The sequence below is a fragment of the Mesorhizobium sp. SEMIA396 genome (assembly GCF_024518615.1).
Lineage (GTDB): Bacteria > Pseudomonadota > Alphaproteobacteria > Rhizobiales > Rhizobiaceae > Mesorhizobium.
Genome location: NZ_JANIFC010000001.1, coordinates 566,766 through 624,436, shown reverse-complemented (window position 1 = coordinate 624,436; position 57,671 = coordinate 566,766). Strand labels below are relative to the sequence as shown.

At 64.0% G+C, this 57,671-nt stretch carries 50 protein-coding genes (2 of these 50 cut by a window edge); 24 read left to right on the top strand and 26 right to left on the bottom strand.

Annotated features, from left to right (window positions below):
• Positions 1–1,228: the 5' portion of a chaperonin GroEL gene (gene groL / locus NP503_RS03085; protein WP_127301758.1), read on the bottom strand. It extends 404 nt beyond the left edge of the window; the window shows 1,228 of its 1,632 coding nt (coding positions 1–1,228); the start codon lies at positions 1,226–1,228; its stop codon lies off the left edge, out of view.
• A 56-nt stretch (positions 1,229–1,284) separates the two neighbouring features.
• Complete coding sequence (gene groES / locus NP503_RS03080) at positions 1,285–1,599, bottom strand: co-chaperone GroES (RefSeq protein ID WP_127255658.1); 315 nt, start codon at positions 1,597–1,599, stop codon at positions 1,285–1,287.
• Positions 1,600–1,931: 332 nt separating this feature from the next.
• Between groES and NP503_RS03075 the strand changes: the two genes are divergently transcribed.
• Together NP503_RS03075 and NP503_RS03070 are read left to right on the top strand one after the other, a co-directional pair.
• Positions 1,932–2,210 carry an usg protein gene (locus NP503_RS03075; protein ID WP_127271604.1) on the top strand — a complete coding sequence of 93 codons (279 nt, stop codon included), beginning with the start codon at positions 1,932–1,934 and terminating at the stop codon, positions 2,208–2,210.
• A gap of 173 nt (positions 2,211–2,383) precedes the next feature.
• Positions 2,384–3,166 (top strand): SDR family oxidoreductase, encoded by a 783-nt coding sequence (locus NP503_RS03070; RefSeq protein WP_127271630.1) that lies wholly within the window; start codon positions 2,384–2,386, stop codon positions 3,164–3,166.
• Positions 3,167–3,293: 127 nt separating this feature from the next.
• Here the strand turns inward: NP503_RS03070 and NP503_RS03065 are convergent, their stop codons facing one another.
• Positions 3,294–4,796 carry an ATP-binding protein gene (locus NP503_RS03065; protein WP_127272635.1) on the bottom strand — a complete coding sequence of 501 codons (1,503 nt, stop codon included), beginning with the start codon at positions 4,794–4,796 and terminating at the stop codon, positions 3,294–3,296.
• 208 nt (positions 4,797–5,004) lie between these two features.
• Here NP503_RS03065 and NP503_RS03060 point away from each other — a divergent pair, with 208 nt between their 5' ends.
• Complete coding sequence (locus tag NP503_RS03060) at positions 5,005–5,310, top strand: hypothetical protein (protein WP_013530714.1); 306 nt, start codon at positions 5,005–5,007, stop codon at positions 5,308–5,310.
• Between the two features lie 72 nt (positions 5,311–5,382).
• Here NP503_RS03060 and NP503_RS03055 read toward each other — a convergent pair whose 3' ends face one another.
• The 3 genes from NP503_RS03055 to NP503_RS03045 form a co-directional block, all read right to left on the bottom strand.
• On the bottom strand, positions 5,383–6,231 hold the full coding sequence (locus NP503_RS03055; RefSeq protein WP_127272634.1) for an aldo/keto reductase: 849 nt from the start codon (positions 6,229–6,231) through the stop codon (positions 5,383–5,385).
• Positions 6,232–6,376: 145 nt separating this feature from the next.
• Positions 6,377–7,009 carry a PQQ-binding-like beta-propeller repeat protein gene (locus tag NP503_RS03050; protein ID WP_127267443.1) on the bottom strand — a complete coding sequence of 211 codons (633 nt, stop codon included), beginning with the start codon at positions 7,007–7,009 and terminating at the stop codon, positions 6,377–6,379.
• A gap of 36 nt (positions 7,010–7,045) precedes the next feature.
• Positions 7,046–8,266: a helix-turn-helix domain-containing protein gene (locus tag NP503_RS03045; RefSeq protein ID WP_127267444.1), complete on the bottom strand. Its 1,221-nt coding sequence runs from the start codon at positions 8,264–8,266 to the stop codon at positions 7,046–7,048.
• Between the two features lie 306 nt (positions 8,267–8,572).
• Here NP503_RS03045 and NP503_RS03040 point away from each other — a divergent pair, with 306 nt between their 5' ends.
• The 3 genes from NP503_RS03040 (at position 8,573) to NP503_RS03030 (ending at position 10,714) form a co-directional block, all read left to right on the top strand.
• A complete protein-coding gene (locus NP503_RS03040) occupies positions 8,573–9,325 on the top strand; it encodes a thioredoxin family protein (protein WP_127267445.1) in 753 nt (250 codons plus the stop codon).
• 83 nt (positions 9,326–9,408) lie between these two features.
• Positions 9,409–9,669: a hypothetical protein gene (locus NP503_RS03035; RefSeq protein ID WP_127267446.1), complete on the top strand. Its 261-nt coding sequence runs from the start codon at positions 9,409–9,411 to the stop codon at positions 9,667–9,669.
• A 40-nt stretch (positions 9,670–9,709) separates the two neighbouring features.
• Positions 9,710–10,714 (top strand): NAD(P)-dependent alcohol dehydrogenase, encoded by a 1,005-nt coding sequence (locus NP503_RS03030; protein ID WP_127267447.1) that lies wholly within the window; start codon positions 9,710–9,712, stop codon positions 10,712–10,714.
• 63 nt (positions 10,715–10,777) lie between these two features.
• On the opposite strand, the gene NP503_RS03025 is transcribed toward NP503_RS03030, so the two are convergent.
• Together NP503_RS03025 and NP503_RS03020 are read right to left on the bottom strand one after the other, a co-directional pair.
• Positions 10,778–11,776, bottom strand: coding sequence for a bestrophin family protein (locus NP503_RS03025; RefSeq protein ID WP_127267448.1), 999 nt, complete (start codon positions 11,774–11,776; stop codon positions 10,778–10,780).
• Positions 11,777–11,832: 56 nt separating this feature from the next.
• Positions 11,833–12,453, bottom strand: coding sequence for a TetR/AcrR family transcriptional regulator (locus NP503_RS03020; RefSeq protein WP_127267449.1), 621 nt, complete (start codon positions 12,451–12,453; stop codon positions 11,833–11,835).
• Between the two features lie 290 nt (positions 12,454–12,743).
• Here NP503_RS03020 and NP503_RS03015 point away from each other — a divergent pair, with 290 nt between their 5' ends.
• From NP503_RS03015 to NP503_RS02990, 6 genes are all read left to right on the top strand, one after another.
• Positions 12,744–13,241: a (2Fe-2S)-binding protein gene (locus NP503_RS03015; RefSeq protein ID WP_127267450.1), complete on the top strand. Its 498-nt coding sequence runs from the start codon at positions 12,744–12,746 to the stop codon at positions 13,239–13,241.
• Complete coding sequence (locus NP503_RS03010; protein ID WP_127267451.1) at positions 13,238–14,296, top strand: xanthine dehydrogenase family protein subunit M; 1,059 nt, start codon at positions 13,238–13,240, stop codon at positions 14,294–14,296. Before NP503_RS03015 ends, NP503_RS03010 begins: the two co-directional genes overlap by 4 nt.
• Positions 14,286–16,544, top strand: a complete 2,259-nt coding sequence (locus NP503_RS03005) for a xanthine dehydrogenase family protein molybdopterin-binding subunit (protein WP_127267452.1) — start codon at positions 14,286–14,288, stop codon at positions 16,542–16,544. The genes NP503_RS03010 and NP503_RS03005 overlap by 11 nt, the downstream gene beginning before the upstream one ends.
• 231 nt (positions 16,545–16,775) lie before the next feature.
• Positions 16,776–17,255 carry a (2Fe-2S)-binding protein gene (locus tag NP503_RS03000; protein WP_127267453.1) on the top strand — a complete coding sequence of 160 codons (480 nt, stop codon included), beginning with the start codon at positions 16,776–16,778 and terminating at the stop codon, positions 17,253–17,255.
• Positions 17,252–18,235: a xanthine dehydrogenase family protein subunit M gene (locus tag NP503_RS02995; RefSeq protein ID WP_127272232.1), complete on the top strand. Its 984-nt coding sequence runs from the start codon at positions 17,252–17,254 to the stop codon at positions 18,233–18,235. The genes NP503_RS03000 and NP503_RS02995 overlap by 4 nt, the downstream gene beginning before the upstream one ends.
• Positions 18,232–20,529: a xanthine dehydrogenase family protein molybdopterin-binding subunit gene (locus tag NP503_RS02990; RefSeq protein WP_127268794.1), complete on the top strand. Its 2,298-nt coding sequence runs from the start codon at positions 18,232–18,234 to the stop codon at positions 20,527–20,529. Before NP503_RS02995 ends, NP503_RS02990 begins: the two co-directional genes overlap by 4 nt.
• 528 nt (positions 20,530–21,057) lie before the next feature.
• Here the strand turns inward: NP503_RS02990 and NP503_RS02985 are convergent.
• Together NP503_RS02985 and NP503_RS02980 are read right to left on the bottom strand one after the other, a co-directional pair.
• Positions 21,058–22,119, bottom strand: a complete 1,062-nt coding sequence (locus NP503_RS02985) for an isopenicillin N synthase family oxygenase (protein ID WP_164748936.1) — start codon at positions 22,117–22,119, stop codon at positions 21,058–21,060.
• Positions 22,116–23,075 carry a LysR family transcriptional regulator gene (locus NP503_RS02980; protein WP_127268795.1) on the bottom strand — a complete coding sequence of 320 codons (960 nt, stop codon included), beginning with the start codon at positions 23,073–23,075 and terminating at the stop codon, positions 22,116–22,118. The genes NP503_RS02985 and NP503_RS02980 overlap by 4 nt, the downstream gene beginning before the upstream one ends.
• A gap of 220 nt (positions 23,076–23,295) precedes the next feature.
• Between NP503_RS02980 and NP503_RS02975 the strand changes: the two genes are divergently transcribed.
• From NP503_RS02975 to NP503_RS02960, 4 genes are read left to right on the top strand one after another with little or no spacing between them, the layout of a single operon-like run.
• Positions 23,296–24,411 carry a BMP family ABC transporter substrate-binding protein gene (locus NP503_RS02975; protein WP_164748937.1) on the top strand — a complete coding sequence of 372 codons (1,116 nt, stop codon included), beginning with the start codon at positions 23,296–23,298 and terminating at the stop codon, positions 24,409–24,411.
• Positions 24,411–25,961: an ABC transporter ATP-binding protein gene (locus NP503_RS02970; protein ID WP_127273104.1), complete on the top strand. Its 1,551-nt coding sequence runs from the start codon at positions 24,411–24,413 to the stop codon at positions 25,959–25,961. The genes NP503_RS02975 and NP503_RS02970 overlap by 1 nt, the downstream gene beginning before the upstream one ends.
• The gene (locus tag NP503_RS02965; RefSeq protein ID WP_127270302.1) at positions 25,954–27,012 is read left to right on the top strand and encodes an ABC transporter permease; all 1,059 of its coding nucleotides are present in this window, start codon (positions 25,954–25,956) and stop codon (positions 27,010–27,012) included. The genes NP503_RS02970 and NP503_RS02965 overlap by 8 nt, the downstream gene beginning before the upstream one ends.
• 14 nt (positions 27,013–27,026) lie before the next feature.
• Positions 27,027–27,950 carry an ABC transporter permease gene (locus tag NP503_RS02960; RefSeq protein WP_127270303.1) on the top strand — a complete coding sequence of 308 codons (924 nt, stop codon included), beginning with the start codon at positions 27,027–27,029 and terminating at the stop codon, positions 27,948–27,950.
• Between the two features lie 395 nt (positions 27,951–28,345).
• On the opposite strand, the gene NP503_RS02955 is transcribed toward NP503_RS02960, so the two are convergent.
• From NP503_RS02955 to NP503_RS02915, 9 genes are all read right to left on the bottom strand, one after another.
• Positions 28,346–29,056 carry an outer membrane protein gene (locus NP503_RS02955; RefSeq protein WP_164748938.1) on the bottom strand — a complete coding sequence of 237 codons (711 nt, stop codon included), beginning with the start codon at positions 29,054–29,056 and terminating at the stop codon, positions 28,346–28,348.
• Between the two features lie 222 nt (positions 29,057–29,278).
• Entirely contained in the window at positions 29,279–30,238 is a 960-nt protein-coding gene (locus tag NP503_RS02950; RefSeq protein WP_127271117.1) for an AraC family transcriptional regulator, read from the bottom strand.
• A gap of 207 nt (positions 30,239–30,445) precedes the next feature.
• Positions 30,446–31,327 (bottom strand): DMT family transporter, encoded by an 882-nt coding sequence (locus NP503_RS02945; RefSeq protein ID WP_127269637.1) that lies wholly within the window; start codon positions 31,325–31,327, stop codon positions 30,446–30,448.
• A gap of 214 nt (positions 31,328–31,541) precedes the next feature.
• Entirely contained in the window at positions 31,542–32,624 is a 1,083-nt protein-coding gene (locus tag NP503_RS02940; protein ID WP_127269636.1) for a sensor histidine kinase, read from the bottom strand.
• 163 nt (positions 32,625–32,787) lie between these two features.
• The gene (locus NP503_RS02935) at positions 32,788–34,278 is read right to left on the bottom strand and encodes an efflux transporter outer membrane subunit (protein WP_127271114.1); all 1,491 of its coding nucleotides are present in this window, start codon (positions 34,276–34,278) and stop codon (positions 32,788–32,790) included.
• A 12-nt stretch (positions 34,279–34,290) separates the two neighbouring features.
• Positions 34,291–37,434, bottom strand: a complete 3,144-nt coding sequence (locus NP503_RS02930; RefSeq protein WP_127271112.1) for an efflux RND transporter permease subunit — start codon at positions 37,432–37,434, stop codon at positions 34,291–34,293.
• A gap of 4 nt (positions 37,435–37,438) precedes the next feature.
• Positions 37,439–38,710 (bottom strand): efflux RND transporter periplasmic adaptor subunit, encoded by a 1,272-nt coding sequence (locus tag NP503_RS02925; protein ID WP_127271110.1) that lies wholly within the window; start codon positions 38,708–38,710, stop codon positions 37,439–37,441.
• Between the two features lie 243 nt (positions 38,711–38,953).
• Positions 38,954–39,160: a hypothetical protein gene (locus NP503_RS02920; protein ID WP_127270464.1), complete on the bottom strand. Its 207-nt coding sequence runs from the start codon at positions 39,158–39,160 to the stop codon at positions 38,954–38,956.
• A gap of 155 nt (positions 39,161–39,315) precedes the next feature.
• On the bottom strand, positions 39,316–39,990 hold the full coding sequence (locus tag NP503_RS02915) for a hypothetical protein (protein ID WP_127270463.1): 675 nt from the start codon (positions 39,988–39,990) through the stop codon (positions 39,316–39,318).
• 211 nt (positions 39,991–40,201) lie between these two features.
• On the opposite strand from NP503_RS02915, the gene NP503_RS02910 reads away from it, so the two are divergent.
• From NP503_RS02910 to NP503_RS02885, 6 genes are all read left to right on the top strand, one after another.
• Entirely contained in the window at positions 40,202–40,930 is a 729-nt protein-coding gene (locus tag NP503_RS02910; RefSeq protein WP_127270461.1) for a response regulator, read from the top strand.
• Positions 40,927–42,168 carry an ATP-binding protein gene (locus NP503_RS02905; protein ID WP_127271108.1) on the top strand — a complete coding sequence of 414 codons (1,242 nt, stop codon included), beginning with the start codon at positions 40,927–40,929 and terminating at the stop codon, positions 42,166–42,168. Before NP503_RS02910 ends, NP503_RS02905 begins: the two co-directional genes overlap by 4 nt.
• 578 nt (positions 42,169–42,746) lie before the next feature.
• The gene (locus tag NP503_RS02900) at positions 42,747–43,913 is read left to right on the top strand and encodes an acyltransferase (RefSeq protein WP_127271106.1); all 1,167 of its coding nucleotides are present in this window, start codon (positions 42,747–42,749) and stop codon (positions 43,911–43,913) included.
• Complete coding sequence (locus NP503_RS02895) at positions 43,910–45,016, top strand: glycosyltransferase (protein WP_127271104.1); 1,107 nt, start codon at positions 43,910–43,912, stop codon at positions 45,014–45,016. Before NP503_RS02900 ends, NP503_RS02895 begins: the two co-directional genes overlap by 4 nt.
• Positions 45,017–45,020: 4 nt before the next feature.
• Positions 45,021–46,055 carry a glycosyltransferase family 2 protein gene (locus NP503_RS02890; protein ID WP_127271102.1) on the top strand — a complete coding sequence of 345 codons (1,035 nt, stop codon included), beginning with the start codon at positions 45,021–45,023 and terminating at the stop codon, positions 46,053–46,055.
• Positions 46,056–46,064: 9 nt separating this feature from the next.
• A complete protein-coding gene (locus NP503_RS02885) occupies positions 46,065–47,849 on the top strand; it encodes an ABC transporter ATP-binding protein (protein WP_127266784.1) in 1,785 nt (594 codons plus the stop codon).
• A gap of 283 nt (positions 47,850–48,132) precedes the next feature.
• Here the strand turns inward: NP503_RS02885 and NP503_RS02880 are convergent, their stop codons facing one another.
• The 7 genes from NP503_RS02880 to minC form a co-directional block, all read right to left on the bottom strand.
• Positions 48,133–49,590, bottom strand: a complete 1,458-nt coding sequence (locus NP503_RS02880) for a hypothetical protein (protein ID WP_127271100.1) — start codon at positions 49,588–49,590, stop codon at positions 48,133–48,135.
• Between the two features lie 325 nt (positions 49,591–49,915).
• Positions 49,916–52,120 carry a diguanylate cyclase gene (locus NP503_RS02875; protein ID WP_127268762.1) on the bottom strand — a complete coding sequence of 735 codons (2,205 nt, stop codon included), beginning with the start codon at positions 52,118–52,120 and terminating at the stop codon, positions 49,916–49,918.
• 269 nt (positions 52,121–52,389) lie between these two features.
• Complete coding sequence (locus NP503_RS02870) at positions 52,390–52,734, bottom strand: hypothetical protein (protein ID WP_127268761.1); 345 nt, start codon at positions 52,732–52,734, stop codon at positions 52,390–52,392.
• Positions 52,735–52,782: 48 nt separating this feature from the next.
• Positions 52,783–53,907 carry a hypothetical protein gene (locus NP503_RS02865; protein WP_127268760.1) on the bottom strand — a complete coding sequence of 375 codons (1,125 nt, stop codon included), beginning with the start codon at positions 53,905–53,907 and terminating at the stop codon, positions 52,783–52,785.
• 241 nt (positions 53,908–54,148) lie between these two features.
• Complete coding sequence (minE, locus tag NP503_RS02860; RefSeq protein ID WP_024501686.1) at positions 54,149–54,421, bottom strand: cell division topological specificity factor MinE; 273 nt, start codon at positions 54,419–54,421, stop codon at positions 54,149–54,151.
• The gene (minD, locus tag NP503_RS02855; protein WP_013530671.1) at positions 54,418–55,233 is read right to left on the bottom strand and encodes a septum site-determining protein MinD; all 816 of its coding nucleotides are present in this window, start codon (positions 55,231–55,233) and stop codon (positions 54,418–54,420) included. Before minD ends, minE begins: the two co-directional genes overlap by 4 nt.
• Positions 55,234–55,299: 66 nt before the next feature.
• On the bottom strand, positions 55,300–56,100 hold the full coding sequence (gene minC, locus NP503_RS02850) for a septum site-determining protein MinC (protein ID WP_127271097.1): 801 nt from the start codon (positions 56,098–56,100) through the stop codon (positions 55,300–55,302).
• A 295-nt stretch (positions 56,101–56,395) separates the two neighbouring features.
• Here minC and NP503_RS02845 point away from each other — a divergent pair, with 295 nt between their 5' ends.
• Together NP503_RS02845 and NP503_RS02840 are read left to right on the top strand one after the other, a co-directional pair.
• Positions 56,396–57,541: an AAA family ATPase gene (locus NP503_RS02845; protein ID WP_236382739.1), complete on the top strand. Its 1,146-nt coding sequence runs from the start codon at positions 56,396–56,398 to the stop codon at positions 57,539–57,541.
• Positions 57,528–57,671, top strand: partial view of a S8 family peptidase gene (locus NP503_RS02840; RefSeq protein ID WP_127268629.1) — the 5' portion only. It continues 2,079 nt past the right edge of the window; the window shows 144 of its 2,223 coding nt (coding positions 1–144); the start codon lies at positions 57,528–57,530; its stop codon lies off the right edge, out of view. Before NP503_RS02845 ends, NP503_RS02840 begins: the two co-directional genes overlap by 14 nt.

Genomic DNA, 57,671 nt, shown 5'->3' with positions numbered 1-57,671 from the left:
CCTCCTCGACGGCCGCGCGGGTCGCATGCAGCGCATCGTCGACGCGGTCCTTGCGCTCCTTGACCTCGACCTCGGTCGAGCCGCCGACCCGGATCACCGCAACGCCGCCGGCGAGTTTGGCCAGCCGCTCCTGCAGCTTCTCGCGGTCGTAGTCGGAGGTGGTCTCCTCGATCTGCGCCTTGATCTGCGCGACACGGCCCTGGATCTCTTCCTTGCGGCCGACACCGTCGACGATGGTGGTGTTTTCCTTCTCGATCACCACTTTCTTGGCGCGGCCCAGCATCTGCAGCGTCACATTTTCCAGCTTGATGCCGAGATCTTCCGAGATCGCGGTGCCGCCGGTGAGAATGGCGATGTCTTCCAGCATGGCCTTGCGGCGGTCGCCGAAGCCCGGCGCCTTGACGGCCGCGACCTTGAGGCCGCCGCGCAGCTTGTTGACGACCAGCGTCGCCAGCGCCTCGCCTTCCACATCCTCGGCGATGATCAAGAGCGGCTTGCCCGACTGCACCACGGCTTCAAGCACGGGCAGCATCGCTTGCAGGTTGGAGAGCTTCTTCTCGTGGATCAGCACATAAGGCTCATCGAGTTCGACGCGCATCTTGTCCTGGTTGGTGATGAAATAGGGCGAGAGATAGCCGCGGTCGAACTGCATGCCTTCCACGACTTCGAGTTCGGTCTCGGCGGTCTTGGCCTCCTCCACCGTGATGACGCCCTCATTGCCGACCTTCTCCATCGCCTCGGCGAGGAAACGGCCGATCTCGGCATCGCCATTGGCGGAGATGGTGCCTACCTGCGCGATCTCGTCGTTTCGGGTGACCTTGCGGGCATTGGTCTTCAGTTCGGCGACCACCGCATCGACCGCCTTGTCGATGCCGCGCTTCAAATCCATCGGGTTCATGCCCGAGGCAACCGCCTTGGCCCCTTCCCTGACGATCGCCTGTGCAAGCACCGTTGCGGTCGTCGTGCCGTCGCCGGCAAGGTCGTTGGTCTTGGAAGCCACTTCGCGCACCATCTGGGCGCCCATATTCTCGAACTTGTCTTCAAGCTCGATTTCCTTGGCCACGGTGACGCCGTCCTTGGTGATGCGCGGAGCGCCGAACGACTTGTCGATGACGACATTGCGCCCCTTGGGACCGAGCGTCACCTTTACCGCATTGGCAAGGATATCGACGCCGCGCAGCATCTTCTCGCGCGCTTCGGTATGGAATTTCACTTCTTTGGCAGCCATTGGATCACTCCTTTATCTAGGCAGCATTCGTTGACTGGATGGATACGAAGAAGCCGTCAGGCGGCCTTCTTCACTTCGGCGATCTCATCGATGACACCCATCACGTCGCTTTCCTTCATGATGAGCAGGTCCTCGCCGTCGAGTTTGATTTCGGTGCCGGACCATTTGCCGAACAGGATGCGGTCGCCGACCTTGACATCGAGTTCGACAAGCTTGCCGCTGTCGTCGCGCGCGCCGGGACCGACGGCGAGCACTTCACCTTCCTGCGGTTTTTCCTTTGCGGTATCGGGGATGATGATGCCGCCGGAGGTCTTCTCCTCGGCTTCAAGGCGGCGGACCAGAATACGGTCATGCAATGGACGGAACGCCATGTCGTTCTCCTCGTGGACAAACAGGTTTTTGAGGTTCCTCCGCACCGAACCGGCAATATCGGACCGGTGCGGAACGCCCCGACCCTTCGTCAGGCATCGCGGCGCATATCGAGCTAGTTTTGCCGTTTTTCGGTTTCAAGAGACCGGCGAAAAAATTTTTCCATTCGACCAGAAAGGGCGCCAACGCACTGTTATGGCGCGGCTATTTTCGGAACCCCCGAGCTTCTCGCGACGTTGTTTGAAGAGGAACCGATCGTCCCGGCATGGCATCGGGCGAGTTCAATACGGACATCGCGGGCTGGAGGCCTGAACGGAGAGAGAAGGAGAAAGACATGGCCGATACGGTCAGCAGCGAATTCCGCCTGCAAATGGAAGGTTATGGCCTGACGACGGCCGAAATCCACTATCACCTGCCCGATCATCCGAGCCTGCTTCAGCTCTATGTCTGGCAGGACTATGATCTCGCTCCGGCCTTTCCCGAACTCAAGGGCTTTCTCCAATATTGGGAGCGCGAACTCGACGGTCCGCTGCACTCGGTCCGCATTGCTCATCATCGACTCATCCAGCCTTCGGAATGGCGGGCCGTCGAGGGCATCATCACGGTCCACTAGAGGTCTTTGGGACGGACTCCGCTCCTGCTTCGCCCCCGGAGCGACGACGTTGGAGCAAGCTCTTGCCGGCCCCACGCAGCGCCAACAATCTCCGCTCCAGGATTTCCAATTTCCATGTTGTAAAACGATCCTGCCGCGCTAGCCTGAAACCAGATGCGAGGCGGGGAAGAGGAATGGAGCTTCAGCTCAACGGCAAGGTGGCGCTGGTCACCGGCTCGACGCAAGGCATCGGCCGCGCCATCGCCGAGACGCTGGCGCGCTGCGGCGCCGGCGGCCTGCTCGTCACCGGGCGCGAGAAGACCCGCGGCGATGCCGTGGCGGAAGAGCTTTCGCGGCTCGGCACGCCGACAGTCTTCGTCGCCGCGGACCTCGCCGACCCGGCGGCCCCTGCCCTTTTGACGCAAGCCTGCATCGAGCGCTTCGGCCGCATCGATGCGCTGGTCAACGCCGCAGGGCTGACCGACCGGGCCTCGTTCCTCGACGCCGATCTCGACGGCTGGGCCTCGCTGTTCGCGGTCAACGCGCGGGCACCGTTCTTCCTCATGCAGGCGGCCATCGCCGACATGAAGAAGCGTGGCCAGGGCGGCGCCATCGTCAACATCCTGTCGATCAACGCCCATTGCGGCTCGCCGGAACTCGCCGTCTATTCCGCCAGCAAGGGCGCGCTGGCCACGCTGACCAAAAACGCCGCCAACGCCCATCGCTTCGATCGCATCCGCGTCAACGGCATCAATGTCGGCTGGACCGACACGCCGGCCGAACGTGTCATGCAGGCCGACACGTTGGGCAACGGGCCGGGCTGGCTCGATGCCGCCAACGCCTCGCAACCCTTCGGCCGCCTGTTCTCGACGAGCGACATCGCCAACCTCGCCGTCTTCCTGCTTTCGGATGCTGCCGGGCCGATAACCGGCACGCTCGTCGACCAGGAACAGTGGGTGATCGGGGCGAATCGGTGAGCGCCATCGAAACGCATGCGCCCTGCATGACGCATTTCGGCGTCGGCACCGTTGCCGTCAGAAGTTGGTCGCGATGACGGTGACTGAAAAAACCTATCGCCCATTCGCTCAAAGCACCCGCGCCGCTTCACAGCGCCAGGCTCTCCTGCTCCACCTCTTCGGCATTCGGATCTCCCGGTGCGGTGGCCCAGGCCAATTCGACCAGCGTCACGGTGCGCCAGCCTGTCCCGTCGAGTTGGCAGACGATGAGGCCCTGCTCCTCGATATAGGTCAAGAGGCGCCGGGCGCGGCGCAGCGAGTGCGAGCCGTAGGCGCGGGCGATCGCGGCGTCGCTCGGGCATGGCCAGCCCTCTTTCGCCGCACGGGCGATCATCATGAACACGCCCTGCATGTCGTCGGGCAGCAGCGACGCGCGGACGGAAACGTCCCGCCACGCGTCATCCTGCGTCGTCTCGGAACCAAGGCCGGCACGGGCGCGCGTCAGCATGCGGCGGAACTCCGGCAGGTCCGGCACGACCGACGCGAGGCCTTCTATGCGGCAGCGGACCACGAATTCCTGATAGAGCACCCCGATCACGCGAAAACCCGCATCGGGCTGCGCCAGGATGGCGCGCAGCACACGGTCGACGCGCTCACGACGCTCGGCCAGATCCTCGGCGCTGATTTGCGGCTCCGCCGGCTCGGGGCGCATTTCCAGTGCCGCCGATTTGGCCGCCATCAGCTGGTCGAGCAGGTCCGGCGACGCCGGGCGGCGCGGCGTGCGCACCGTCTCGGGCGGCGGCGCCGCCAGGATGATCGCGCGTGCATCTTCCAGCGCGGATTCCGGCATTGCCATGAGCCGCGGCGTGCCGTTGCGCGGGCTGGTGTCGGTCGGGCCGATGCGCAGCCCCAGCGGACGGCGCGACAGCGCCGGGCCGAGCGCCATGAACTGCCCGCGTTCCAGATCGCGGAACGCTTCCGCCTGGCGTCTCTCCATGCCCAAAAGATCGGCGGCACGCGCCATGTCGATATCGAGGAAGGTGCGGCCCATGAGAAAATTGGACGCCTCGGCTGCGACATTCTTGGCGAGCTTGGCCAGCCGCTGGGTGGCAATGATGCCGGCCAGCCCGCGCTTGCGGCCACGACACATCAAATTGGTCATGGCGCCGAGCGAGAGCTTTCGCGCTTCGTCCGACACCTCTCCGGCCACCGCCGGCGCGAACAGCTGCGCCTCGTCCACCACCACCAGCATTGGGTACCAGTGGTCACGGGCGACCTCGAACAGCCCGCCGAGGAAGGCGGCGGCACGCCGCATCTGGTTCTCGGCGTCGAGCCCTTCGAGATTGAGCACGGTGGAGACGCGATGCATGCGCGCCCGCTCGCCGGCCGCCTGCAGGCCGCGCTCGGTATGCTGCTCGGCATCGATCACCAGATGGCCGTAACGGTCGCCCAGCGAGACGAAGTCGCCCTCGGGATCGATGATGGTCTGCTGCACCCAGGGCGCGCTCTGCTCCAGCAGGCGCCGCAGCAGATGCGACTTGCCGGAGCCTGAATTGCCCTGCACCAAAAGGCGAGTCGCGAGCAGTTCCTCAAGATCCAGCTTCGCCGGGGCGCCCGCGGTCGTCTGTCCCATCTCGATCGCAACGGTCATCTCGACTCAGGCGCTCCTTTCGCAGACGGGCTTATCAACTGGGTCACAGCCCGTCGAGCGTGCATGACCGCCTGCGGCGTGTTGCGCACAACTGTGCAGGCACCGCCTGGAGGGGTCATCAGCCGATGCCTGGCGCAAACTTTGGGTTGACCCCTTCGGACCACGAGGCGACACTCCACCCAACGCTACGAGTGCGAGGAGGAATGCGATGGACGAGCCCGAACGGTGGCGCCACATGTCGACGGCGCCAAAGGATGGCAGCCGCATCCTGGTCACGGTGCGTCCGTCCGAACAGGGACCGGCGGAAGTAGACCTTGCCTATTGGTCGCGTGCCGACCAGTTCGCCTCGGAAGGCTGGCGCGCGTCGGACTCCTCGCCCGGGCGCGTCATCGAATATGCCGACCCGGAACTGAAGTGCTGGATGCCGTTGCCGACGGCAAACCTCAGCCGCGCGTCCATGCCAGCGCCCTGGGAAGGCGAAGACGCCCAGCAGCTGGATGGGTCCGGGATTTAAGCGCGCGGAGAGGCCGGAGATTGGCCAATCTCCCCTCGTGCGGGAGATCGGCAGCTTCGCGGTCGGCAGTCCTCAGAACAGGAACGCGGCCGTGGCGGGGTTGGGCCCGTTGCGGCCTTCGGGCGAATCCATGCCGCGGATCGTCTGCAGGTCCTGGGCATCCAGTTCAAAATCGAAGACATCGAAATTGGCGGCGATGCGATCCCTGCGGATTGACTTTGGAATGACGATCAGCCCCTCTTGGAGATGCCAGCGGATGATCGCCTGGGCGACGGACTTGCCATGTTTTTTGGCGATGCCTGAAATGGTCGGATCGCCGAGCAGCCGGCCGCTGCCCAACGGGCTCCAGCTTTCGATACGGATGTCGTGCTTGGCGTGAAAGTCCCTGACACCGCGCTGCTGGAACTGGGGATGCAACTCGATCTGGTTGACGACGGGCGTCACGCCGGTTTCCGCGATGATCCGCTCCAGATGGTCCTGGTTGAAGTTCGAAACGCCGATGGACTTGATGCGGCCGGCCTGCCGGAGTTCGACCAGCGTCTTCCAGGCCTCGACATATTTGTCCTGGCTGGGCACAGGCCAGTGGATCAGGAACAGGTCGATCTGCTCAATGCCGAGCTTGGCCATGGTGTCATCGAAGGCGCGTAGCGCCGCATCGCGCTGGTGTGCGCCGTTGCGCAGTTTCGAGGTGATGAACAGCTCAGCCCGCGACACGCCGGCGCTGCGGATCGCCTCTCCGACCCCTTCCTCGTTCTGGTAGCCTTCGGCGGTGTCGATCAGACGATAGCCGGCCTCGATGCCCCAACTCACCACCTCGGCGGTAATATCCTGGTCGACCTGCCACACGCCAAGGCCGAGCTGGGGAATGGCGGAGCCGTCGTTCAATGCAATCTGTTCGGGCATGATGGGCTGTCCAGGCATGGGGGGATCCTTTGCAAAGCGGGTCCGGGCGGTCTGCCCGGTGCACAGCCTATCTAGGTCCGACAGGATGCGACGACCAGCCGACAGCGGACAAATTGCCGTGTGAAGTGCGCCTGCAAGTGTGACTTCGGCGTCGGCCGCATCCTCACCGCGGCCGGCGCACCGCCCTCACCACCCCGGCGGATGTGCTGCCGCAATAGAGGCGGTCGCCGCCATCGGATTCCAGCCCCGACACGCCCATGCCGGCCGGCATGTCGAGCTTCTCGAGAACCTTGCCTGATCGCGGGTCGACGCGGCGCAGGTCGCTCTGGTCGCCTTCCCAGGTGGCGTGCCACAGCTCGCCCTCGACCCATGTCACCCCGGTGACGAAACGGTTGGATTCGATGGTGCGCAGGATCGCCCCTGTCTCCGGGTCGATCTGGTGGATCTTGCGTTCGCGATATTGCCCCACCCAGAGCGTCCCTTCGGCCCAGGTCAGCCCGGAATCGCCGCCGCCGCCCGGCGCCGGAATGGTCGCCAGCACCTGGCCGGTATCAGGGTCGATCTTCTGTATCAGGTCGTCGGCAAGCTGGAAGAAGTGCTGGCCGTCCCAGGCGGTGCCGGCATGCGCCGCGACGTCGATCGAGCGCAGCGCTTGGCCGTTTTCCGGGTCGAAGGCGTTCAGCTTCTCGCCCGAGGCGAACCAGACATTGTTGCCGTCAAAACTCACCCCATGCACCCTCTCCACATCTGGAAAGGGTCCGTATTCGCGCAGAATTTCGGCCGCTGACTGTTTCATGTCCTTGTCCTCACTGAGATGGTCTGATGTCCCCTACTAACCACTCGGCAGCGGCGCCGGGAGTAACAAGGTGGTCGTGAATCCCGCCACCGGCGGCGTCATCCAGCGGCGCGCCCGGCCGTGACCGAAAAACTGCACCTTGCCGGCCTCGCCAAGCTGCTCCAGCGCCCGTTGCACACTGCGTTGGCCGGTGCCAAGCGCCAGCGCCAACGCCGAACTCGCCCAGGATTCACCATCGGCAAGGAAAGCCAGCACCGCCGCGTGCCGCTCCTCGATCGGCCGCGCCAGCACCAGCACCTCGCGTGCCTGGCGCGGCGCCAGCGCGAAGCCCTGGCTGGTCGCGCCGATGTCGGCCAGGCCGCGCAATTCGGTGCGCAGCCGGCCGATCTCGACCCGCAGCCGTGCCCGGTGCGATTCATCGGCGTGCCTGCCGCCGAAGGCTTGCGCGATCAGCCTCGCCCTCGACACATCGCCTGGCCACGCTTCGGCGAGCGTACGGGCCAGCGCAAACAGCACCGGGCGCGTTGCCAGCGAGACCGTTTTCTCCTGTTGGCGCACGACATAGCGAAAGCTATCGACCAGCAATGCCGGCGACGCTTGCAACGCCTCGACGTCCTCAAGCAGCAACGAGCGCTGCTCGCCAGCCGCGATCAGCCGCGCCGCCGGTGTGTCCAGCGCCAGGAATGCGCGATCGACTTCAGCGATGAGCCCCGCAATGCCGGCCTGGCGGGCGGCGTGGCGTGCCCACTCCAACGCCCTGCGCGCCCGCTTCGTCTTGAGGCGCCGCATCGCGATGCCGGCGACGGCCAGCTCGTGGGCGGCGCGCGAGGCCGGCGGAAGCGGCATCGGATCGAGCCCGCCCAGCACGTCTTCGGCCTCGTCGAGACGGCCGATCAATAGCAGGCGGCGCACCTTGAGGTGGCCGGCATGCGCTGCGTTCAGCCGGTCGCCATGCTTTTCCAGCGTCGCCCGCGCCGCATCCAAAGCCTTGGCCGGCCAGCCGAGATCGCGTGAGACCAGCGCGATCTCGGCCTCGGCAACGACGCATCTCGCACGCGCAACCGCCTCTTTCGGGCCGAAGCCACGCGCGGCCCGCCGCAGCAGCGCCTTGGCGCGATCAAGATCGCCAAGTTGCGCCATGGCGATGCCGCGCAGCGCCAGCGCCGGCGGATCCTCGCGCAGGGCGACGCGATCCAGCGCGCCGAGCGGATCGCCTCCGGCCAGCGCCAGCGCCGCGGCGGTGATCAGCGAATCCATTCAAATCCCGTCACACTTGTAACTCCCACCCTTGTGCGTCGCCGCCCTAACTTAAATCCGTACCATGAACCGGCAAGCCGCATCGGCCAACTCTATCGGCAACGTGCGGCACGCCAAGGGAGAACCGACAATGCCAACCGACACTCCTCTCCATGACGCGGCCGAAGGCACCGTGAGGATGCGCCACCCCTGCTGCGACGGGCCGGCTCCTGCAAATCCCGTCACACTTGTAACTCCCACCCCCGCGCTTCACCGCCCTATTCTGGCTGACAGCAAGCGACAACAGACTGGCAAAGGAGACGACCAATGACCAAGCACATCGCAATGAAGACCCCGCCGATCGTTTCGAGGCAGGACTGGGAAGCCGCCCGCGAACAGATGCTGGTGAAGGAAAAGGCAACGCTGCGGGCCAAGGACGCATTGGCCGCCGAGCGCCGGCGCATGCCGTGGATGGAAGTCGACAAGGCCTATGTGTTCGAGGGGCCGAACGGCAGAGCGAGCCTGCTCGATCTGTTCGAAGGCCGCCGCCAGCTGATCGTCTACCGCGCCTTTTTCGAGCCCGGCGTGCATGGCTGGCCCGATCATGCCTGCCGCGGCTGTTCGCTGGGCGCCGACCAGGTCGGCCACCTCGCCCATCTCAACGCCCGCAACACCACTCTTGCCTACGCTTCGCGTGCCCCGCAAGCCGACATTGCGCGGCTGAAGCAGCGGATGGGCTGGCAGATGCCCTGGTACACAATCACGGACAGTTTCGACAAGGACTTCGGGGTCGACGAATGGCACGGCCACAACGTCTTCATCCATGACGGCGACCGCATCTTCCGCACCTATCTCATCAACAGCCGCGGCGACGAGGCGATGGGCACCGTCTGGAGCTATCTCGACGCGACGCCGCTCGGCCGCCAGGAAATTTGGGAGGATTCGCCCGAAGGCTATCCGCAGACCCCGCTCTATTCCTGGTGGAACTGGCACGACAATTACGACGCCGGGGCCGACAAGAAATGGGAAGAAGTGTCTGCTGCCGGCGAGGCTGCATTCCGCGACAAGGGCGAGCAGTAACGGTTGTTCAGTCTGGGTTCCTCTCCCCACTCCGTGGAGAGAGGAACCTGTCGTGGCTGGCATGATCATCAAGGATTAAGGCGATGAGCGATATCCATACCGGTGCCGGCAGCACGATCCCGGAAGCCGCAACCCTCGGGCTGGCCGACTGGCTTTGCCTTGCCGCGGCACCGACTTTCGCCGTGATGGCGCTGCTCACCTGCATCTTCAGCGGCGATGCGGCCATGCAGTGCATGGGCATCGACGCCTCGCCCCTCACGGGCATGGCCGCGATGTATCTGCTGATGAGCGCCTTTCATCTGGCGCCCTGGCTGCGGGTGATCTCAGGCCGGCAGGCCCGCTAGACCATTCCAATTCCAGACACCCCACACATCGGAGAAGACAATGAGACTGGTCAGGCTGAGAGCGCCGGGCGGCTTGGGCAATCTCGACCTGGTCGAGGAAGATCCGCCCCAGCCAGGGCCGGGCGAGGTTCTGGTCAGGATCCGGGCCTGCGCGTTGAACATGCGCGACGACTTTGCCGTGCAAGGCAAGATGCCTCTCGCCGACGGCCGCGTTCCGCTCTCCGACGGCGCCGGCGAAGTGATTGCCCTCGGCGACGGTGTCGATGCACTCAAGCCCGGAGACAGAGTCGTCAGCGTCTTCTATCCCTGGTGGCTGGGCGGTGACATGACGCCCTGCACCCGGCGCGATATTCCGGGAGACAGTTTCGACGGCTTCGCCAGCGAGTATGTCTGCATGCCGGCGCACGCTTTCACCAAGGCACCGGCAGGCTATACGCATGTCGAGGCGGCGTCGCTCACCTGCACGGGCGTTACTGCCTGGCGCGGCCTGGTTGTGTGCGGCAAGGTGAAGCCGGGCGACGCGGTGCTGGTCCTCGGTTCGGGCAGCGTATCGCTGTTCGCGCTGCAATTCGCCAAAGCCGCCGGCGCCCGGGTCATCGCCACCTCATCCGACGAGCAGAAGCTGGAAAGGCTCACGCGCCTCGGAGCCGACGCCGTCATCAACTACAAGTCCGTCCCGGACTGGGGTCGCAAGGCCAGGGATCTGACGGGCGGACGCGGTGTCGATCACGTGATCGAGGTCGGCGGACCCGCCACGCTGGCGCAGTCGATTATCGCCTGCCGCACGGGCGGTCACATCGCGCTGGTCGGCGTCCTGACCGGTTTTGCGGCGGAAGTGTCTATCCCTGCCCTGTTTTCCAACCAGATCCGCATCAGCGGCATTTCCATCGGCAGCCGGGCCGACCAGGAGGATATGATCCGGGCGATAGAGACTATCAGGCTGAAGCCCGTCATAGACCGCCATTTTCCGCTGCAGGACATCGCCACCGCCTTCGCGCATTACGAAACCCAAAAGCATTTCGGCAAGGTCTGCCTCGACGTTTGAGCGGCCTCCGCCAGCAGCACGATGAAGAGGACCGTCGGGTCCGCGCCTTCGTCGTGATCCTGCCTAGGTCGCGATGTCGTTGACCGGCATCAGGGGCTTGGGAAGATCGGCCTCGCCGAGCCCGCTGCGCAACTCGATCTCGATGTCGCGGCAAATCTGCGAGATCGGGACGTCGTTGGCGTTGCCCTCGAACGGGTTGGCGCTGCTTTCGCCGACCTGGTCGAGGGACATGTAAGCCCAGCCCAGCAGCGTGCTGAACGGGATCGTCAGCCAGATCGCGATCGACCCGAGCGCCCCACCCAATTTGCCCATATCGGCAAAGACGGGAACGACCCCGAACGGCAACAGCGTGCAGAAGATCATCACGAACATCGAACTGACGATGGCGTATTGCCGGGGATAGGGATTGTTCTTGATGCGATCGCAGCGCGCCTGCTGGTCATGGAAGTCGCGGATCAGCTTGGTCAGTTCGCCATAGATCTGAGGAGGGAGCTTTGTGTCCTTGAACAGCGCATTGACCTGGACAGATTGCAGTTCGAGCAGGGCTATCGCCGGCTGGGGCGATTTCAGGACGTCCTCGGCCTGTTCGGCGAGCAGCGGACGGAATTCGTCGGCGATCGAGCTCGCATCCTCATGGATGCGGTAGCGCCGCCGGTATTCGATATTGGCGGCCCGCGCCATGGATTCCCATGGCATCGGCCGGCGCAGGGAAAAACGCAATGCCGTCATCCAGGCGATGTGGCGATAGATGAGCTGTCTGGCCGTCGGCGCGTCAAGGAAATCCCTGCAGAAATTGGACCACAACCGGCTGCTGGCCGTAATTTGCGTAAAAGCCTGCAGCGCGTCGCTGCTGCGGGTGAACACCTGCGAATTCTTGAACCCGGCAACGAGTGACACGGTGGTGCCAAGCACCAGCACCACCGACCATGGCACCGAAAACCCGGCGATGCCTGGAAGACGGTAAGCCGCCACGGCCAGTCCACTCACCACCACCATGTAGATGACGCTGCGCCGCGACCACAGCGCGAAGTCCACTATTTTGTAGGAGCGGCCTACATACATCGGGTCCCCTCAATTTATCGACAGGTGTGGTTTTGCACGGGCGGAATCTCGTCGCCTCATTGTGCCTTTGCAGCCCCGAACCGCAACCCGTCCATCAACAGCTTGACCAGCCGGCGCGAGCGGTCGCGCCATTCGGGGGTGTCGGGCGCTGAGTAGATGCCGCCCAGCGCGTGCAGCACGTCGGAAGCGTCGACGTCGCCGCGGATGGTGCCGTCGGCCACCGCCGCCTCGACCAGCTGCCGCAAGGCTTGCGACACCCGGCCGAACGTGTCGGAAAACAGCGTCGAATTGGTGGTGAGCACAATGCGCAGGCTGGTCGCCAGGCCGCGCTTGGTGGCGATGTAGTCGACGAAGCGCTGCATCCACTGTTCCAGCGCGACATCGGACGGATGTTTCTGGGCAAGCTCGCCGGCGGCCGCGCAGAGCGCCTCCACCTCCCGGCGATAGACCACCTCGACCAGATGCTCGCGCGTCGGGAAATGCCGGTAGAGCGTGCCGATGCCGACGCCGGCGCGGCGCGCGATCTCCTCCAGCGAGCCATCGATGCCGCGCTCGGCAAAGACCGACACCGCCACCTCGACCAGCCGGTCGCGGTTGCGCCGCGCATCGGCGCGCAGCGGCTTCGCGTCTACGGCCTCGGCCTTCTGTTCTGTAATGGCGGACGGCTCGCTGGCCAATTTTTTCTCCACATCGTGTCAGGGGGCTTGAACCCGGCCGGTTCAGCCACCACGTATTAAACGGAGGCGCCTCCGTTTTAGTGGAGCACCTTTATCATATAATCAGGGGAACCGGTATGTCACGTCTTTCGAACACGCAAGCCGACATCTCCCCTGCCCGCCTGCCTCGCGGGAGATCCGCTGCCATCTCCGCTTTCGCCGTCAAGACCTGACCGAACGGTTACCTTGCCCTTCCGCGGCAAGGCACCAGTTCAATCCCATCCGCGTCAAGCAACTGGAGCCAGACGCCCATGACCAGCCTTCCCATCACCCTCACCATCAACGGCCACCGACACGAACTGGAGGTCGATCCACGCGTAACCCTGCTCGACCTGCTGCGCGAGCGGCTTGATCTCACCGGCACCAAGAAGGGCTGCGACCGCGGCCAGTGCGGCGCCTGCACGGTGCTGGTCGACGGCAAGCGCATCAACTCATGCCTGGCGCTAGCGGTCAGCCATGACGGCGCCCAAGTCTTGACCATCGAAGGCGTCGCCCACGGCGAGGAACTGCATCCGGTGCAGGCCGCCTTCATCGCCCATGACGGCTTGCAGTGCGGGTTCTGCACACCCGGCCAGATCATGAGCACGCTCGGCCTGATCGCCGAGGCACAGGCCGGCGACGATCCCGAACGCATCCGTGAGGGGCTGAGCGGCAACATATGCCGATGCGCGGCCTATGGCGGCATCGTCGAGGCCGTCCTGGAAGCCCAGCAACAGCTTGTCAAAGCCGACCGGAGGACCGCGGCATGAGAGATTTCGATTACATCAGGCCAGCCACCATCCCCGACGCCATCGCCGCGGCAGCCGAGCCGGGTTCGGCCTATCTCGCCGGCGGCACCAATCTGCTCGACCTGATGAAAGGCGGCATCACCAGTCCCGAGCGTATCGTCGACATTTCCCGGCTGCCGGAGCTCAACCGCATCGAACGGCTGGACGATGGTGGCCTGCGCATCGGCGCGCTGGTCCGTAATGCCGACCTTGCCTACGATCCGGCGTTCGCGAAATCCTATCCGGCGGTGGCCGAGGCGCTGCTGTCGGGTGCTTCGGCGCAGCTTCGCAACGCCGCCACCGTCGGCGGCAATCTGCTGCAGCGCACGCGCTGCAGCTATTTCTACGACACCGCCAGCGCCTGCAACAGGCGCGAGCCAGGCGCCGGCTGCGATGCGCTGGGCGGCGAGAACCGCCTGCACGCCGTGCTAGGCTGGAGCGACGCCTGCATCGCCACCCACCCGTCGGACTTCTGCGTGCCGCTGGTGGCGCTCGACGCCGTGGTCGAGATCGAGGGCAAGAAGGGCCGGCGTCATGTGACACTGGAGGAATTCCACCGGCTTCCCGGCGAAACGCCGCAGCGGGAGAATGCGCTAGAGCCCGGCGACCTGATCGTGGCGGTGCGCCTGCCGGCGGAGGCGGCCTCCTTCTCCGCCAATGCCCGTTACCTGAAAGTCCGCGAACGCACCTCTTATGCTTTTGCCGTCGTATCGGCCGCGGCAGCGCTCGTCGTCGATGGCGGCAAGATCCGCGCCGCAAGGCTGGCACTGGGCGGCGTCGCGGCCAAGCCGTGGCGAGCCCGAACGGCGGAAGCCGTCCTGCTTGGCGCGGACGCCAGCGAGGCGACCTTCTCCAGCGCCGCGGACGCTGCCTTGGCCGATGCCAGCCCCTCCGGCGACAATGCCTTCAAGATCGAGCTTGCCCGCCGCATCGTGGTCAGGGCGCTGATATCTGCGCTTTCGGGAACGCCCGAGCGTCTGCCAGCCCTTCCTGCCTCCCCGTTCTCGAACATTCCCGGAGCGCGCCATGTCGCTTGAACTCAGCCTCAACCAGCAACCCGCCCATGCCCGGCAGGGCTCCAGCATCGGCCAGCCGCTGACCCGCCGCGACGGCTTTCTGAAAGTCACCGGAGCCGCGCGCTATGCCGCCGACAACCACCCGCCCGGCATGCTCTACGCCGTGCTGGCGGTCAGCAGCATCGCGCGCGGCCGCGTTGCCGCTCTGGATATCGAGGCGGCCAAGGCGCACCAGGGCGTGGTCGAGGTGATGACGCCCAAGAACCGGCCGGCGCTCGCCGCTGACCCGGACGCCAAGGACCACCCCTTCATGTTCCGGCTCGACCTGCTGCAGAACGATCAGGTCCGCTACCCCAACCAGAGCATCGCCGTGGTGATCGCCGAGACGCTGGAGGCGGCAACCGAGGGGGCGGCTTTGCTGTCGCCGCGCTATGAAGTGCTGCCGGCGCGCGTTGGCCTCGACGGCGCTGAAAGCTTCGTGCCGCGTGGTGTCGGTGTCGGCGGTCCGGCCGTGCAGCACAAGGGCGATGTCGAGGCCGGCCTCAAATCCGCAAAGACGCGGATCGAAGCCACCTACGAGACGCCGGCCCAGTACCACAACGCCATGGAGCCGCATGCGATCGTCGTCGCCTGGGATGGCGACACACTGTCGATCGACACACCGAGCCAGGGCCTTGCCATGGCGCAGGGCCGCATCGCCGGCCTGTTCGGCATCGCGCCGGAAAACGTCCACATCCGCAGCCCGTTCCTGGGTGGCGGCTTCGGTTCGAAAGGCATGATCTCCGGGCCGCAGGTGCTCGGCATCCTGGCGGCGCGCCTCGTTGGCCGTCCGGTCAAGCTGGTGCTGCGGCGTGAGCAGATGTACGGCCCGGTCGGCCACCGTGCGCCGACGCGCCAGACGCTGCGCATGGGCATGGATGGCGAAGGGCGGCTGACGGCACTCGACCATCACGCCAAGACTGCGTCGAGCACGTTCGACGATTTCTTCGAACCGGCGGCGGATGCCTCGCACACGCTCTATGCCAGCCCGGCCATCGCCACCTCGCACGATGCGGTGCGGTTGGACACCGGCACCCCGCTGTTCATGCGGGCGCCCGGCGAAGCGACCGGCTCGATCGCACTCGAAAGCGCCATCGATGAGGCGGCACACGCCTGCGGCATGGACCCGCTGGAGTTCCGGCTGCGGAACTATGCCGAGGTCGAGCCCATGACCGGCAAGCCGTTTTCTTCCAAGGCGCTGCGCGAGTGCTACAGGCAAGCGGCCGAGACGTTCGGCTGGGCGAGCCGCCTGCTTCAGCCGCGGCTGATGCGCGACGCGGACGGTTTCCTGACCGGCTGGGGCATCGGCACGGCGACGTTTCCGGCCCTGATGTTCCAGGCCGAGGCCCGCGCCGTGCTGAGAAGCGATGGCAGCGGCCTGATGGAGACCGGCGCGCAGGACATGGGGCAAGGCGCCTGGACCGCCTTCGCCCAGATCGCCGCCGACGGACTGGGACTGGATATCGACCAGGTCGATTTCAGGGCCGGCAGTTCCGATCTGCCCAATGCAGGCATTGCCGGCGGCTCCGGCCACACGGCGACGGCCGGCATGGCGATCCACAATGCGGGTGCCGCCGTCATCGCCAGGCTCGCCGATCTCGCCACCGGTGACGAGCACTCACCGCTCTACGGCGCCGGCAATGAAGGCGTGCTGGCGCGCGGCGGTCGCCTCTATCGGCGCGACGATGAAAGCCGCGGTGAAAGCTATGCCGAAATCCTCACGCGCGCGGGCCTCACCGAGATCGAGGGCCATGGCAAGGGCGCTGCGGACCCGGCATCCCAGGAAACCTATGCCAAGCACGCGCATGGCGCCGTGTTCGCCGAGGTGAAGGTCGATCCGGATTTCGGCCAGATCCGTGTCACAAGGCTGGTCGGCGCGTTCGCCGCCGGGCGGGTCATCAATCCCAGGCTGGTGCGCAGCCAGTATTATGGCGGCATGATCTGGGGCGTCTCGTTCGCGCTGCATGAGGAAGCCATCACCGACCGGCGCTCTGGCCGGATCCAGAATGCCAACCTCGCCGAATATCATGTCCCGGTGAATGCCGACGTTCCGTCGGTCGAGGCGCTGCTGGTCCACGAGGACGACCCTCACGTCAACGCACTCGGCATCAAGGGGGTCGGCGAAATCGGCATCACCGGCACGGCCGGCGCCGTCGCCAATGCGGTCTGGCATGCGACCGGCGTGCGGCCGCGGCGCTTTCCGATCCGCATCGAAGACCTGCTGGGGTGAGGTGAGATCCGCCTAGCGGACGGGAAGCCAATTGCTCGGCTTCCCGTCCGACGAACGGTGAAGGCCCGGTCCGCCTTCGGGCGGATCAAAAGGTCCAGTGGGCCTTTTAAAAGGGCCGAACGCCCGAAGGTCCGGAGCGACAGCGAAGGGCCGGACAGCGGGCGCCAGGTCCCCCGCCGGCCCACCATGAGATCAACCGACTTCGCGTCAAGCAACTGGAGCCAGGCGCCCATGACAAAAACAACAATCCCAGTTCATCTCGATATCAACGGCCGTCATCACGATCTGCAACTCGAGCCGCGCGTCACGCTGCTCGATGCCTTGCGCGACCGCCTCGGCCTGACCGGAACCAAGAAGGGCTGCGACCACGGCCAGTGCGGCGCCTGCACCGTGCATGTCGACGGCGAGCGCGTGCTGGCCTGCCTGACGTTGGCCGCCCAAGCCGAAGGCCGCACCGTCACCACCATAGAGGGGCTTGCACGGGAGGGCGAAATGCATCCCGTGCAGGCTGCCTTCCTCGAACAGGACGCCTTCCAGTGCGGCTATTGCACGCCGGGCCAGATCATGTCGGCGGTCGCCTGCATTCGTGAGGGCCATGCTGGCTCCGACGACGAGATCCGCGAATACATGGCCGGCAATCTCTGCCGCTGCGGCGCCTATCCGCACATCGTCGCCGCTGTCCGCCAGGCAGCATTGGAGGCTGCATCATGAGGGATTTTTCCTATGTGCGCGCCAATTCGCTCGCTGCGGCACGCCAGGCGGCCGCCCTGCCCGGCGCCATGCTGCTCGCCGGCGGCACCACGCTGATCGACCTCGCCAAATGCGGCGTCGCCGAGCCCGAGACGCTGGTCGACATCACCCATCTCAAGGGGTTGGACAGGATCGAGATGAATGAACGCGGCGCCACCATCGGCGCGCTGGCCAGGATGAGCCGTGTCGCCGACCATGCCGACATCAAGATCCACTTCCCAGCCGTCTCCGAAGCCCTGTGGCAGGCGGCTTCCGCGCAGATCCGCAACATGGCGACCATCGGCGGCAATCTGATGCAGCGCACCCGCTGCCCCTATTTCCGCGATCCGGCGAATTTCCCCGCCTGCAACAAGCGTGAGCCCGGCTCTGGCTGTTCGGCGATCGGCGGCGTTACCCGTGGCCATGCGGTGCTCGGCACCAGCGACGCCTGCATCGCCATGTATCCGGGCGACCTCGCCGTGGCGCTGGTCGCCTTCGATGCGATCGTGCATCTGGGCGAGCGCCAGATCCCGGTCGACGACTTTTTCCTGCTGCCCGGCAACACGCCGGAAAAAGAACATGCGATCGAACCGGGCGAGATGATCACCGCCATCGAGATCCCCGGCTCGGCCGCTACCCGGCGTTCGACCTACCTGAAGATCCGCGACCGGCAGTCCTACGAGTTCGCCGCGGCCAGTGCGGCGGTCGGCATCGAATTCGAGGCTGACGGCCGAACGATCCGCGATTTGCACGTGGCGCTCGGCGGCGTCGCGACCAAGCCGTGGCGTGCGCGGGCCGTGGAAGACGCGCTGAAGGGCAAGGTATTGGAGCCGGACGCGGTCCGCGCCGCCAGCCTGCTCGCCGTCGAAGGTGCCGTCGACCATGGCGCCAACCACTACAAGGTCGAACTGGCGCCGCGCGTCGTCGCCCGCGCCATCCTCAAATTGGGAGAGACGGCATGACCGTTCACAACATCAGGCATGGTGATGCGTCCGACGGCGCTTTTGCCGAAGCCGTCGGCGGCCGGCTGTCGCGCGTCGACGGCCCGGCCAAGATCAGTGGTGCGGCGAAATACGCCGTCGAGCAGCAGCTCGAAGGCCTCGCCTACGCCGTGCTGGTCGAGAGCACGATTGCATCCGGCAAGGTGCGCGCGATCGACACCAAGGCGGCCGAGGCGGCGCCCGGCGTACTGCAGGTGCTGACGCCGGACACCATCATCAGCCTGAAAACCGCGGCGGACTGGTTCGGCACGCCGCCGCCCGACAAACCCTATTGCCCGCTCGCGCGCGACATCACCTTTTCGGGCCAGCATGTCGCCGCTGTCGTCGCCGAGACCTTCGAACAGGCGGTCGCGGCGGCGGCCCTGGTCAAGGTCAGCTATGACGAGACGCCTTCCATCGTCGACCTCAGCGACGGCAAGGCCGGCGACGGCATCCCGATCGACGCCATGACCAAGGAATGGGGCGATGCGCAAGGTGCGTTCGCCTCGGCACCGGTCCGCATCTGCGCCGCCTACAACACGCCGCGCGAATACCAGGCGCCGATGGAGCCGCATGGCCTGATCGCCCGCTGGGAGGGCGACAAGCTCACCGTGTGGGAGCCGAGCCAATGGCTGGACGGGATGGCCCGCACCTATGCCGAATGGTTCGACGTGCCGTTCGAGAATGTGCGGCTGGTCTCGCCCTATATTGGCGGCGGCTTCGGCTCCAAGGCGCTGGCGCTGAGCCATGGCGCGGTGGCCGCATGTGCCGCCAAAATGCTCGGCCGGCCGGTGCGCCTGGTGATGACGCGGCCGCAGACCTTTACCGGCTATGGTGGCCGCGCCGCGACGCGCCAGACGGTGACGATCGGCGCCGATGCGCAAGGAAACATCCAATCGATCGTGCATCGCGGCGTCAATGAGACATCCATCGACGGCATGTGGGTCGAGCCGCTGGGATCGGTTACCTCGATCATGTATGCGACGCCGAATTTCTCCTCGAAGCAGAATGTCGTGCGGGTCAATTCGGTGGTGCCTGGCGCTATGCGCGCGCCGGGCGAAAACCCCTCGGCCTTCGGCATCGAAAGCGCCATCGACGAGCTCGCTTACGAGGTCGGCATCGACCCGCTGGAAATCCGGCTCCGGAACTATGCCGAGCAGGATCCGCATGCCAAAAAGGCTTGGTCTACCCGGCAGTTACGCGAGGCTTTTGCCGCAGGTGCGGAGCGCTTCGGCTGGGCCAGGCGCTCGCCCGAACCGCGCTCGATGCGCGACGGCAACCAGCTGATCGGCTGGGGCGTCGCGGCTGGCACCTATCCGGTTCGGCGCGCCTATGGCGAGGCGATCGTGCGTATCCTGGCCGACGGCTCGGTCGAGGTCGAAAGCTCGTCGATCGACATGGGTCAAGGAACCTACACAATCCTGGCGCAGACCGCCGCTGAAACGGTCGGCGTGCGAGCTGACGACGTGGTGGTGAAACTCGGCGACTCCCGCTTTCCGCGCGCCGGCGTCACCGGCGGCTCGCGCCTGGCCGGCGTCATGACCGGCGCCGTATACAAGGCCGCGAGCTCAGCGCTCGACCAGTTGGTGGGCCTTGCCATCAGCGATCCGCGGTCGCCTTTCCACGCGCTGCAGGCCAACACGCTGGTCGTCGCCAATGGCCGCATCGCTTCGCCGCGCGGCGACGGCCCCGATGTCTCGATCGCCGAACTGCTCAAAAGCGTCGGCCGCGACCACATCGAAGCCACCGGCGACACCATGCCGGAAAACTCGACGCCAGAGGAGCGCTACAAGAACTACACCACCATCGCCATGGCGCTGCCTCACACCGAGGGCGACTATTCCCGCCACTCCTGGTGCGCGCATTTCATCGAGGTGCGCGTCGACGAGGACTTCGGCACGGTGCGTGTATCGCGTGTGGTGTCGGCGCTGGATTCGGGGCGGCTCTACAACCCGAAACTTGCCGAAAGCCAATGGAAGGGCGGCATCATCATGGGCATCGGCCAGGCGCTATTGGAAGAAGGCATCGTCGACCGCCGCCACGGCCGCATCGTCAATGACAACCTCGCCGACTATCTCGTGCCGACCAATGCCGACATCCCCGACATCGAGGTGATCTCGGTCGGCATCCCCGACCTGCATTCCTCGGTGCTCGGCGGCAAGGGCGTTGGCGAACTGGCCATTGTCGGCGTGGCGCCGGCGATTGCCAACGCGGTGTTCCATGCGACGGGAAAACGCGTGCGGGATTTGCCGATCACGCTGGAGAAGCTGATTTAAGGGCGGTGGCCGATCTCCCCCTTGAGGGTCCCCTTGTGGGGAGGCCAGGCCGCAGCTTCGGGCGGTGGTGCTCCCTCCACACTTTCACCTTCAGCACTCGCGCAACCATCAAGGGGTAAGACCATGAGCGACATCCATTTTGGCACCGGCAAAATGCCCCCTGAAAACATTACCCCCTCAGCATCGCCGACTGGCTGTGCCTTGCCGCGGCCATAGCCGAAACCGAGGCCCGCCACGCGATCCGAAAACCGCTGACCCGGACGACGAGCCGTGACTTCCTTATGCAGGTTTTCTGCTCCGTTGCTGCTCAAAGCCCAAATCGGCAAGACCGCGCTCCACGAAGCCCTCAAAGCCGAAAAATTAGCCACATCCACCGTCAAACCGAAATGGGTTCTTCTGGTGACTCCATGGCTAACCAGTTAACCCGACGCTACCCATCGCGGGTGCTATCATATTGATCTCGGTCAACGGACGGCGGGTACGCGATGCGCGGCCACAGGAGCGGCCGCGCATGACGGGATTATCCGCTTAAGCCGCGGTTTCGGCGCCGGCCTCGCTTTGCGCGGCATAGTGCGCAAATGTCGCCTTGAAGCGGCCGTTGACGTATTCGCCCGACGTGATCGGGGGGTACTTCGCAGGATGATCCTCATCAACGCAACTGGGAAGCACCTCGATCACGGCATCATAGTTTGGACCGAAGAAGAACGGGATCGAATAGCGTTCTTTGCCGGAACGGTTCACCGCGCGGTGGACGGTCGAGGCGAAAAGGTCATTGGTCCAACGCGCCATCTGATCTCCCACATTGACGACGAAGCAGCCGGGGACGGGATCGGCCGCAATCCACTCGCCTGTTGCATTCAGTACCTGCAAGGCTGAAATACCATCCTTCTGGGCCAGGATCGTGAAGCACTCATAGTCCGAATGCGCCCCAATGCCGATCTGTCGGTCATCGATCTCGCCAAACTGCGGTGGATAGTGGAGCACCCGCAAAGTTGCGAGCGGCTTGCCGACCAGCAGGTCGAAATATGTCTCCTCCAACCCCAGAGCCAGAGCAAAGGCATGGAGCAGGTGGCCACTCAGCGTCAGCATCTCGGCATGGTAGGCTTCCAGTGCCGTTCGGAACTCCGGCCTGCCCGCTGGCCACTGGTTGGGACCGTAGAGTACTTTGCCGGCCTTCACGTCCGGATCGTCGGCTGGCACATCCAACGCAATATCATAGGATTCGTGCAGGTCTCCGCGCGCGGTCGGATCCGTATTCTCTTCCAATATTGCCGCATAACCGCGATTATTCTTTGAATTGGAAACGTGATTCTCCATCTTCACGTCGTCGGATTCGGCGAAATACACCTCCGCCACCTCAAACGTGGCATCGATGACATCCTTCGGAACGTGATGGTTCTTGATATAGAGGAAGCCGACTTCCGTGCAGGCCTCGCGCAGTTCCTGGGCGAGCTTTCGCTTGGCCGCCTCGTCGCCTGTGAACATGGGCTCGAGATCAATGATCGGGATCTTGTCGAAGCTGACACGCTGCGGGTCGAGCCCTCCCCCTTTCATTGCACGCGCGCCGTTGCCGGTTTCAAGGACCTTCATTTTTCTGTTCCCTTTTCTTGCTGGCTTGCATCGAAAATTGTTTCGACGTAGTAGCGCGGCCCCGTGAAAACGAAGCCGGGCGAGAAGTAGCGGCCGCAGACATCCATGAACGCGGTCATCTTACGCGACGGAGCGTGCGGGCGCGATATGCGGATGCTGACCCGCTTTTCCGCGGACTCCCATGTGTCGAGCAACGGAATGAGGTGGCCGCGTTCACACTCGATCGTGGTGAAGAAGTGCGGTAGATAGGCAATGCCCTCGCCCGCAACGGCGAAGTACTTGATAGTCCAGTATTCGTTGGCGATCAGGTTGCTGCGCGGCAAGATACTTTCCTGCGCGGTACCTTTCTGTAGCCGCCAGTGCTGCAGGCCCGCCGAGGTGCGATAGACAATGCCCTGGTGTTCCGCCAAATCGGCGGGTTTTCGTGGCATCCCGGCACGCTCGACATAACTCTTGCTGGCAAAGAGTGCGAATTTTGCGGTGGAGAGCGTTTCGCCGCCTTCGATACCTTCGTCCCATGAAATCACGGCGTCGAGCATATCGAGGCTCTCCGGCGCGTAGAGAACGTGCGGCGAAAAGAAGGTGAGTTCGATTTCCACCTTGGGGTAGAGCTTTCTGAACGCCATGAGCATCTGCGTGTAGTAGGCCGTGCCGAACTCCCCCGTGGCGCCGATCCGCAAGGTTCCGGTCACGTCGTCGCTCAGTTCCGTCACGGCGGCCCGCGCCGTATCGCAGCTTTGCAGTATCTGCCGCGCGTGCCCGAGCAGGGTTTGCCCTGCCTCCGTGAGCAACAGGACACGGCCGGAGCGCTCGAACAGAGCGACCTTCAGATCGTCTTCAAGCTGCTTGAGCCGAAGACTGAGCGTGGATTTGGGCAGGCCGTACAACTTCGCCGCGGCGGACAATGACCGCAGTTCCGCGATTTTTACAAATGATGCCAGAGCATCGGTGTTCATTTGATCGTTCACATTTCTGTGCAAAATGCCCAAAAAATGAGCATGATTATTTTTGTTGCATGAACGAACGTAATCGGCTGTTATGCACTGCACAAGAGCCAATTCGCTTTTGCCAAATCAAAAAAGACGCTCCGGCGGCAATCGTCACCGTGCAGGGAAGCTGCATGGGCGCGGCATGCTTCCGGCTGAGAAAAACAAAGAAAACAAGGGGAACCACGAAATGAAAGAGCGCAACACGATGCCGTCCGGCTCAGTTCGCCTGTTCGCGGCGGCGGCCACGGTTTTCGCATCCTGTGCTGCGTCCGGCGCATATGCCTTTACTCTGGAAGGGTCGCCCAAGGTCGCGTTCATCTATGCAAGTTCAGCGCAAGACGGCGGATGGAACGAAGCCCTCGAGGCCGGCCGCAAGGCCGTGGAGGAACAGCTACAGGTGCCTGTCTCGGTGACGGAGAACATACCGGAAGAGACCACGAAGCTGCGCGCGGCGATCGATCTCTACGTCAAGCGCGGCTTCAACATCATAATCGGCACCACCTATGGCTACAGCGCCCCAATGGCCGAAGCGGCCAAAGCCTATCCGAATGTGGCGTTTCTCAGTGCTTCGGGCACGGAGAATGGGGCCAACATGGAAAGCTTCTATGCCCGCACTTACCAGGGTTGGTACCTTGCAGGCATCGCGGCAGGACAGGCGACGAAGACGAAGAAGATCGGCATCCTCGCCGGCTTTCCGGTCGGCGTGGTGAACTGGGATATCAACAGTTTTGCACTCGGGGCCCATTCGGTCGATCCTACGATCGAAACGGTCGCGGTCTTCGCCAACTCCTGGTGGGACCCGGTGAAGGAAGGGCAGATCGCCCAGGCCATTCTCGACCAGAAGGCCGACGTGCTCGCCACGAATCTGAGCGCGACCTCGGCGCTCGACGCCGCCGAAAAGGCAGGCGTTCCTTCGATAGGCTTTCAGCTCGACATGTCGCATGCCGCGCCGCGGACGATCCAGACCTCCGTCATCTTCCGCTGGGAGAAATATCTTGTGCCGACGATCAAGGAGATCATCGACGGCAACTGGAAACCCGAGGAATACGGCGCCTTCGAAGGCCTTGAAGCCGGCGTGGTCGATCTCGCTCCTTTTGGCCCCTCGGTTTCCGAGGAGACCAAGGCAAAGGTCGAGGCAGCAAAGCGGGAGATCATCACCGGCAAGCTTGATCCGTTCCAGGGCCCTCTGAAAAAGCAAGACGGCACCATCGTTGTCGACGCCGGCGGGAAGGTCGACGATGCGGCGCTCTGGTCGATGGACTATTTCGTCGACGGTGTCATCGGCACCATGCCGGCGAAGTAATGACGACGGCGCTTCCGCAGGCAGGAGACATGCGACAACCGCCGGGCACGCCGGCGGCTCTGTTGATGCGCGGCATAGGCAAGTCGTTTGACGGCAAAGCCGCGCTCCGCGATGCGTCCTTCTGTCTCGAATGGGGAGAGGTGCATGCCATCGTCGGTGAGAACGGTGCAGGCAAGTCCACTTTGATGAACGTGGCGGCCGGCGTCTATGTAGCTGACGGGGGCGACCAATCGATCGACGGCGAAGCGATCAGTTTGCGCAGCCCGCTGGAAGCCGCCGCCGCCGGTCTCGGCATGGTCCATCAGCATTTCCGGCTGGTCGAGAGTTTTACGGTTGCCGAAAATGTTCTCCTCGGCTTCGGTCGCAAGGCTGCTGTGAAAACGCTGAGCGATGCGGCGGCGATCGTTTCCGCCAAGTCGAGCGAGATCGGCCTGCCCGTCGATCCGCACAAGCTGGTAGCGAACCTTTCGATCGCCGAACGCCAGCGCGCCGAGATCATCAAGGTCATGCTTCTGGGCGCCCGAATTCTGGTCATGGACGAACCGACGGCGGTGCTGACCGACGAGGAAGCGCGCACGCTTCTCTCTTTTGCCCAGCGATTGTCGAGGCAAGGTCACGCCGTGGTTCTGATCACGCACAAGTTCCGGGAGGTTGCCGCTTTCTGCGACCGGGTAACGATCATGCGGCACGGCGAGACCGTGCTTGACGGTGCGCGGGTTGCGAACGTCACCGAAGCGGAGGTGGCGCGGCTGATGGTCGGCGATGCCTTGACGGTTGCGGGCCGGCCGTCATCTCGGCCGGGCGATGTGTGTCTGAGCGTGGAAAGGCTTTCCGCACGGGCGACCGCTCACGGGCAAAGCCTGAACGATCTCGGGTTCGAGCTGCATGTCGGCGAAATCCTTGGCATCGCCGGCGTCGGTGGAAACGGGCAGGAGGAACTCGTTGCCTGCCTTCTCGGACTCGACCGTGCCGGTGCCGGCGCGATCGTACTGGATGGCCAGGACATATCCACCGCCAAGCCAGACCAGCGCCGCGAGGCCGGCTTGCGCGTCATCCCCTCCGACCGCTTTGACAGCGGGTTGATCCGGGAGCTTTCCATTGCCGACAATCTCGCGCTCACGACCGTCGCCAGCGGTAGCTTCGGCGGTCCGTTTCTCCTGAGCCGGCGGGCGATGCGCGAGAAGGCCGCCGAGGCCATCGATGCGTTCGATATCCGCGGCGCGACGCCGGAACGGCCGGCCTCTTTGCTCTCGGGAGGAAACGCGCAGAAAGTGTTGCTCGCGCGGGAGCTCGATCACGGCCTGAAGGTTCTCATAGCGCATTCCCCTTCTCGCGGGCTGGACATGAAAGCGGCCGAGTTCGTCCGATCGGCGATCCGCGGAGCTGTGGAAGCCGGCGCGGCCTGCCTTCTGATCAGCGAGGATCTCCAGGAGGTCATGTCCCTGTCCCATCGGGTGGCCGTCATGAACAGAGGAAGGATCGTCGGCTGCCGTCAGACCGGCGACGTCACGCCTGAATGGATAGGAGGCCTTTTAGCAGGCCATGCTTGACACAGCTTTCCTTGTTCGCAGGCAAAATCCCGGCTTCTTGTTGACCAGTCTCAGTTATGTTGGCGGACTGTTGGTCGGGCTGACGGTTTCGGCGGTGCTGCTCGTGCATGCGGGCGTGCCGGCAAGCGCTCTTGTGGATGAGTTCCTGATTGCAACTTTTCTGACCTCGGACGGCCTCTCCCAGACGGCGACGGCCGCTTTACCGTTGGTGCTAGTCGGCCTCGCCTCCGGCGTTGCCATGCGCGTGCGGTTTTGGAACATCGGCGTGGAGGGCCAGCTATGGCTCGGCGCGATCGCGTCAACCTGGGTGGCGCTGAACGGCAGCGGGCCTGAAGTGCTGAGGTTGCCGACGATGTTCGTTCTGGCAGCGCTTGCGGGAGCCGCCTGGATTGCGATTCCGCTTTTTCTGAAACTCAAGTGGGGCGTTAACGAGGTTATTTCGACCCTGCTGCTGGGAAGCGTCGCGTTTCTGCTCGTGCAGCATCTTCTGTTCGGGGTCTGGAGAGACCCTTCCAACAGCTTTCCCGTGACCGCCACCTTTCCCGAGGCGAGCTGGTTTCCCGTTCTGGGATGGGGGCAGTTGCATGCCGGAATCTTCCTGGTCGCCGTTATCGCATTGTCCATCTGGTTCGTCATGGAACACAGCCGGGTCGGCTTCTACGCGGATGCTGTAGGTTTCAACGCCAAGGCCGCGCTCGCCACGGGCCTGCCGGTGCTCAGCATAGCCGTGGGGCTCGTGCTGCTCTCCGGCGCTCTCTCAGGCGTTGCCGGCATGATGATCGTGGCGGGGACGGAGCACCGCCTCAACCAGTCCGTCGGCAACGGCTATCTCTTCAGCGCGATCGTGATCGCCTACCTGGCCCGCGCGAAGCCATTGTGGGTGGTCGTGATCTCTTTCGCGCTCGGCGCGGTGTTCACCGCCGGGAATGTCCTGAAGGTTTTCTACTCGATCTCCGAAGCGATGATCGTGCTGATGCAAGGCGCGGTACTGATGTCGATTTTGATGGCGCAGTTCTTCAGCTCCTATTCGCTCAAACGGCCCAAGAACTAGGAAGGGGCAGTTGCATGGATTTTCTGATCGGCTGGATTGCCATCATTCCGAGCTATGCGGCACCGTTGCTGCTGGCGAGCCTCGGCCTCATTATCTGCGAAAGAGCCGGCGTTCTCAATCTTGGAGCGGAAGGGCTCATGGCGGTCAGTGCCATGACCGGCGCGATGACGGTGCTTTCCGGAGCCGATCCTTGGGTTGGTCTTGCCGCCGGCTCAGCGGCCGCGATGGCTCTCGCTCTGCTGTTTGGAATATCGACAGTCGCCTTGCGCGCCAATCATACGCTCGCCGGCCTAGCCGTCGTCGCAATCGGACTGGGCATCACCGGGGTCGTGGGGCGACCCTACGTGCAGAAGACCTTTTCTGGCATTTCCACACTTGGCGACCTCTTCGGGATAGACCGCGGTTCGGCATTCGGCCGCATTTTCGCGGTGCAGGACCCGGTTACGCTGGCGCTGCCGACCCTGGTCGGCGCGCTCTGGTGGTGGCTTTCCAAAAGCCGACATGGCCTCAGGTTGAGGTCCGTCGGGGAAAACCCGGCCGCCGCGGATGTCGCGGGTATCGACGTGCAACTGGTTCAGTTCGGGGCTGTCCTGGCATCCGGGCTGTTTTGTGGTCTCGCCGGAGCCTATCTCTCAGTCGCCACAAGTCATGTCTGGGTGGAGGGAATGGTCGCGTCGCGCGGCTGGATTGCCGTTGCGCTCGTCATCTTTTCGCGCTGGAACGCGGCTCGAGCTCTCTGGGGTGCGCTTCTTTTCGGAAGCGCGGATGCGCTTGTGCCTAGACTACAAGCCATAGGCGCCGACGTTCCTGTCTATCTCATGATGACTTTGCCGTACTTGCTGACGCTTGTCGTGCTGGTGGCAGGCTCATTGGGCGGCCGGCGCTCCGGCGAGCCGGCCTTCCTCGGCAGGGTCTATCTACGACAAGACAAACAATAAGGAACTTGCCCGGTTCATGAGCCCCGCCGCCCGCATCCTTCTGGACTTCGCGGATTTCATGGACAAGCATCAAGGATCGCCGATGTCTGTGCCGTCCCCCCTCGCCCGGCGCTGACCCTGCGGCTCCGCTCGACGCCTATTCGCGTGCCACTAACCGTGAGATCAAGAACAAAGCGCCACGGAGACGACAGAGGGGGTCGCCGCGCGTAAAGCGCCAACGTCATCCGCAACAGCAGGCCGAGCCCAGCCGGACCGCCCCCTCTGGCCTGCCGGACCCGGCCCTTCGCTTTCGCTCCAGGCGTTCGTCGTTCGGAAAGCCAAGCGATTGGCTTTCCGTCCGCTGCGCGGACCACTCCCTCACCCCCCTCAAGGGGGAGATCAGCAGCTTCAGCGGATCAGAACTTGTAGCTGAGCCCGACCCGGATATCCTGTGTCTGGAGGTCGACATGGGTTTCCGTAGGCAGACCGGCTGCCACCGAGAGGTCCTGGCTGCCGAAGTCGGAGTAGCGGTATTCGGCCCGCGCGATCCACTTGTCGGTAAAGGCGTGTTCGATGCCGGCTCCAACGGTCCAGCCGACATGGCTGTCGCTGTGGAGCGTTACTTCGGCGGCAGGGCCACCGGCGCTGACCGCAATCAGTTCATACTTGGCCGCGGCGACGCCGGCAGTGATGTAGGGCAAGGTCCGATCGAAAGCATAGCCGGCGCGCAGCCGCGCCGACCCCGACCATTTGAGTTCGCTCTTGAGCAACGTGGTGACACCGCCGCCGCCGGCGTCGAGGGCCGTCAGCCCATCTATATTGCTGTACACAATGTCGGCCTCGGCGCCGATCACGAAGCTGTTCTCCATCTGGTAATTGGCGCCGATATGGACACCGCCGATAAATCCGTTCGGATCGGTGGAGACATTGAGATCGGTGGCCCCGCCCAGTCCGCCGCCGGCGATGAACAGATTGGATTTTCCGGCCGCGTAGCCGATGTCGACGCCGGCATAGAGTCCGGACCAGTCGTAGCCGGATGCAACAGGCGAAACCTCATTGATATCAGCCGCACACGCCACACCGAGCGGCGCGAGAATGAAGGCCGTTGCGAGAAGAAGAGTTTTCATTGTTGTCTGCTGCCCCATGTTGCTTCCCCACCGCATAAATGAGCTGCGGAGATCCAGCTGTTGTCGAGAAATCCGGTGTTGCATTGTCCGCTGGCTGCGTCTTGGGCTGGGCCGCACCCGAATTGTCGGGGAAAGCATCGCAGCGCTTTCCCGGCTGGTGTGGCCATTCGGCCTCAGTCGATTGGCGTGTCGTGTATCCAGCGGGGTTGGCGGCCGGCGAGACTACCTGGCACTGCCCGGTGTCGAGCCGAATCGGCGGCGGAAGCAGCGGTTGAAATAGGAGACGTCGGAGAAGCCGCTGAGCAGCGCGATCTCGCTGATCCGCATGCGGTCATTGTGCCTGTCGCGGAGCATGCGATGCGCCCTTTGCAAGCGCAGTTCGAGAATGCGCTCGGCAAAGCTCACCCCGGTTTCCTGCAGCAGGTCATGGACATAGCGAACGGAGAGCCGCAATTGCCCGGCAACGCCCTGCGCCGAAATGGCGGGATCGGCGAAATTATCCCTCATCTTCTGCAGTATGGCTTGCAGCCTTGCCGCGCGCAGGCCGCGCAGGCCCGCCAGTTCGGCCGCTTCGCCCTTGGCGCCGGTCGCAAGGCCGATCAGGTCGACGATCGTTTCGGTGGCGTGGCCGATGAGGTCGGGCGAGACCAGCGCCGGGCCTGCTTCCAGGAAGCTGCAATAGCGCTTGAGCATGCCGAGCGCCTCATTGTCGGCTCCAACGGTCAACGCCAGCCGATCCTCGATATGAGCGAAGGCATTTTCCAGCACGGCACGAGGGAGCACCACATTGGCCCAGACATTGCTGTCGCCGCCGGTCATCTGCAACGCTTCCGAAGCCGAGACCAGTGCGGCCTCGCCTTTGCCGACGTGATAATCGCGGCCAATCTGCGTGCCGCTGAGCACCGTATCGCCATTGTTCACCAGCAGCAGATAGCCGTCGCGACCGTCGGCGGCGATATTGCCCGCCTTGCGGCTGGCATGACGGATCGTCCCGGCCATCTGCCCAAGCACCAGCGAGCCGACAGCGGTGGCTTCGATCGCGGCTTCGAACGACAGTCTCTCCGAAATCGTGTATTCGACCGACCATATCTCGGCGACATGGATGTCCTGCCAGAGCGCGAAGCGTGCGCGATGATCCAGATGCGGCGGCAGATCCGCCGATGAGAAGACGTTCTTTTGCAAGGGGCAACCGGCCTTTTCTACAATCGCGTCTTCATTTCGACACGCACCGTATGGGACCAGATCACGGTCTGTCCAGAGCCGGAAATACTTGTGCGCCAGGTGACAATTCCAGTGCCGTCATGGACAAGGATTGGCTTAATTTCGTGGATTGGGCTGGTTGAATTTCGGATTACTCGAAAATACCCAGTGCCGACGAATCGCGCCACCCTACTCCGGCGATGGCACCGGCGGCCGTGATGTCAGCGCCGTGCCGAAGGCGGCGACAACAACGGCTGCGATCCCGGCCAATTGCGTGGTGGTGAGGCTCTCGTGCAGGAACAGGAAGCCGGCCAGTGCACCCAGCCCCGGCTCCAGGCAGGTCAGCGTGCCGTAGATGCGCGCCGGCATGCGGGTCAGCGCCACCATCTCCAGAAAGAACGGCAACGCGCTGGAAAACAGGCCGACCAGCAGCGCGCTGACCAGGATCGACGGCGACAGCAGCGCGGATCCCGCCTGCGCGATACCGAAGGGCAGCACCAGCACGGCGGCGATGGCCATGCCGTAGGCAGTGGTGCGGGTACCAAGCTCCGCGCCGGCCTTCTGGGCCAGCACGATATAAAGCGCCCAGAAGCCGCCGGCCGCCAGCGCCAGCATCACCCCGATCGGATCAAGCGGCGCGAGGGAATGAACGAAGGGCGACAACAGCAGGATGCCGGCCACCGCCAGCGCGATCCAGGCAAAGTCGCTGGCGCGCCGCGAGCTTAAGGTCGCCACCAGAAGCGGGCCGGTAAACTCCAGCGCCACCGCGATGCCGAGCGGAATCCTGGCCAGCGCTGCGTAGAACAGGAGGTTGAGCGCGCAAAGCGTCACCCCATAGGCGACCAGCCACGGCAGAGTGGCACGCGAGGGCCGCATCTGCCAGGGCCGCAGCACCGCGATCAGCATCAGCGCACCGATGACCAGCCGCAGCGTTGTCGTGCCTTGCGCGCCGATCTGCGGGAACAGGCCCTTGGCGAAGGCGGCGCCGATCTGGATCGACACCATAGCGCCCATCAGTGCTGCGACCGGCAGGGGCGCCGCTTGGCGACTGGCAACCGGCGTCGATGTCACTTGGTTTTGTCCTTCCCCGATGCCAGGGCAGAAACCGCCTGACGGTGTGGAGTTAGGACGAACCAGCCGGCCTGTCGTGAGGCAGCGGCAACTGCTCGCTAGGGCAAGGACTGCAGGCACCCTATGAGTCTCCCGGACCGCGGAGCGTTCATTGCCGCGGCGCACAAGAATAGCTGGAGATGATCCTGTAGGTGCCAGACCGCAACGACACGCTTCAGGCGGTGGCAGCCGAGCGCTTGAAGAGGATGGTGACTTTAGTGCCCTCGCCAGCGCTCGACTTCACGTCGAACTCCGCCTTGGCATTCTCGGTCAGCGAGCGGGCGATCAGCGCGCCGAGTTTGCCGCGCTTGGGCCAGCTCTCGCCCTCCGGCAGGCCAATGCCGTCATCGGCGATCACGATGCGGCAGCCATCGCCGTCAACCACGCTGTGCAGGGTGATCGTGCCGCCGTTGCGCCCCTGGAAGGCATGTTTGAGCGCATTGGTCAAAAGTTCGTTCACCACCAGCCCGGTCGGCATGGCGACGTTGATCGACACCGGATAGGTGTCGACCTTCATGTCGAGGCGGATGCCCTCGACCGCATGCGAGTTCATCACCGCCGACGCGATCTGGCTGAGATAGACACCAAGATCGACCTCATCCTTGTCATAGTCCCCCGACAGCGTCTGGTAGAGGATCGCCAGCGCATCGACGCGACCTGCCAGCCGCTCGAAACGCTTCTGATCCGGTTCGGCCGCGTTGCGCGTCTCCATCCGGATCAGTGCGGTGATCATCTGGAGATTGTTCTTTACCCGGTGCTGCAGTTCGCGCAGCAGCGTGTCCTTCTCGCGGATGCGCTCATCGAGCGATCGCGCATCCTCCGTTTCGCCATGGGCCGAGACGTCGACCAGCGCCACCAGCCGGAAGCAGACCTTGCCATTGTCGTCCTCGATGACATTGGAATAGACGTCGACGATCGCCGGTTGGTCTTCTGTCCGCTCCAGCCGGAACGTGCCGATGAAATCGGTGTCCTCGACCACGACCTCGAACAGCGGCCGGTCCTTCTGCTTGTGCAGGCCGGTGCCGGAAAGCGCCGCCCAGTGTTGCCGAGCGAGCGTCGCCGCCTTGAGGCCGGACAGTTTCTCGAATTCCGGATTGGCATAGACGACACGCTCCTTCGAACCGAGATCCGAGACGGCAATGGCGATCGGTACCTGGTCGAGGAACTTCTTGAACTGTTCGCTTTCCAGCGCGCTGGCAAGGTCCGGCGTTTCGAGCAGCTGCCCGACCGCTTCGGCCTTCTGTGTATCGGATGTCATCTGCGGCGCCTGTGCTGTGTGATCACCATCAATAACAGCGATGCGATCTCCCCGCCATCGCCAAAGCACGAGGCGGCATTTCACGCGCCGTCACAAGTGGTGTGTCGCACAATCTCGAAATCTGCGTAGCCGCGTCGAAATTGACCGAGGCCCAGGGAACCGCTCACGAGGCCGGCTTCGACGCCAGCCTTGGCCCGGTCTTGACGTCGACGATCTCAGGCTTGGCACTGTCCACCGTGCCATCCCAGCCGCCACCGAGCGCCTTGTTGAGGGCGATGTAGTTGGTCGCCAGCAGGACGCGGCTTTGCAGCAGCGAGTCCTCGGCCGAGTAGAGCGAGCGCTGGGCGTCGAGCACATCGAGAAGGCTTGTCTCGCCGGCCTTGTAGAGCGTGCCTTCGAGCCGCGCCGCATCGCCATAGGATTTCGCCGAAGAGGCGAGCTTGCCGATCCGGATGCGCTCCTGCGACAACAGCACAAGCGCGTTCTCGACATCCTCGAGCGCCGTCAGCACCGAAGACCGGTATGCGATGAAATATTGATCGCGCTGCGCCTTGGCGACCTCGACGGCCGCCTGCAATTGACCGGCATTGAACAAGGGCACGCTGAGCGTCGGCCCGAACGACCAGCCGATCGACGAATTCTTGCCGAGATCGCCAAGCTTCAGCGCCGCCGTGCTGATGTCTCCCGTCAGGCTGACCGAGGGATAGCGGGCGGCCTCTGCCTGGCCGATCTTGGCGGTGTATTGCGCATATTGGCGTTCCGCCATGCGCAAATCGGGTCGCGAAAGCAAGAGGTCGGCGGGAATTCCGGTGGGCATCGGCAGGCGTGGTGCAGGGATCGGGGCGACCCGCTTCAGCCGCTCGCTGAGCGAGGCAGGCGGCCGGCCGGCCAGCACGGCGAGACGATGCACGGCCTGGGCATAGCTTGCCTCCAGCGTCGGCACCGCGGCTTCGGTGCTCGCTGCCTGCCCCATCGCCTTGGCGACATCGGCGGCGGTCGCCGTGCCCGCCTGCGCCATGGTGCGGGTAAGTTCGGCGGTCTGCCTTTGCGACGCGGCCGAGCGCCGGGCGAGCGCGATGCGGGCCTGGTAGCCGCGCGCCTGGGTATAATAGGAAGCGACATCGCCGACCAGGGTAAGAAGCGTCGAGCGCAGTTCCTCCTGCGAGGCGTCCAGCCCGTAGCGCGCGGCCTCGACGCCTCTGCGGTTGGCGCCGAACAGGTCGAGTTCCCAGCTTGCATCGAAGCCGGCCTGGTACTCGCTGTAGGTGGCGTCAGAGCCTGATGTGGTCTCGGCTGACTTGTTGCGGGTGGCCGAGCCGGAGCCGTCGACCGACGGCAGCAACGTGCCGGCACTCTGGCGGTAGCTGGCGCGCGCCTCGCGGATTTTTGCCTTGGCGGTGGCGACATCGAGATTGCCGGCAACCGCTTCCTCGACAAGCGTGTTCAGCTCGGGATCGCGCAGCCGCTGCCACCATTTTGACAGTTGCGCCGGCTGGGCAGGCTTTGTCGGCTTGTGGCCGCTCCAGCTTGCTGGCATCGCCAATATGGGCGTCTGATAATCCGGACCGACGACGCATCCCGCGAGCAGGACAGCGGTAATCATAGGCGCAAGAAGCCGCCTCGCGGCCACCGAGCCACGTTCCAAACCTGTCATGTGAAGTTGTCCTTATTGCTGGTTGGCCGTCACCGGCGTCTCGCCCGTATCTGGTTTGGCCGCCCTGCCCTTGAAGATGCGCCGCACGGTGACGAACAGCAGCGGCACCAGGAAGACACCGATCACCGTCGCTGCGATCATCCCGCCCATCACGCCGATGCCGACGGAGTTCTGCGCACCCGAGCCCGCACCGCTGGCAATCGCCAGCGGCAACACGCCGAGGATGAAGGCCAGCGACGTCATCAGGATCGGCCGCAGCCGCTGTCGTGCTGCCTCCAGCGTCGCCTCGACGAGCCCCATCCCGGCGGTCTGCCGCTCGATGGCGAACTCGACGATGAGGATGGCATTCTTGGCCGCGAGACCGATCGTGGTCAGCAGGCCGACCTTGAAATAGACGTCGTTGGACTGGCCGAACAGGCTTGCCGCCAGCAGCGCGCCGAAGATGCCGATCGGCACCGACAGCATGACCGCGAACGGGATCGACCAGCTCTCATAGAGTGCTGCCAGGCAAAGGAACACCACAAGGGCCGAGATCGCATAGAGCGACAGCGCCTGGTTGCCGGAAAGCTTCTCCTGGTGCGACAGCCCTGTCCATTCGTGGGAATAGCCGGCCGGCAGCTGCGCCACCAGCTTGTCGATCTCGTCCATGGCGGCACCCGAGCTGATGCCCGTGGCCGCCGCGCCCTGGATCTCGACAGCCGCCGATCCATTGTAGCGTTCGAGCCTGGGCGAACCGAATGTCCAATGGCTGGAAGCAAAGGCCGAGAACGGCACCATCGCCCCGCTGGCGTTGCGGACCTGCCATTTGTCCAGATCTTCCGGCTGCATGCGGAAGTTCGGGTCCGACTGCAGATAGACCGGTTTCACCCGCCCGCGATCGATGAAGTCGTTGACGTAATCGCTGCCCCAGGCGGTCGAAAGCGTGTTGTTGATGTCGGCCAGGCTGACGCCCAGCGCGCTGGCTTTTTCCTGATCGATGTCGACCGAGAATTGCGGCTGGTCTTCCTGCCCGTTGGGCCTCGTGTTGGCGAGCAGCTTGTTCTGCCCGGCCAGGTTCAGAAGCTGGTTGCGCGTCTGGATCAGCGCGTCATGGCCCGCGCCGTTGACATCCTGCAGGTAGAAATCGAAGCCGTTGGTGTTGCCGAAGCCCTGGATGGCGGGAGGCGCAAGCGCGAAGACCTGCGCATCCCTGATCTTCGAAAACGCGCCCATCGCCCGGCCGGCGATTGCCTGCGCGGCAGAAGCCGGCGATTTCCGCAGGTCGAAGTCCTTCAGCCGCACGAAAGCAATGCCGACATTCTGCCCTGCGCCGCCGAAGCCGAAGCCGGAAGCGGTGAACACCCCGTCGACGACGTCCTTCTCCTGATTGAGATAATGGTCGGTCACCTCTGCCAGCACCCGCTCCGTGCGATCCTGCGTCGCGCCGACCGGCAGCGACACGCTGGTGATCAGGATGCCTTGGTCTTCTTCCGGCAGGAACGAACTTGGCAGCCGGGCAAACATCCAGCCCACGGCAACGACGATGGCCAGGAAGACGGCGAGGAAGCGCCAGGACCGGTTGATAATGCCGTGCGAGCCGTCGCGATAGGCAAGCGTGCCGCGATCGAAGACCCGGTTGAACCAGCCGAACGGGCCCGTTTGCGTCGCATGGTCCTTGGGCGGTCGCAGGATCGTGGCGCAAAGTGCGGGCGTCAGCACAAGGGCGACCAGCACGGACAACACCATCGCCGAGACGATGGTCACCGAGAATTGCCGGTAGATGATGCCGGTCGAGCCGCCGAAGAAAGCCATCGGCACGAACACGGCCGAAAGCACGGTGGCGATGCCGATCAGCGCTCCGGTGATTTCGTGCATCGACTTGCGCGTCGCCTCCTTCGGCGGCAGGCCTTCCTCCTGCATCACGCGCTCGACATTCTCGACGACGACGATGGCGTCGTCGACGAGCAGACCGATGGCCAGCACCATGGCGAACATGGTCAGCGTGTTGACGGAATAGCCGAACAGCGACAGCACGCCGAACGTGCCGAGCAGCACCACCGGCACGGCGATCGTCGGGATGATGGTGGCCCGCAGATTCTGCAGGAAGATGAACATCACCAGGAACACCAGCACGATCGCCTCGGCCAGCGTCTTGACCACTTCCTCTATCGACAGCCGCACGAAAGGCGAAGTGTCGTAGGGATAGACGACCTCGACGCCTTGCGGGAAGGTCGAGCTCAGCCGGGCGATCGTCGAGCGCACCGCTTCGGCGGTGTTGATGGCGTTGGCGCCGGTCGCCAAATTGACGGCCACGCCGGCCGCGGGCTTGCCGTTGTAGTTGGCCTGCGTCGTGTAGCTTTCGGCGCCGAGTTCGACGGTGGCGACATCGTTGAGGCGAACCAGCGAGCCATCGGTTTGGCTCTTCAGGATGATGTTGCGGAACTGTTCGGCGGTCTGCAGCCGGCTCTTGGCCGTCACCGTGGCATTGAGCTGCTGGCCCTTGCGCGCCGGCAGGCCGCCGAGCTGGCCGGCAGAAACCTGCGTGTTCTGCGCCTCGATGGCGGTCGCCACGTCGCTCGGCATCAGGGCATACTTGGCGAGCTGGTCCGGATCGAGCCAGATGCGCATGGCATAGCCGGAGCCGAACAGCTGCGTCGAGCCGACGCCTTCGACGCGCTTCAGCGTGTCGTTGACGGTGGCGTCGACATAGTCGGCGAGATCGGTCGAGTTCATCTTGCCGTCGGTCGAGACGAAGCCGATGACCATAAGGAAGCCGGTCGAGGATTTGGAGACGGTGATGCCATTGCTCTGCACCACCTGCGGCAGCTGCGACTGCACCAGCTGAAGCTTGTTTTGCGTCTGCACCTGGGCGGTGTCGGGATCGGCTGCGGTGGTGAAGGTCAGCGTGATCGAGGCCGAACCGGTCGAGGTCGACGTCGCCGTCATGTAGTCCAGATTGTCGATGCCGGTCATGCCTTGCTCGATGACCTTGGTCACCGAGTTCTCGACCGTCTGCGCGTCGGCGCCCGGATAGGTGGCGCTGATGTTGACTGTCGTCGGCGCGATCTGCGGATATTGCGAGATCGGCAGTGAGGTGAGCGCCAGAAGCCCGCCCAGCATGATCACGATGGCGATCACCCAGGCGAAGATCGGCCGGTTGATGAAGAATACGGACATCGCCTCAGTTCCCGGTCGCGGCGGCAGGCGCCGGTTTGGCAGCGTTGGACGCGGCCGGTGCGGCGGACGTGCCCTGCCCGCGATCCTTGACCTCGCCGGTCGTCTCGTCGATCGTCACCTCAACGCCCGTCGCATCGCCGCCGGGGCGCACCAGCTGCATGCCCTCGACAATGACACGATCACCGTCGCCGACACCCGAATCCACCAGCCAGTTGTTGCCGACGCTGTTGCGCACCGCGAGCACCCGCGTCTCGACCTTGCCCTGCGCATTGATGACCATGGCCGTGGCCTCACCCTTGGTGTTGCGGCTGACGGCGCGCTGCGGCACCAGGAAACTGTTCTGGGCAACGCCCTCCTCGACCAGCGCCCGCACATACATGCCGGGCAGCAGCAAGCGATCGGGATTGGGGAATTCGGCCCTGAGCGCGAAGGTGCCGGTGGTCTGGTCGACATTGGCGCCGGCGAATTCCAGCTTGCCGGTCTGCGTGTAGATGGTGCCGTTCTCGAGCTTCAGCTTGACGCTGACATTGGGGCCGCTGAACTTCAGCCGCCCTTCCGAGATCGCCTGGCGCAGATTGAGCAGGTTGGTGCTCGATTGCGTGACGTCGACATTGATCGGATCGAGGGCACGGATGGTGGTCAGCACAGTGTCCTGGTTGGCGGTCACCAACGCGCCGGGCGTCAGCGTGGACTTGTCGATGCGGCCGGCGATCGGCGCCGTGATCGAGGTGCGGTCGAGACTGATGCGCGCCGTCTCGGCGCTGGCCTTGGCCGAGGCGACATCGGCTTGCGCCTGCGCCAGCGTGGCGGCGGCATCGTCATAATCCTGTTTGGAAACAACGTTCTGTTTCAAAAGCCCTGCATAACGGTCGAACTTGGCCTGCGCAGTCGGCACCGCCGCTTGCGCCTTCTGCTGGGCGGCGACCGCGCTGTCATAGGCTGCCTTGTAGCTTGCCGGATCGATCAGGTAGAGCGGCTGTCCCGCAGCAACTTCGCTGCCCTCTTTGAACAGGCGCTGCTGGATGATGCCGTTCACTTGCGGGCGCACCTCGGCAACCAGCGAAGCCGCCGTGCGCCCCGACAGTTCGGCGGTGATCGCCACCGATTGCGGATGCAAGGTGACGACGCCGACTTCCGGTTTGCCGGGCGCGCCCATGCCGGCGGGGGCGCTGCCCTCCTGCGAGCAGGACGCCAGCAGAAAGGTAGCGGCGAACATCGCGGCCCAGGGCGCCAGATGGCGTGCCGAAAAACGAGGCTGGCTAGGCTTGGAAATCATGGCCTGGATCTTTCCCTGGAGTTGTGTACGCGTTGGCAATGGACCGCCTGGTCGAGGGGCATGCCGATCCATATGATGATAGGCCGCACCCGTCGGCGGGCGGCGACGAGCAATGCTTGGAAGCGGCTCATGTCGCGCTCCTTCTCGGCGGCCGGAGCTGCTCGAAAGTCGAGTAGCTGGCCTCGATGCCCACCAACATCATTATGCCGATCAGCGAGGACATGCCAAGCGCCTTGCCGGAGTTCACGCGATCTTGCGGTCATGATGTCCATGGTTGTCGAGCGGCTGCGAGAGCGGAAGCGACAGCCGCCAGGCGGCGAAGCGCAGGCGGATCGCGCCCTTCAGCGTGTCGACCGGGAGGGCCAGCGGCATATCGCGCCCGGCAGGACCGAACGAGAGCCTCGGGCTGGCGGACGCGAGCAGCCGCAGCATGATCATGGCTTCCCACATTGTCGTGCTTCCATTGCATGGTTCGAATTGGCGTCATTCGAACTGGACGTGATTGAAACGAGGGATGGCGGAGATACGCCCGCCATCCCCCGGAGAACCGGCCGGCCCGAGAACGGGTTGGGTACCGGGCCGGCCGGTGCAGTCGGTCAGAGTTGTCAGTCGTTCCCGGGCTGGGGCGAGAGCTGCCTGCCATCGTTGGGCAGGCCTCTGGGGCCGGCTGCATCGTTCGGCGGCCCGCCCCAGGGACCGGGGGGTGATCCATGGGGGCGTTCCGCCGAAGCGAGGACTTCGAGTTGTTCGGGCGTCAGCTTGGCACGCAGTTCCGCGATCGCGTCCTTCAGTTTACCGGCCGAAACCGCGCGGGCGGTGACATCGTCGGCCAGCTTTTCCTGGAACGCGAAAGGATCAGGCTTGCCGCCGGGACCCGCCGCGTCGGGACCCTTCGCTTCAGCACTACCGGGCCGCCCGTGGTTGGGTCGAGGCGGCGAAAGCACCGCCTGCAGCGCGCTGGTGTAGTCGCGCCAGGCGTCGAGTTGTTCGGTGCGGATGCCGACGCGGGTCTCCAGCGCGGCGAGCCGGGCGGCCAGCATGAACTCCGGCGGCGGACCCATGCGGCGGGGGCCAAAGCCCTGTGGGCCGAAACCCTGCGAACCAGGCCGCATCGGTTCATGCGGGCCGGGTCCAGCCATCGGGCCGTGATCTGGGCCGTCCTGCATGGCCACGACAGGTGGCGGCTCGCCTGGTCCGGCGCCGGGATCTGGCTGCGCTGCCAGCGCGGGGTGAATTGCGGCGACGGAAAACAGGCCGAGCGCAAGAAGTCTGCTTCGCATAAAGATGTTCCTTTCTCTCATGCTTCGGACAGTTCAGAGGATAGGAAGCGTCTTTGTCCGCTTCGCGTCGGCGTGTTGCCGAAGGTTTCCGCAAAAGGGCAATTTGTTTCCGAATGTTTCCCTCGGGCCCCCGGAAACGTTCGGTTGCAATTTTCCATGCCGCTCGGGCGCGGCTCCTCCTATAATCGTGGCCAAGGCAAGGGCACGATTGATGCAGTCACAACCCCATATCCTCGTCGTTGACGACGACCGCGAGATCAGGACGCTTCTCCAGCGTTATCTCGACAGCCAGGGCTTTCGCGTCACGGCGGCGGCGGACCGGCGCGAATGCGAGCAACGGCTTGGCTCAGGCCAATTCGACCTGATCGTGCTCGACGTGATGCTGCCGGACGGCTCGGGGCTCGATATCTGCCGCGGCTTGCGCGACCGCAAGCCGCACACCCCGATCATCCTGCTGACCGCGCTGAAGGAAGATGTCGACCGCATCATCGGCCTGGAACTCGGCGCCGACGACTATCTCGGCAAGCCGTTCAACCCGCGTGAGCTCATTGCCCGCATCCGCGCCGTGCTCAGGCGCTCGGCGCCCGAGGAGGCGCCCGCCTCCCTGCGCGCGCGTACGTACCGCTTCGCCGGCTACAGGCTGGAGCCGGACACCCGCAAGGTGACGGACGCGCAAGGCGTGGCCGTCGACCTTACGGGCGCAGAGTTCGACCTCTTGCAGGTGTTTCTCGACCGCCCCGGCCGGCTTTTGTCGCGTGACCAGCTTCTCGACCTGACGCAAGGCCGCGAGCGCGACCCGCTCGAGCGTTCGGTCGATGTGCTGGTGAGCCGGCTACGCCGCAAATTTTCCGACACCGGCGACGGGCCGCTGTTCAAGACCGTGCGCAATGGCGGCTACCAGCTCACCGCGCGCGTCGAGACCGTGGAGAGCCAGGCGTGAATTCGCTGCGCCGCCGTCTCATCCTGCTGCTGGTCGCCTCGATCGTCGGCGTCGTCGGCCTGGCGACGGCCGCCGTCATCAGCGTGCGCGGCGGCGGACCGCCGCCGGAACTGACCGTGCCCTGGATTGCCCAACAGATGGAACTGGTGGTGCGGCTTTTGCCGGGGCCGGTCCCCGACGTCCTGCGGGTGCAATTCGCCGACCATCCGGCGGGCGGCAAGATGGCTCGTGCGGAAACGGCGATGCTCAATGACATCCTGCACCGCCGTGGCCTCGACTTTCCGGCGGTCGTCAACGAGAAGGCGGACGAACCCGGCCAGATCGCATCGATGCACCTGCCTGACAGCCGCTGGGCGATCATGGAGGTGCCGCACCTCAAGCCGCCGCGTCGCGAATGGCTGGTTCTGGCCGGCTGGATCTCGCTGATCGTCGCCGGCGCCACGGCGGTGTCGGTCTATTTCACCTCGGTGCTGATCCGCCCGCTCGAGATGCTGGAGGCCGCCGTCTCCAAGATCGGATCGGACGGCGTGCTGGCGGCGGTGCCGGAAGTGGGCTCGGCCGAGGTCAAGGCCACCGCGCATGCGCTGAACCAACTCTCGTCGCGGCTGCGGACCGCCATGGAAAGCCGCATGCGGCTGGTCGCCGCCGCCGGCCATGATCTGCGAACGCCGATGACGCGCATGCGGCTGCGCGCCGAATTCCTCGACGACGAACGCGACAAATGGCTTCACGACCTCGACGAACTCGACCGCATCGCCGACAGCGCCATCCGTCTGGTGCGCGAAGAGGTGAACCAGGACGCCGTCGAACCGGTCGACCTGGCAAAGACGGTGCGCGATATCGAAGCCGAGATGGCATCGCTCGGCCATGCCGTGTCGATCGGGCACCTGGACAAGGTTTGCGTGCGGGCCGGCGCGCTTGGCCTGCGCCGCGCCTTGCGCAACCTGATCGTCAACGCCGCCACCCATGGCAAGGCGTGCCGCATCGACCTGGCCGCAGCCGACAATCGCGCCGTGCTGACCATATCTGACCATGGCCCGGGCATACCCACGGAACTCCTGAACAAGGCGTTCGAGCCCTTCTTCCGCGTCAACCCCGGCCGCCTGCAATCCGTCCCCGGAGCCGGTCTTGGCCTCGCCATCGCCAAGGAGATCATCGAGCGCTACGGGGGCACGGTAACGCTGGAAAACCGCCCGGGCGGCGGGCTGGAACAGACGGTGGTGTTCGACGCGGTGTAACGGTTAGCGGTCAGCCGAGTAATCGGCGTTGACGAAAAAACAGAGACGATGCTGCACCGCGCAAAGCCAATGTTCCAAATCATATCTCCACGGAGCCAGGACCGAACCCATATAGCCAAACTATAGATTCCAAAATTTCTTGCGACTTCACAAAGAACTAGGCTCTCAAGCCAAGAGCTCCCCTCAATCAACCGGGGCGGGAATATCGGCACAATTTAAACGCCAAGGTTTAATTCTGAGGAAACTCGCCAGAAATGGCGAGAACCGGCCGGTTTTGTCAATTTTTAGCACTTGCTCACATAAGTATTTCAGCCGGGTAGATATTTTGTGTTGCGCTGCACAATGCCGTAGCCGAACGATGTCCTGGGGGGACTCGTTTGCGACTGGACATACGCCGTGGAGGATTCCGCCAGGTTGACCAGCTTGAGTTGTCCGTCCGTCGATTTCGAGCCCGGCCCGGCCGTGCTCGCAATGCGCGGATTTGCGGGTGCCTTGGCGGGTCTCGTCCGCCTTAGCCTGCCGCTCGAAGCGGCCGGCTGGCGGCCTCATCGCGGATATCACGCCGGCGGAAGCCGCTGATGGGAAGCGCCCGTGACATCCAACTTGATGCGTTGAGAGCTATCGCCGTAACGATGGTGTTGTATTCCCATTTCTTCGCGGAGGGACCTTCGTTCTGGGGCCATATCGGTGTGCGGCTGTTCTTCGTGCTGAGCGGCTTCCTGATCACGCGCCTGCTCCTGGAGGCGCGCTCGGCCACCGAATTCGAAACCGGCCCGGCGCTGCGCTCCTTCTACATCCGGCGGATGTTGCGGATATTCCCGCCCTATTTTGCCGTCCTGGGTTTCGTCTGGCTGGTCGACCTGGATCAGTCCAGGGGGTCGCTGGTCTGGCATGCGCTTTATCTGTCGAACTTCTGGTATGCGCTGCACAATAACTGGAACCCTTGGGTGCTGGGCCATTTCTGGAGCCTGAGCATCGAGGAGCAGTTCTATCTTGCCTGGCCGCTGGTCGTCCTGCTGGCCCCACGCCGCCGCTTCGAGGCCATCTGCATCGCCGTCATCGCGCTGTCGCTGGCCTATCGCTTCTATTGGCCGATCACCGCCACGCCGACGCTGACGCGCGACCTGCTGCCGCCGGCATCCATGGATGCGCTGGCGTCGGGCGCGCTGCTTGCCTGCTGGCATTTTAGGGGCGCCGGCCTGCCGCACTGGATGCGGCTGGGCTGGCCTGCCTTCGCGGCCGCATTCCTTGTCATCGAGTGGTTAGTCCCGGAGCCCGCCGATCCGACACTGGAATGGGCCCGCTGGCTGCTGCGGGAAGTCCTGCCCCTGGTGCCGCTGATGGTCATCGTGGCAGCCTGTTCGCGCGGCCTTGGCGGCATCCTGGGCAGGCTTGCCGAAGTGCCGCCGCTGCTTGGCCTCGGCCGCATCAGCTACGGCGTCTATCTCTATCATCCGATATTGCTGTCGCTCGCAGTCAAGGCGCAGCCCTGGATTCCACTCAACGTCTCGGAGCAAGGGCCAGGGCGATTCCTGGTCGCGGGCGCCGCCACGATTGTCGCCGCCTGGATTTCCTGGGTGGTTTTCGAGAGGCCGCTCAACAGCCTGAAGCGCTACTTCCCCTATGTCGCGCGCACCCGCTCTGCACAGGGCAGCCATGATGGCTGGCTCGCGACGGCGGCCGTCGGACCGCCCGATGGCCGCACACCGGCGCTCGAACTCCAGCGCACGGATGCAAGACGATGACCGCCGCGCCGCTCGTCTCCGTCCTGTTGCCGGTCTACAATGCCGGCCCCTATCTCGCCGCCGCGCTGGGAAGCGTCCTGCGGCAGGATCACAGTCGCCTGGAGATCATCGCGATCGATGACGGCTCGACCGACAATTCGCTCGAGATACTCGAGCGATGCCAAAAGGCCGATAGCCGCATTTCGATCGTCTCGCGCGAAAACCGCGGCCTCGTCGCGACGCTCAACGAAGGGCTGGCGCTCGCCCGGGGCGAACTGGTCGCACGGATGGATGCCGACGACGTCGCCTATCCCTGGCGTCTGTCGCGCCAGGTGGCGCTGTTCGAGCGGCGGCCCGAACTGGGCTTCTGCGGCGCCGGCGTCGACATGTTGATCCGCGGCCGCATCGCCATCGGCAGGCCCGATCCGGTGTTCAAATTCGGCCGCATCCCTGTATTGGCGATGTTCTTCACGATCTTCATGCACCCGACGGTCGTCTACAACAGGAAGGTCATCGACGACAGCGTTCTCCACTACGACCCGATCTACAGGCACGCCGAGGATTTCGATCTTTTCAGGCGGCTGGCCGGCCGTTACCCGGCAGCCATGATGCCCGAAAACCTGGTCGTCTACCGCGTCCATGAGGCAAGCGTGACCAGCCGGCACGTCAAGGAGATGCGCAGGACGCATTTGCGCATCGTGGCCGAGAACCTTGAGCGCGAGGGCCTGGCGCAGGCCACGCGGGACCTGCGCGACATCGGCGATGCGGTCAGCCACGACACGGTCGCCCGTGCGGCCAGCTTCATCGTCGCGCTGGAGGAGGAAATCCGCTCGCTGCCGGCGGCGACGCGGCCGAGCTTCGAGGCTGGCGCGCTGAACCTGTTCTATTTCCTCTACCAGCTCGTCGCCGACGAAAAGCAGCCGGCGCTGACGCATGAATTGCTGACGCGGACCGCGAAATGGAACGCCATCCGGCGCCGCGAGCAATATGCGCTGCGGCCCGGCGCCTGGGCGCCCTGGCTCAGCCTCGCCTCGCTGTCGGCCGCCAGACAAGCCGATGCCATGGCGTACTTCTTCAAATCCGCGCCCGCCGCGGCGGTTCTGGCGTCTCATCGGTTGAGTTAAAGGCATGATCGTCAAAGCCCACCAAGCTCTGCAGCGCGATCGTTCGACGGCGCTTGACCCTGCCCCGACCGGTCGCGGCCGTGACCGATCGGCGCCGGAAGTCAGCTTCATCATCTGCACCCGCAACCGCGTCGCGGTGCTCGATGCCTGCATCAAGTCGGTGCAAGCCGCTTGCCGCGCACATGCCGGATTCGCCGCCGAACTCGTGGTCGTCGACAACGGTTCGAGCGACCGCACGGCCGAACGCCTGGCCAGCATCGCCGCTGCATCGGACATTCCGTTCACGCCCGTCTGCGAGCCGCGCCCCGGACTGGCGGCCGCGCGAAACGCCGGGCTGCGGCGCGCGCGCGGCCGTGTGCTGGTCTTCGTCGACGATGACTGCGCGGTCCATCGCGACTATCTGCGCGATCTGGAGCGACACTATGCGTCCGGGGAACAATGGCTCATCCGGGGCGGACGTGTCGAGCTTGGCGATGCCAGGGATTTGCCGTTCACCATCAAGCGGTCGTGGGCGCGCGAGCGGCTGACGCCGGATGTTCATCCCGGCGGTTTCGTGCTGGGCTGCAACATGACGATGCACCGCGATGTCGCGGCCCGCATCGGCTATTTCGACGAACGCTTCGGCGCCGGCGGACCATTGCGGTCGGCAGAGGATACCGATTACCTCGTGCGCGCGATGCTGCTCGGCATCGCGGTCGAGTATGTGCCTGATATGACGATATTCCATCATCACGGCCGGCGGGATCGCAAAGCCATCGAAAAGCTGCACCGCGACTACAGCCTGGGCAATGGCGGGCTCTGCCTGAAGCATGTTCGCCACGCGCCCTGGCTGCTTCGCCATTTCTACTGGGCCGCAAGAGGGGCTATCAGGGAATTGGCGGGAGGACCCGCCTTCGATCGTGAACTCAACCTGCCGCACTGGCCGATCGTCGCCATGAATTTGCTCGGCGCGGCCAGGTTCGCGGTTCTCCTGCTGGCCAGACGGCCGCGGGCCGAGCCGGTGCGGCAAGATCAGCAAGCCAATGCCCAGGCGAGGTGAAACGCTATAATGCCGATGCTGCCGCCAAGCCTGCCGATGCTGTTCCGGGCGTTCGGAAAGCGGCAACTGCGCCTGCTTCCGGCGGTGGTGGTACTCGGCCTGGTCAGCGCCGTCCTCGAAGGGTTCGGCATTGGCCTGATCATCCCGTTGCTGGGCATCATCATGGGACATGGGGATGCGGCCGGCATGGACGGCTTCTCCGCTGCCCTCCAGCATGTCGGATCGGGCCTGAGCGAGCGCGACCGGCTTGTGGTCATTTCGGTCGCCATCCTCGGCTCGATCGTCCTGAAGAACGTCTTCGCCTTCGCCAACACGCTGCTGACGACCTTCATCTCCGGCAAGGCAAGCCATTCCATCCGCAGCGCCTTGTCGGAGCAGCTGTTGCGGGTCGGCTACCCGTTCTTCCTGCGGCAAAGCCCCGGACGCCTGCTCAACATCATCTCCAACGAATCCTGGCGGGCCTCCGATGCGATCCAGATCATGCTGTCGGCCATCGTCAGCGCATCGGCCGCCATCATCCTCCTGGCTTTCCTGTTGTTGCTTTCGTGGCGCATGACGCTTCTGGTCACGCTCGGACTGGCGCTCGTCCAGATCGCGCACGCCATCCTTTCGGCCAATCTGAAGGAGCCCAGCCGCAGCGTCGCTTCGCGCAACGGCCACCTCGCCTCGCAGATGCTTCACCTTGTGCATGCCGGACGGCTGATCCGCATCTTCGGGCAGGAGAACCGGGAGAAGGCGATCTTCGACACGGCGTCCGATGCGGTTCGCCGCGCCTCCTTCGCGCTGCTCGTGCGCCAGGGAGCGCTGCCGCCGTTGACGGAGGTTCTCCACGCCATGCTGTTCCTGGCGGTGGTGATCGGCGCCTGGCTGGCGCAGGTGAGTTTCCCGCTGATCATCGCCTTCGTCATCCTGCTCTACAGGCTGCAGCCGCACATGCGGGCCCTCCAGGGGTCGTGGAGCCAGCTGCAGGGCCTGAGCGGATCGCTCGAAGAGGTGACATGGCTGCTGGATCCCACCGGCAAGCCGCAACCGCCGCAAGGCGACGGGCCGTTCCACGGCCTGCGCCAGGGCATCAAGTTCGACGATGTGACGTTCACCTATTCCGGCACGGACCGGCGCGAGGTGGTGCTGCATGCGGCGACAATCGAAATCCGCGGTGGCCGCTCGACGGCGCTGATCGGCCGCTCGGGCGCCGGCAAGACGACGATCGTCAATCTCCTGTGCCGCTTCGTCGAACCGGACGCCGGCAGCATCCTCGTCGATGGATCGCCGCTCGACGGGATCGACGCCGGCCAGTGGCGCCGGCACATCGCCCTGGCCAGCCAGGAGCTGGAACTGGTCGACGGCAGCATTTTTGAAAACATAACCTACGGCCAGGATGCCGCGACTGCCGGCGACGCCGAGGCCGCCGCAAGACTGGCCGAAGCGCATGAATTCATCGAAAGGCTGCCTCAGGGCTACGAGACCCTGGTTGGCTACAGGGGCATCAACCTGTCGGCGGGACAGAGGCAGCGGATCGCCTTGGCCAGAGCTCTTGTCCGCGATCCCGACCTCCTCATCCTGGACGAAGCCACCAATGCGGTGGACGGGCTGTCGGAAGCGGCCATCGTCGAGACCCTGAAGTCGAGAGCCGGCCGCCGCACGACCATCGTCATCAGCCATCACCACAGCACCATCTCGTTCTGCGACGACGTGGTCATCCTGAGCGGCGGCCGCGTGAAAAAGCAGGCCCCTTTCGGCGCCCTGGCCTCGCTCAGCATGGACGAACTCTACCAGCACGAACCGCTCGACTGAAAGGCACCGGGCCGGCCCGCGACCGCTTCCCGGGCGTGTCTGCAGCCTCCGGCTGGCGGGTCGTCGCAAGCGTTCGAATCAGAAGCCCGGGGAAGTGCCGCTGGCACCTTCCGTGATCGCACCAATGCCGTGCGGAGCCGAGGCGCGCTACCTTGTCTGTGCGGCGGACCTGTCGATCCGCCTGGCCGGTGCCCCATTGGGCTTACTCTCCGGGTGAGGTGCCGGCCTCCCAAGCACAAAAACAAAGACCTGAGCGCCTGAAGCGCTTCAGGCGCGACACGCTTTACGAAGCGGCGCCGACATTCCTGCGCATGCGCCGCCTGCCCGTCGTCCGTGCTTTCTTCGCCATCGCCCCGGCTATCTCGACCACGCCGTTCTCGGGCGGCCTGCCATTGGTGGCCTTGTGGAGCCGCTCGTAGGGCAGCAATTCCTTGATCCGGGCATTGAGCGAGGCGATCTCGGCTTTGAGGTCCTCGCATTCCTGCCTCTGCACGTCGAACTGTATCTGCTCGGATGCCTGTTGCAGCGTCAGTTGAGAAAGGTTGGCGTTCACCTTGGAAAGACTCATCTTGTCGCTTTCGCTCTCCTGGCTCAGCGCGGACAATCTTTCATCTGCGATCTTCTTTTCGGCCAGGGCATCGTTGAGCTCGCTCTTGAGCCTGGCGACCTCGCCTGCGGCTTCGCTGTTTTCGGACGAGGTTTGCTCCAGCCGCGATTGCAGGTTCTGTATCTCCGAGCTCAGCCCGCGCATTTCCGCCTGGCGGCGAGCCAGTTCGGCTTCCTTGTCGCCTTCCATCATGCGGGCCGCTTCGGTCGTTTCCGACAGTTTCGCCTGTGCGGCCTCGAGCGACTTCTGCAGCCGCATCTCCTCTTTCTCACTCTTGCCGAGCGCCGCCAGCAGCTCCGCCAGTCGCGCTGCTTCGCTGGCATGGATCGTCGACAGCTCGTCGAGCCTGTGGCGCGCCTGCGATTCCCGCTTCAGCGCCTTGTCGAGTTCGATCGACAGGTTGACGTGCTTTTCGCGCAGCATCTTGCTTTCGCGCAAGCGCCTGTTGGCCTCCACCGTCCTGGCGGTCAGCCGCTTGGCGATGTCGCCGAACTCCGCTTCGCGTTTGGCGCTCGAATTGGCTGTCTCCACCAGTTCCAGCCTGACCGCGGCCAGTGCCGCACGCAGCGTCTCCCGGTCCTGGACCAGGCTTGTCTCGCGCTGCTGCAGCGCTTCGAAAGCGCCGTCGCGCTCGCGCAGTTTTTTCACCGCATCGTGCAGCTTTTCCGACAGCGCCCTCTGTTCGGCGGCCAGGGCGGCATTGGCAACCTCCAGCTCGTTGGCGCGCAGGATGTCGCTGTGCAGGATGTTGAGGAATTCGCGCGTCAGATGGTGTGAGGTGCCGATCTCCGACAGCTTGTCGTTGATCTCCTCCAGATAGTCCCTGGCATCATGGAAGAGACCCTCGAAGGCGCTCAATGCGGCCAGCCGGGTCTGTGTATGGGCAGTCAGCCGTGGCGCGGTTTCGGAACTGTCCGCACCCTCGGCATTCCCTGCATTGTCGTCATTTGCCGCGTCGGCCTGGGGTGGCCCGCCATCGGCTGCCGCCTGGGCATCCGGCACATCGTCGCCCTCCGGCGGCGCCAGGTCGTCGGCGTCGAGACTTGCATCCAGCGCGTCCGCCAAATCGATCTGCAGGTCCTGGATCGCTTTATCCACGTCTTCAGCACGCTTGATCAGGCCTCTGAAGTTCATCACCAAACTCCCCTTACGCATACCTCTCTTCGCACTTAACGAATTGCTAATATAGCTTTACATCCGCGGCTTGCGCAGGGGAAGCCCCGTCGGCACAAAGGTAAATTTGGGACATTTGGGGGCTGGAATAGCCCGAACAACCAATGCCGCAGCCGGGAAGAGCCGGATTCCTCTGACGGTGTGGAGGTCTGAAGGACGGCAAGACCGTGGCCGCTCAGAAGAGCCCGCGCGAGACCTCAAGGGCAGCGGAGAAGCTCGCCTGATCTCTTGGCAGGCGCAAGATCACTATCGCAGGGCCGGGCCGAGTGCTCTAACCCAAACGGTCTCAGCTGCTTTTCGGGACTGGTACCAACTGGATCGGAGGTCGCTCGCCGGACGCGTTGCCCAGCGCGATGGCGACCCGGTCGCGCCCATTACCCTTGGCTTCGTAGAGCGCGTGATCCGCGGCATTGGTCAATTCGGCCCAGCCCACGCCATGCTCGGGGTAGGCGGCGACCCCGAACGAGGCTGTAACGGTGCCCAGCGTTCGGCCGCGATGCGTCAAATGAAGCTTCCTGATTGCCTGGCGCAGCGCTTCCGCCCGCTCGGCACCTTCCTGGACCGAGCTTCCCGGCATGACCAGGGCAAACTCCTCGCCGCCGTAGCGCGACACGACATCGCTATCCCTGGCGTGCTCGATCAAGGTGGCGGCGACCTGCTTCAGGACGAGATCGCCGGCTTCGTGGCCGAACGTATCGTTGAACTGCTTGAAATGGTCGACATCGAGCATGATGACCACCAGCGGCTGGCCCGAGCGTTCCATCCGGCGCAGTTCGCGGCTGCTCGTCTCCTCGAGATATCGCCGGTTGAACAGACTGGTGTTCGGATCGCGGATCGACTGCTGCCGCAGCGTTTCGCGCAGGCGCAGATTGGCCAGCGCCAGCGCCAGCGTGTCGACGACGCCGCGCAGGATCTGCTGTCTTTCAGCCAGCCATTGCGGCTTCTCGGCCGCATTCGGTTCGCACAGATGAAGGATGCCCAGCGTTTCGCCTTGCGCGGCCAGAGGCATGCAGACATAGCCCTTCTTGCCGTTCTCGGTGATATGCGCGCAGCGCGGCGTGAGCATGCCGGGGCCGGCGACATGTTCCTGGCCGCGTCTGAGCGCCCAGCAGTCTTCCGGCGCGAATTGCGTGGCGCTCGAGCGGACGTCGCCCCAATGCGCCATCTCTTCCACCAGATTGCGCGACGCGCTGGTCAAGTGGACGGTTCCGCTCAAACCACCGAGGAACTCGGCCATGGCGGTGCCGACCACCGAGAACGCTTCCGGGAAGGTGACGCAGGCCTGCAGCAGTTCGCCAAGCTTCACCAGACGGGTCGTGGTTTCGGACTTTTCGTGCAGTTCACGGTTGAGGAGTGCCAGCTGATCGGCACGCTCGTTGACCACTCCCTCCGCACGGCGCAGCTCGCTGATGTCGTTGAGCGTAAGGACGAGGCCGCCTTCGGATCGGCTGAGCGGACCGCAACTGGCGATGACCGGCAGGTGCGAGCCGTCGGATCTGGCCAGGCGCACTTCGCCCTGCTGCTGGCGGCCCGTGGCTAGCGCCATTTCGATGGGAGAAGCGCCGGCGGCGAACGCGCCGCCTCTGGGATCGCGAATGGTCAGCACCGAATCCCATTGCTGCCCGACGATCTTGTCGGCACGCCGCCCGATCATCATTGCCGCCGCCGGATTGGCGCTGGCGATGCGGCCGTCCCCGTCTAGAACCGCGATGCCTTCGGCAGCCGTCTCGACGATGTCCTCGACATGCGCACGCGCCGACGCAAGCTGGTCCGCCATCGTGTTGAAGCCATCGGCCAGCTGCCCGAATTCATCGTTGCGGGCGTGGCTGATGCGCGTCATGGCATTGCCTTTCGCCAGCGCTTCCATGCCGCGCATCATGTCCCCGAGGCCAGAGCTGAAACGGCGGAGCAGCTGCCATGCAAAGCCGACCGCGACCAGCACGGCGGCCGCCGCGCTGAGGCCAACCAGCCAGAGCAGGCTGTCGGTGCTTTGTTCGGCGGCCTGCAGAACAGGGTCATATTCCAGCAGCACGGCGCCGATGATCGTACCCTCGGGATTTTCGATCGGAACAGCCAGTATGGCGTTCACTTCCTCCGGATCGACAAATCTGCGCGGAATGCCGTCCGCCAGGGTCTGGCCGATTTCGTTGCCGGGGTCGTGACCGAATTTGTCGCCGACCTGGTGCTCTTCGTCTGCGGCATGGGCGAGGATGGTCTTGTTGTTGTCGAGGACCAGGAAATCCCGGTGCAGGCGGCGGTGCTGGTGCAACATGAATTGCTTGAGCGCCTCGGGCCGCTCGAGCAGCGAAGGCGTCCCGTCGGATGATTTGAAGACGATGGTGTCGGCCAATTCCCGCGCGACGTTGGTCGCTTCGGTCAACCCCAACGATTTGGTCGCCACTTTCTGCGTAAAGATCGCGACGCCACCGACCAGCCCGATCAGAGCCGCGGCGGCCACCATGGAGAGAATGATCTGACTCTTGATGCGCATGTCATGGCCCCGCCGAGAACGACGGCATCTCGCATGTCCAATCGAGCCAGCATCTCATTCCCGGCTTTTATTACCAAATGCTTATCAACGTCCTAACGATGCCAGCCCCCTTCTCCTCGCAGGCGCGGCTGGCGCTGCGCTAACGGGGCACCATGACCTGGAAAACCGCAAGGTCGGCGGACTTTTACAGACGCTGGTGTTCAAGGCATGTGTCAGAGGTTTGGTGGGTGGGGTACGCTACCAACCGGCCCCGGCATCGTCACGCCAGTTCAGCAGTAACAGTCGTCGATCATCTTCGCGTTCGTTGCAACCATTTCCCGGACCGCGGTGGAGAACTTTTTGTCACCGGCTCCCTTGGCTGTCGCCTCCGCTCCGCCCGGCGCAGCGGCGATGAAGTTTCTCGTAAATGCCACGAGCCCGGGTGGTCCTTTCATCGTGGTAAAGCCGCGCTCCTTGCAGGCGTCGAGAAACTCCTGCGCGCGACCCTGTTCGATGATCGCGCGTATGTGAAGCACCACGCCTTCGACAGAGAGTTTTTTGGTATGCCGCCTTGTCGTGCCGTCCTTGGTCCTGAACGAACTCGCGCCCGCCGCCGTTCTGGTCGCCTTTGCCATGGGTTCCTCCTAGGTTGATCCGCCTGTCGATGCTGTCGCGCCGTGAAACTACTCTCCGGTGATCAGCTCGAGTACCTTGGATTTCCTGTCGCGATAGTTGCTGTCGTCCACGCGCTGAAGCTCGCGCACCCCGGCCTCTACCTGGCGCTCATACTCTTGCTGCTCCGCCTTGCTCCGTGCCTCGGCTACGGTCAGTCCCCCCTCCGTAGGAGGCAGTTGCATGACCAGCGTCAGTGTATGGATGTCCACCCTTTCCGTGGTGGCTGTCAGCGTGCTGCCCTTGACGTCGGTGCCGCTTAGCCGTTTGCCCAATTCGAGTTTCGGGCTGATACCGGCATGCAGAGTCGTGGTGAAAACAAGCGTTTCATTCATGGAGGGCACTGGCACCTTGTCCCGCTGCGTGAACAGGTCGGCTTCCGATATCTGGCCGATCAGGTTTCCCGACTGGTTGGACGTTATGAAACTCCTGACGATTTCAATCAGATTGAGCTTCCCGGCAATCGGATAAGCGCCGTTCGGAAGAGGCTCGCCGCCCGCAAGCTCGGCCCGGAATTTGTTGCACTGGCGGATCGTCGGAAGATTGGTCAGCAATTCGTCGACCCGGTCCTTCTGGACAAACTCCCGCTTAGCCCGCCGCTTGCCTTCGAACGATGCGTCGATGGGGCTGGTCAGCGTTCCTCGGGTAAATACACTCAAAAGATCGACACTACCGCCCAGATTGTCGGTCTGGGTCATGTCGAACACATATTTGTAGAAGATAAAAACCTTGGAGTAAGTCTCAACAACTTGCTTGAGCTGCTTTTCTTTATCATGAAGATTTTTGTAGCCTGACGTGAAAAAATCCCGAAATACTTTAGACTCATTTTTGGCCTTCGCTTTTGCGATGTCATCCTTGCTGAGCGTGGCGCTGTCGGGCGGCATGAACCGCGCCAGATGGTCGCGACTGAGGCTGGCCGCAACCGCCATATTGTATTTGTCCCTGTCCAGGGAGAGCGCGCCGATCAACAGCGTGATATAGGCATCGCGCATTTCGCAACGGATCGCCTGGGCGATGCGGGCAGTATCCAGGCCCCCCGTGACCTGCTGGGTCGTCGGCCGTACGGCGCAGGCAAATAAAACCTGAGCGGCGGCCAACAATGCGGCCGCGCGGCAAATCGTTCTATACAGGCGCAAGTTTCCCCCCTGAGCCAATCCAGATTTATACTGGAAAGGCGCAGTAAATCAACAATTGCCAACTTGTGTCAATTGGGAGTTTTAGAAATTGTTAATTTAGAGCGTATTACCTGCGGTCTTTGAAGGCGGCATGGACGCGGGTGAATGCCGGTCGGGATGGGCTGCCGGCGCTAGCCTGCACGACGCACGGTTCCTCACCCCCCCCCATGAAATGAGGGCGAGGAACCCAAGTCTTGCTAAGTCACCCCGCCATGGCCAGCGGCACGGCGCTCTTGTTGGGGATCTGGATGTCGATTTCCAGCGTCGACATGGTCTCGCCGCGGTCCATCGAGACCTGCAGATAATCCTGGTCGATCTGCACATGCTTGGCGATGACGGCCATGATCTCCTCGCGCAGGATGGAGACGAGGTCTGGCTGGCTGCGGTTGCGGCGCTCATAGGCGAGCAGCACTTGCAGCCGCTCGCGCGCCACCGGCGCGCTGGAGCGCCGCTTGAAGATGTCGAGCAGGTTCATGCCGCCCTCCTTCCCAAAAGACGATCGAGGAAGCCCTTGCGCTCGAAGGGCACGATGACGGGCAATTCCTCGCCCTCCAGCCGCCTGGCGGCGTCGATATAGGCCTTGGCAGCGGAATTGAGCGGCTCCGACAGCGTCACCGGCGAACCGAGGTTGGAGGCGCGCAACACGTCCTGGCTTTCCGGAATGATGCCAAGCAGCGGCACCGACAGGATTTCCAGCACGTCGTCGATGGACAGCATTTCGCCGCGCGACGCACGCGCCGCATCGTAGCGCGTCACCAGCACATGCTTGGCGATCTGCTCGCCCTGCTCCGCCCGCAAGGTGCGCGCGTCGAGCAGGCCGATGATGCGGTCGGAATCGCGCACGGAACTGACTTCCGGATTGGTGACGATGACCGCCTCGTCGGCAAAGCGCATGGCGAGCTGCGCGCCGCGCTCGATGCCGGCCGGGCTGTCGCAGAACACGTAGTCGAACACCGAGCGCAGCTTGTCGATGACTTCGCCGACGCCTTCCTCGGTCAGCGCATCCTTGTCGCGCGTCTGCGAGGCCGGCAGCAGGAACAGCGTCTCGACCCGCTTGTCGCGGATCAGCGCCTGCGAGAGTTTGGCCTGGCCCTGGATGACGTTGACGAGGTCGAACACCACGCGCCGCTCGGCGCCCATGATCAGGTCGAGGTTGCGCAGGCCGACGTCAAAGTCGACCAAGGCCACCTTCTTGCCGGTCTTGGCCACGGCCGCCCCGAGGGCCGCCGTCGAGGTCGTCTTGCCGACGCCCCCCTTGCCCGAGGTGACCACCACTACCTTGCCCATTGAAAAGCCTCCGTTGTTGTTTTCTTGGTCGGGCGACCATCGGCCGCCCCAATATCGAAACGAATGTCAGCTCAGCGTCGAAACCCGCAAGGCGTCCCCATCGAGAAACGCCTGCACCGGCTTGCCGCGCGAAACACCTTCCATTTCCTCGGCGGTGACGTACCAGCCGTCGACCGCCAGAAGCTCCGCCTCGTTCTTGCGGCAGAAGATGCGCGCGCCTCTGTTGCCCAGCGCACCCGCCGAAGCGCGCCCGCGCAGCGTGCCGTAGACATGGATCGAGCCCGCCGCGATGATCTCCGAACCGGACGCGACCGAACCGAGCACGATGACATCGCCATGCGGATGCACGATCGCCTGGCCCGAGCGGATCGGCGCCTTGATCATCAGCGTGCCCGAAGCTTCAACCTGCGGCTCGCTATCGCCCGCCTTGCTTGCGTCAACCTTGCCGTCGCCGGCCTTGGCCGCGCCGGCTTCAGGCGCCCTGCCCTCGGCCTTGCCCTCTTCGGAAACATCCTCCCGCGCCTTGCGGGGCAGCAGCCCATCCGTCGTCGCCTCCTTGGCGCCGACCAGCACCGGCGGCAGGTTGGGCGCGAGTGCGGCGTGGCCGTCGAGCTCGATGGCGTAGATGCGGATGCCGCGATGGCCAAGCACGTCGACCAGCGATTCGATCGCGGCGACATCGGGCTTCAAGGTGTTGAGATCAAGCACCACCGGCCGCCCGGCAAAATAGCCCGGCGAGTTGCCGATCCAGTGGTCGAGCCCCTCGAGCCACACGTCCAAAGGCGCTTCGGGCGTCAGCGTGAAAGCGACGAAAGAGCGGGCACGGAAACGAATGGATTTGGCCTCGAGGGGGGCGGCAAAAGTCACGGCTGGCGAATCCTTACTGAGAGGTAAACGCTAGCGAGGGAATGGTTAATGAATGGTTAATGCGAGGGGGGTGGAGTAAGGTTTCCAGCAGTGCTGCGCGCGGTCAAGAGATGGAGGGTTTTGGGGCAAAGCATAAAATCATCACGTATTTCGTTTTCATCTCTTCCAATTTTTATATAATAATATCAATATATTATAAGAAATTGGAAGAATATTTCACGCAGGCGGTTTCATTTTCTTCCACGGCTATGTAGGCTTCATCGGAGTTGAGGATTTGGGCCGAAATGGATACGCCGTGACAACCACAACGTCGAAATTGGAAAAAGACATAATCAATCTGGCGCGCATCGCCTTATCAGGTCGGACGCAAGACGTAATGCAGATGGTGCATCGGATGGCCAAAAACCATCGCGACAATGCACCAGACCTGTCGAACGGTCTCGTGGAGTTGATGCGGGAAGCTCCCACGCGCGCTTCGCCCCTCCGTCGGCAAACGGAGGCTGTGTTGCCTGTCGACGTCGATACGCGCTTCGCCTTGTTGCGGATCGAAGAAACACCGGCGTTGGATCATGAGCCGATCTTTTCCGCTGAAGTGGACGAAGGGCTATCACGCATCGTTGACGAGCGCGCACACGCGCAGGCGCTCCTGAAGGTCGGACTTGAGCCTACACGGTCGGCCATCTTCACTGGACCGCCCGGAGTCGGCAAAACGATGGCGGCGCGGTGGGTCGCCCGCGCGCTAAAGCGTCCGTTGCTTATCCTCGATCTCGCAGCTGTAATGAGTAGCTATCTGGGCCGCACCGGAACAAATCTCCGGCACGTTCTCGACTACGCAAAGTCGATGGACTGTGTTCTCCTCCTTGATGAATTGGATGCGATCGCCAAGCGCCGTGACGACCGGGGCGAGATCGGTGAATTGAAGCGACTCGTTACGGTCTTGATCCAGCAAATCGATGACTGGCCGGCGACGGGACTGCTTCTTGCGGCGACAAATCACTCTGAGCTTTTGGACCCAGCCATCTGGAGACGTTTCGATCTTTCGATCGAATTTCCGATGCCGGACGCGAGAGGCATATTCTCTTTCGCACAAGCGGCTTTGGCGGGCCACACGGAAAAGTCAGATCAATGGGCGGCAGCCTTGTCTGGGGCGCTGCTCGGCAAATCGTTTAGCGATATTGACCGAGATCTCAAATCGGCTCGTCGCACCGCTACAATCCGGGGCGGCGAACTCACCGACTATCTCACAAATCTTGTTCGACCTGACACCCTCGGAAAACCAGAGAGGATTGCTCTCGCCCGTACACTTGCGAATGAGGGACTAATGTCGCAACGGGCGGCGCAGCAACTCACGGGCGTTGCGCGCGAGACGATTAGGGGTGGTGGAACGTCGATGCTAAAGCCGACGTCACGCGGAAAGCGAGCACGAAATGGCGAAGCGTAATTTCCTCCTGGGAAAAGGCGAACGACTAACGAGCAATGTCGTCGTTCGCGGAGGGGCGCCGAACAAACAGGCCCCCTACACGTTCGCAGAAGCCCGTGAGCGGCTGACGCCCATGCTGGCCGCGACCGTG

Coding starts and splice junctions, on each gene's coding strand:
- groES (WP_127255658.1), bottom strand. CDS start 1,599: ATGGCGTTCCGTCCATTGCATGACCGTATTCTGGTCCGCCGCCTTGAA.
- NP503_RS03075 (WP_127271604.1), top strand. CDS start 1,932: ATGGCCGATACGGTCAGCAGCGAATTCCGCCTGCAAATGGAAGGTTAT.
- NP503_RS03070 (WP_127271630.1), top strand. CDS start 2,384: ATGGAGCTTCAGCTCAACGGCAAGGTGGCGCTGGTCACCGGCTCGACG.
- NP503_RS03065 (WP_127272635.1), bottom strand. CDS start 4,796: ATGACCGTTGCGATCGAGATGGGACAGACGACCGCGGGCGCCCCGGCG.
- NP503_RS03060 (WP_013530714.1), top strand. CDS start 5,005: ATGGACGAGCCCGAACGGTGGCGCCACATGTCGACGGCGCCAAAGGAT.
- NP503_RS03055 (WP_127272634.1), bottom strand. CDS start 6,231: ATGCCTGGACAGCCCATCATGCCCGAACAGATTGCATTGAACGACGGC.
- NP503_RS03050 (WP_127267443.1), bottom strand. CDS start 7,009: ATGAAACAGTCAGCGGCCGAAATTCTGCGCGAATACGGACCCTTTCCA.
- NP503_RS03045 (WP_127267444.1), bottom strand. CDS start 8,266: ATGGATTCGCTGATCACCGCCGCGGCGCTGGCGCTGGCCGGAGGCGAT.
- NP503_RS03040 (WP_127267445.1), top strand. CDS start 8,573: ATGACCAAGCACATCGCAATGAAGACCCCGCCGATCGTTTCGAGGCAG.
- NP503_RS03035 (WP_127267446.1), top strand. CDS start 9,409: ATGAGCGATATCCATACCGGTGCCGGCAGCACGATCCCGGAAGCCGCA.
- NP503_RS03030 (WP_127267447.1), top strand. CDS start 9,710: ATGAGACTGGTCAGGCTGAGAGCGCCGGGCGGCTTGGGCAATCTCGAC.
- NP503_RS03025 (WP_127267448.1), bottom strand. CDS start 11,776: ATGTATGTAGGCCGCTCCTACAAAATAGTGGACTTCGCGCTGTGGTCG.
- NP503_RS03015 (WP_127267450.1), top strand. CDS start 12,744: ATGACCAGCCTTCCCATCACCCTCACCATCAACGGCCACCGACACGAA.
- NP503_RS03010 (WP_127267451.1), top strand. CDS start 13,238: ATGAGAGATTTCGATTACATCAGGCCAGCCACCATCCCCGACGCCATC.
- NP503_RS03005 (WP_127267452.1), top strand. CDS start 14,286: ATGTCGCTTGAACTCAGCCTCAACCAGCAACCCGCCCATGCCCGGCAG.
- NP503_RS03000 (WP_127267453.1), top strand. CDS start 16,776: ATGACAAAAACAACAATCCCAGTTCATCTCGATATCAACGGCCGTCAT.
- NP503_RS02995 (WP_127272232.1), top strand. CDS start 17,252: ATGAGGGATTTTTCCTATGTGCGCGCCAATTCGCTCGCTGCGGCACGC.
- NP503_RS02990 (WP_127268794.1), top strand. CDS start 18,232: ATGACCGTTCACAACATCAGGCATGGTGATGCGTCCGACGGCGCTTTT.
- NP503_RS02985 (WP_164748936.1), bottom strand. CDS start 22,119: ATGAAGGTCCTTGAAACCGGCAACGGCGCGCGTGCAATGAAAGGGGGA.
- NP503_RS02980 (WP_127268795.1), bottom strand. CDS start 23,075: ATGAACACCGATGCTCTGGCATCATTTGTAAAAATCGCGGAACTGCGG.
- NP503_RS02975 (WP_164748937.1), top strand. CDS start 23,296: ATGAAAGAGCGCAACACGATGCCGTCCGGCTCAGTTCGCCTGTTCGCG.
- NP503_RS02970 (WP_127273104.1), top strand. CDS start 24,411: ATGACGACGGCGCTTCCGCAGGCAGGAGACATGCGACAACCGCCGGGC.
- NP503_RS02965 (WP_127270302.1), top strand. CDS start 25,954: ATGCTTGACACAGCTTTCCTTGTTCGCAGGCAAAATCCCGGCTTCTTG.
- NP503_RS02960 (WP_127270303.1), top strand. CDS start 27,027: ATGGATTTTCTGATCGGCTGGATTGCCATCATTCCGAGCTATGCGGCA.
- NP503_RS02955 (WP_164748938.1), bottom strand. CDS start 29,056: ATGAAAACTCTTCTTCTCGCAACGGCCTTCATTCTCGCGCCGCTCGGT.
- NP503_RS02940 (WP_127269636.1), bottom strand. CDS start 32,624: ATGACATCCGATACACAGAAGGCCGAAGCGGTCGGGCAGCTGCTCGAA.
- NP503_RS02935 (WP_127271114.1), bottom strand. CDS start 34,278: ATGACAGGTTTGGAACGTGGCTCGGTGGCCGCGAGGCGGCTTCTTGCG.
- NP503_RS02930 (WP_127271112.1), bottom strand. CDS start 37,434: ATGTCCGTATTCTTCATCAACCGGCCGATCTTCGCCTGGGTGATCGCC.
- NP503_RS02925 (WP_127271110.1), bottom strand. CDS start 38,710: ATGATTTCCAAGCCTAGCCAGCCTCGTTTTTCGGCACGCCATCTGGCG.
- NP503_RS02920 (WP_127270464.1), bottom strand. CDS start 39,160: ATGTGGGAAGCCATGATCATGCTGCGGCTGCTCGCGTCCGCCAGCCCG.
- NP503_RS02915 (WP_127270463.1), bottom strand. CDS start 39,990: ATGCGAAGCAGACTTCTTGCGCTCGGCCTGTTTTCCGTCGCCGCAATT.
- NP503_RS02910 (WP_127270461.1), top strand. CDS start 40,202: ATGCAGTCACAACCCCATATCCTCGTCGTTGACGACGACCGCGAGATC.
- NP503_RS02900 (WP_127271106.1), top strand. CDS start 42,747: ATGGGAAGCGCCCGTGACATCCAACTTGATGCGTTGAGAGCTATCGCC.
- NP503_RS02895 (WP_127271104.1), top strand. CDS start 43,910: ATGACCGCCGCGCCGCTCGTCTCCGTCCTGTTGCCGGTCTACAATGCC.
- NP503_RS02890 (WP_127271102.1), top strand. CDS start 45,021: ATGATCGTCAAAGCCCACCAAGCTCTGCAGCGCGATCGTTCGACGGCG.
- NP503_RS02885 (WP_127266784.1), top strand. CDS start 46,065: ATGCCGATGCTGCCGCCAAGCCTGCCGATGCTGTTCCGGGCGTTCGGA.
- NP503_RS02880 (WP_127271100.1), bottom strand. CDS start 49,590: ATGAACTTCAGAGGCCTGATCAAGCGTGCTGAAGACGTGGATAAAGCG.
- NP503_RS02875 (WP_127268762.1), bottom strand. CDS start 52,120: ATGCGCATCAAGAGTCAGATCATTCTCTCCATGGTGGCCGCCGCGGCT.
- NP503_RS02870 (WP_127268761.1), bottom strand. CDS start 52,734: ATGGCAAAGGCGACCAGAACGGCGGCGGGCGCGAGTTCGTTCAGGACC.
- minE (WP_024501686.1), bottom strand. CDS start 54,421: ATGAACCTGCTCGACATCTTCAAGCGGCGCTCCAGCGCGCCGGTGGCG.
- minD (WP_013530671.1), bottom strand. CDS start 55,233: ATGGGCAAGGTAGTGGTGGTCACCTCGGGCAAGGGGGGCGTCGGCAAG.